The 47,492-nt window shown below is 69.5% G+C and carries 48 protein-coding genes, 3 tRNA genes and 1 pseudogene (1 of these 52 cut by a window edge); 23 read left to right on the top strand and 29 right to left on the bottom strand.

The genetic code is table 11. The features are described 5' to 3' along the window. Together LCL87_RS16475 and LCL87_RS16480 are read left to right on the top strand one after the other, a co-directional pair. On the top strand, nt 1-104 hold the 3' end of the coding sequence (locus tag LCL87_RS16475) for a mycobacterial-type methylenetetrahydrofolate reductase (RefSeq protein ID WP_225021474.1). 790 nt of this gene lie to the left of the window's left edge; 104 of the gene's 894 nt are visible here — the last part of the coding sequence; its start codon lies off the left edge, out of view; its stop codon occupies nt 102-104. Then, nucleotides 101-526: a PaaI family thioesterase gene (locus LCL87_RS16480; protein WP_225021476.1), complete on the top strand. Its 426-nt coding sequence runs from the start codon at nt 101-103 to the stop codon at nt 524-526. Before LCL87_RS16475 ends, LCL87_RS16480 begins: the two co-directional genes overlap by 4 nt. 15 nt (nt 527-541) lie before the next feature. Here the strand turns inward: LCL87_RS16480 and LCL87_RS16485 are convergent, their stop codons facing one another. Next, nucleotides 542-1,420 (bottom strand): SDR family oxidoreductase, encoded by an 879-nt coding sequence (locus LCL87_RS16485; protein WP_225021478.1) that lies wholly within the window; start codon nt 1,418-1,420, stop codon nt 542-544. A gap of 202 nt (nt 1,421-1,622) precedes the next feature. On the opposite strand from LCL87_RS16485, the gene LCL87_RS16490 reads away from it, so the two are divergent. Next, the gene (locus LCL87_RS16490; protein ID WP_225021480.1) at nt 1,623-2,396 is read left to right on the top strand and encodes an IclR family transcriptional regulator; all 774 of its coding nucleotides are present in this window, start codon (nt 1,623-1,625) and stop codon (nt 2,394-2,396) included. 43 nt (nt 2,397-2,439) lie between these two features. Here the strand turns inward: LCL87_RS16490 and LCL87_RS16495 are convergent, their stop codons facing one another. Continuing rightward, nucleotides 2,440-3,372 carry a D-isomer specific 2-hydroxyacid dehydrogenase family protein gene (locus LCL87_RS16495; protein WP_225021482.1) on the bottom strand — a complete coding sequence of 311 codons (933 nt, stop codon included), beginning with the start codon at nt 3,370-3,372 and terminating at the stop codon, nt 2,440-2,442. A gap of 232 nt (nt 3,373-3,604) precedes the next feature. On the opposite strand from LCL87_RS16495, the gene LCL87_RS16500 reads away from it, so the two are divergent. From LCL87_RS16500 to LCL87_RS16520, 6 genes are all read left to right on the top strand, one after another. Further along, nucleotides 3,605-4,975, top strand: a complete 1,371-nt coding sequence (locus LCL87_RS16500) for a hemolysin family protein (protein ID WP_225021484.1) — start codon at nt 3,605-3,607, stop codon at nt 4,973-4,975. Next, the gene (locus tag LCL87_RS16505; RefSeq protein ID WP_225021486.1) at nt 4,968-5,984 is read left to right on the top strand and encodes a hemolysin family protein; all 1,017 of its coding nucleotides are present in this window, start codon (nt 4,968-4,970) and stop codon (nt 5,982-5,984) included. The genes LCL87_RS16500 and LCL87_RS16505 overlap by 8 nt, the downstream gene beginning before the upstream one ends. A 125-nt stretch (nt 5,985-6,109) precedes the next feature. Further along, a complete protein-coding gene (locus tag LCL87_RS16510) occupies nt 6,110-6,331 on the top strand; it encodes a hypothetical protein (RefSeq protein WP_225021488.1) in 222 nt (73 codons plus the stop codon). Between the two features lie 128 nt (nt 6,332-6,459). Beyond that, a complete protein-coding gene (locus tag LCL87_RS25930; RefSeq protein ID WP_510850785.1) occupies nt 6,460-6,585 on the top strand; it encodes a hypothetical protein in 126 nt (41 codons plus the stop codon). A 246-nt stretch (nt 6,586-6,831) separates the two neighbouring features. After that, nucleotides 6,832-8,301, top strand: a complete 1,470-nt coding sequence (locus tag LCL87_RS16515) for an alkaline phosphatase PhoX (RefSeq protein ID WP_225021489.1) — start codon at nt 6,832-6,834, stop codon at nt 8,299-8,301. 187 nt (nt 8,302-8,488) lie between these two features. Further along, complete coding sequence (locus LCL87_RS16520; RefSeq protein ID WP_225021492.1) at nt 8,489-8,710, top strand: hypothetical protein; 222 nt, start codon at nt 8,489-8,491, stop codon at nt 8,708-8,710. A gap of 91 nt (nt 8,711-8,801) precedes the next feature. On the opposite strand, the gene LCL87_RS16525 is transcribed toward LCL87_RS16520, so the two are convergent. The 7 genes from LCL87_RS16525 to LCL87_RS16555 all read right to left on the bottom strand — a co-directional run bounded on the left by LCL87_RS16525 (nt 8,802) and on the right by LCL87_RS16555 (nt 13,338). After that, nucleotides 8,802-9,314 (bottom strand): pyridoxamine 5'-phosphate oxidase family protein, encoded by a 513-nt coding sequence (locus LCL87_RS16525; RefSeq protein ID WP_225021493.1) that lies wholly within the window; start codon nt 9,312-9,314, stop codon nt 8,802-8,804. Further along, on the bottom strand, nt 9,314-10,132 hold the full coding sequence (locus LCL87_RS16530; RefSeq protein ID WP_225021592.1) for an ABC transporter ATP-binding protein: 819 nt from the start codon (nt 10,130-10,132) through the stop codon (nt 9,314-9,316). Before LCL87_RS16530 ends, LCL87_RS16525 begins: the two co-directional genes overlap by 1 nt. Before the next feature lie 2 nt (nt 10,133-10,134). Continuing rightward, nucleotides 10,135-11,139: an iron ABC transporter permease gene (locus tag LCL87_RS16535; RefSeq protein WP_225021495.1), complete on the bottom strand. Its 1,005-nt coding sequence runs from the start codon at nt 11,137-11,139 to the stop codon at nt 10,135-10,137. Beyond that, entirely contained in the window at nt 11,136-12,098 is a 963-nt protein-coding gene (locus LCL87_RS16540) for an ABC transporter substrate-binding protein (RefSeq protein WP_225021497.1), read from the bottom strand. Before LCL87_RS16540 ends, LCL87_RS16535 begins: the two co-directional genes overlap by 4 nt. Nucleotides 12,099-12,314: 216 nt before the next feature. Further along, a tRNA-Arg gene (locus tag LCL87_RS16545) sits at nt 12,315-12,387 on the bottom strand. A 43-nt stretch (nt 12,388-12,430) separates the two neighbouring features. Beyond that, nucleotides 12,431-12,522, bottom strand: a tRNA-Ser gene (locus LCL87_RS16550). 87 nt (nt 12,523-12,609) lie between these two features. Further along, a complete protein-coding gene (locus LCL87_RS16555; protein ID WP_225021499.1) occupies nt 12,610-13,338 on the bottom strand; it encodes a dienelactone hydrolase family protein in 729 nt (242 codons plus the stop codon). Nucleotides 13,339-13,399: 61 nt separating this feature from the next. Here LCL87_RS16555 and hisC point away from each other — a divergent pair, with 61 nt between their 5' ends. After that, nucleotides 13,400-14,485: a histidinol-phosphate transaminase gene (hisC, locus tag LCL87_RS16560; protein WP_225021501.1), complete on the top strand. Its 1,086-nt coding sequence runs from the start codon at nt 13,400-13,402 to the stop codon at nt 14,483-14,485. 79 nt (nt 14,486-14,564) lie between these two features. Further along, nucleotides 14,565-16,268 carry a bifunctional metallophosphatase/5'-nucleotidase gene (locus LCL87_RS16565; RefSeq protein ID WP_225021504.1) on the top strand — a complete coding sequence of 568 codons (1,704 nt, stop codon included), beginning with the start codon at nt 14,565-14,567 and terminating at the stop codon, nt 16,266-16,268. Nucleotides 16,269-16,308: 40 nt separating this feature from the next. Here LCL87_RS16565 and LCL87_RS16570 read toward each other — a convergent pair whose 3' ends face one another. The 8 genes from LCL87_RS16570 to LCL87_RS16605 all read right to left on the bottom strand — a co-directional run bounded on the left by LCL87_RS16570 (nt 16,309) and on the right by LCL87_RS16605 (nt 24,954). Continuing rightward, nucleotides 16,309-18,462 carry an MMPL family transporter gene (locus tag LCL87_RS16570; protein ID WP_225021506.1) on the bottom strand — a complete coding sequence of 718 codons (2,154 nt, stop codon included), beginning with the start codon at nt 18,460-18,462 and terminating at the stop codon, nt 16,309-16,311. A 14-nt stretch (nt 18,463-18,476) separates the two neighbouring features. Continuing rightward, nucleotides 18,477-18,920, bottom strand: a complete 444-nt coding sequence (locus LCL87_RS16575) for a DUF2871 domain-containing protein (protein WP_225021508.1) — start codon at nt 18,918-18,920, stop codon at nt 18,477-18,479. A gap of 85 nt (nt 18,921-19,005) precedes the next feature. Then, nucleotides 19,006-19,638: a response regulator transcription factor gene (locus tag LCL87_RS16580; protein WP_225021510.1), complete on the bottom strand. Its 633-nt coding sequence runs from the start codon at nt 19,636-19,638 to the stop codon at nt 19,006-19,008. Beyond that, a complete protein-coding gene (locus tag LCL87_RS16585) occupies nt 19,616-20,800 on the bottom strand; it encodes a sensor histidine kinase (protein ID WP_225021512.1) in 1,185 nt (394 codons plus the stop codon). The genes LCL87_RS16580 and LCL87_RS16585 overlap by 23 nt, the downstream gene beginning before the upstream one ends. Nucleotides 20,801-21,085: 285 nt before the next feature. Beyond that, nucleotides 21,086-22,225 carry a 3-ketosteroid-9-alpha-monooxygenase, oxygenase component gene (locus LCL87_RS16590; RefSeq protein ID WP_225021594.1) on the bottom strand — a complete coding sequence of 380 codons (1,140 nt, stop codon included), beginning with the start codon at nt 22,223-22,225 and terminating at the stop codon, nt 21,086-21,088. Nucleotides 22,226-22,268: 43 nt separating this feature from the next. Next, nucleotides 22,269-23,105: a mycofactocin-coupled SDR family oxidoreductase gene (locus LCL87_RS16595; protein ID WP_225021514.1), complete on the bottom strand. Its 837-nt coding sequence runs from the start codon at nt 23,103-23,105 to the stop codon at nt 22,269-22,271. Between the two features lie 90 nt (nt 23,106-23,195). Continuing rightward, nucleotides 23,196-23,963, bottom strand: a complete 768-nt coding sequence (locus tag LCL87_RS16600; protein WP_225021515.1) for an IclR family transcriptional regulator domain-containing protein — start codon at nt 23,961-23,963, stop codon at nt 23,196-23,198. A 97-nt stretch (nt 23,964-24,060) separates the two neighbouring features. Next, complete coding sequence (locus LCL87_RS16605) at nt 24,061-24,954, bottom strand: alpha/beta fold hydrolase (protein WP_225021518.1); 894 nt, start codon at nt 24,952-24,954, stop codon at nt 24,061-24,063. 93 nt (nt 24,955-25,047) lie between these two features. Here LCL87_RS16605 and LCL87_RS16610 point away from each other — a divergent pair, with 93 nt between their 5' ends. Beyond that, the gene (locus tag LCL87_RS16610) at nt 25,048-27,006 is read left to right on the top strand and encodes a BTAD domain-containing putative transcriptional regulator (protein ID WP_225021520.1); all 1,959 of its coding nucleotides are present in this window, start codon (nt 25,048-25,050) and stop codon (nt 27,004-27,006) included. Between the two features lie 9 nt (nt 27,007-27,015). On the opposite strand, the gene LCL87_RS16615 is transcribed toward LCL87_RS16610, so the two are convergent. Beyond that, nucleotides 27,016-28,017: an alpha/beta hydrolase gene (locus tag LCL87_RS16615; protein ID WP_225021522.1), complete on the bottom strand. Its 1,002-nt coding sequence runs from the start codon at nt 28,015-28,017 to the stop codon at nt 27,016-27,018. A gap of 289 nt (nt 28,018-28,306) precedes the next feature. Between LCL87_RS16615 and LCL87_RS16620 the strand changes: the two genes are divergently transcribed. Next, entirely contained in the window at nt 28,307-28,648 is a 342-nt protein-coding gene (locus LCL87_RS16620; protein ID WP_225021524.1) for a TraR/DksA C4-type zinc finger protein, read from the top strand. A 55-nt stretch (nt 28,649-28,703) separates the two neighbouring features. On the opposite strand, the gene LCL87_RS16625 is transcribed toward LCL87_RS16620, so the two are convergent. The 3 genes from LCL87_RS16625 to LCL87_RS16635 form a co-directional block, all read right to left on the bottom strand. After that, nucleotides 28,704-29,060, bottom strand: a complete 357-nt coding sequence (locus tag LCL87_RS16625) for a DUF3482 domain-containing protein (RefSeq protein WP_225021526.1) — start codon at nt 29,058-29,060, stop codon at nt 28,704-28,706. A 204-nt stretch (nt 29,061-29,264) separates the two neighbouring features. After that, a tRNA-Ser gene (locus LCL87_RS16630) sits at nt 29,265-29,351 on the bottom strand. A gap of 42 nt (nt 29,352-29,393) precedes the next feature. After that, complete coding sequence (locus LCL87_RS16635; protein ID WP_225021595.1) at nt 29,394-29,828, bottom strand: MarR family transcriptional regulator; 435 nt, start codon at nt 29,826-29,828, stop codon at nt 29,394-29,396. 389 nt (nt 29,829-30,217) lie between these two features. Here LCL87_RS16635 and LCL87_RS16640 point away from each other — a divergent pair, with 389 nt between their 5' ends. Next, the gene (locus tag LCL87_RS16640) at nt 30,218-31,213 is read left to right on the top strand and encodes an NAD(P)H-quinone oxidoreductase (RefSeq protein ID WP_225021528.1); all 996 of its coding nucleotides are present in this window, start codon (nt 30,218-30,220) and stop codon (nt 31,211-31,213) included. 9 nt (nt 31,214-31,222) lie between these two features. On the opposite strand, the gene LCL87_RS16645 is transcribed toward LCL87_RS16640, so the two are convergent. Continuing rightward, nucleotides 31,223-32,425, bottom strand: a complete 1,203-nt coding sequence (locus tag LCL87_RS16645; RefSeq protein WP_225021535.1) for a cysteine desulfurase-like protein — start codon at nt 32,423-32,425, stop codon at nt 31,223-31,225. 136 nt (nt 32,426-32,561) lie between these two features. Between LCL87_RS16645 and LCL87_RS16650 the strand changes: the two genes are divergently transcribed. The 4 genes from LCL87_RS16650 (at nt 32,562) to wzm (ending at nt 35,836) form a co-directional block, all read left to right on the top strand. Then, complete coding sequence (locus LCL87_RS16650; RefSeq protein ID WP_225021537.1) at nt 32,562-33,134, top strand: bacterial proteasome activator family protein; 573 nt, start codon at nt 32,562-32,564, stop codon at nt 33,132-33,134. Nucleotides 33,135-33,205: 71 nt separating this feature from the next. Beyond that, nucleotides 33,206-34,036: a galactan export ABC transporter ATP-binding subunit Wzt/RfbE gene (gene wzt / locus LCL87_RS16655; protein ID WP_225021539.1), complete on the top strand. Its 831-nt coding sequence runs from the start codon at nt 33,206-33,208 to the stop codon at nt 34,034-34,036. Between the two features lie 2 nt (nt 34,037-34,038). Further along, nucleotides 34,039-34,917 (top strand): galactofuranosyltransferase GlfT1, encoded by an 879-nt coding sequence (gene glfT1, locus LCL87_RS16660; RefSeq protein ID WP_225021597.1) that lies wholly within the window; start codon nt 34,039-34,041, stop codon nt 34,915-34,917. A gap of 109 nt (nt 34,918-35,026) precedes the next feature. Continuing rightward, a complete protein-coding gene (wzm, locus tag LCL87_RS16665; protein ID WP_225021599.1) occupies nt 35,027-35,836 on the top strand; it encodes a galactan export ABC transporter permease subunit Wzm/RfbD in 810 nt (269 codons plus the stop codon). Here the strand turns inward: wzm and LCL87_RS16670 are convergent. The 5 genes from LCL87_RS16670 to LCL87_RS16690 form a co-directional block, all read right to left on the bottom strand. After that, nucleotides 35,824-37,338 carry a glycosyltransferase family 39 protein gene (locus LCL87_RS16670; RefSeq protein WP_225021541.1) on the bottom strand — a complete coding sequence of 505 codons (1,515 nt, stop codon included), beginning with the start codon at nt 37,336-37,338 and terminating at the stop codon, nt 35,824-35,826. The two genes, wzm and LCL87_RS16670, sit on opposite strands and share 13 nt — an antisense overlap. Then, the gene (locus LCL87_RS16675; RefSeq protein WP_225021543.1) at nt 37,335-39,233 is read right to left on the bottom strand and encodes a glycosyltransferase; all 1,899 of its coding nucleotides are present in this window, start codon (nt 39,231-39,233) and stop codon (nt 37,335-37,337) included. Before LCL87_RS16675 ends, LCL87_RS16670 begins: the two co-directional genes overlap by 4 nt. A 105-nt stretch (nt 39,234-39,338) precedes the next feature. Beyond that, nucleotides 39,339-39,935, bottom strand: a complete 597-nt coding sequence (locus LCL87_RS16680; protein WP_225021545.1) for a pentapeptide repeat-containing protein — start codon at nt 39,933-39,935, stop codon at nt 39,339-39,341. Between the two features lie 115 nt (nt 39,936-40,050). Next, a complete protein-coding gene (gene rfbB, locus LCL87_RS16685; protein ID WP_225021546.1) occupies nt 40,051-41,046 on the bottom strand; it encodes a dTDP-glucose 4,6-dehydratase in 996 nt (331 codons plus the stop codon). Between the two features lie 31 nt (nt 41,047-41,077). Beyond that, entirely contained in the window at nt 41,078-42,463 is a 1,386-nt protein-coding gene (locus LCL87_RS16690) for an MFS transporter (RefSeq protein WP_225021548.1), read from the bottom strand. A 225-nt stretch (nt 42,464-42,688) separates the two neighbouring features. Between LCL87_RS16690 and LCL87_RS16695 the strand changes: the two genes are divergently transcribed. Genes LCL87_RS16695 through LCL87_RS16710 form a run of 4 tightly spaced genes read left to right on the top strand, consistent with a single transcriptional unit; the run spans nt 42,689 to nt 45,860 of the window. Beyond that, entirely contained in the window at nt 42,689-43,213 is a 525-nt protein-coding gene (locus LCL87_RS16695) for a hypothetical protein (protein ID WP_225021550.1), read from the top strand. 52 nt (nt 43,214-43,265) lie between these two features. Further along, nucleotides 43,266-44,141, top strand: coding sequence for a glucose-1-phosphate thymidylyltransferase RfbA (gene rfbA, locus LCL87_RS16700; protein ID WP_225021551.1), 876 nt, complete (start codon nt 43,266-43,268; stop codon nt 44,139-44,141). Nucleotides 44,142-44,143: 2 nt separating this feature from the next. Further along, complete coding sequence (locus LCL87_RS16705) at nt 44,144-44,740, top strand: dTDP-4-dehydrorhamnose 3,5-epimerase (protein ID WP_225021553.1); 597 nt, start codon at nt 44,144-44,146, stop codon at nt 44,738-44,740. 4 nt (nt 44,741-44,744) lie between these two features. Then, nucleotides 44,745-45,860 carry a trypsin-like peptidase domain-containing protein gene (locus LCL87_RS16710; RefSeq protein WP_225021555.1) on the top strand — a complete coding sequence of 372 codons (1,116 nt, stop codon included), beginning with the start codon at nt 44,745-44,747 and terminating at the stop codon, nt 45,858-45,860. On the opposite strand, the gene LCL87_RS16715 is transcribed toward LCL87_RS16710, so the two are convergent. Both LCL87_RS16715 and LCL87_RS16720 read right to left on the bottom strand, forming a co-directional pair. Next, nucleotides 45,861-46,712: an LLM class F420-dependent oxidoreductase gene (locus LCL87_RS16715; RefSeq protein WP_225021557.1), complete on the bottom strand. Its 852-nt coding sequence runs from the start codon at nt 46,710-46,712 to the stop codon at nt 45,861-45,863. A gap of 88 nt (nt 46,713-46,800) precedes the next feature. Beyond that, a complete protein-coding gene (locus tag LCL87_RS16720) occupies nt 46,801-47,268 on the bottom strand; it encodes a GtrA family protein (protein WP_510850786.1) in 468 nt (155 codons plus the stop codon). 96 nt (nt 47,269-47,364) lie between these two features. On the opposite strand from LCL87_RS16720, the pseudogene LCL87_RS16725 reads away from it, so the two are divergent. Continuing rightward, nucleotides 47,365-47,492, top strand: a pseudogene (locus LCL87_RS16725) (superoxide dismutase); the annotation flags it as partial.

A 47,492-nucleotide genomic window follows, 5' to 3' on the forward strand; every position in this document is an offset into this window, starting at 1 on the left:
TCAGTCTGCACCTGGAATCGCCGTACGGGCTGTCCGATTCCGCGTGCGAGACGTTCGCGGCGCTGCTCGACCACTGGTCGCCCCGGCAGGAGGTGCGATCGTGACCACCGACCGACTCGATCTCGACGACGCCCGCGCGCACCTGGCGTCGCAACCGTTCAGCGTGCTCCTCGGCGCCCGGCTGGTCTCGTTCGACGAGGACGGCGCCGTGCTCGAGGTCGATGCCCGACCGGACCTGCTGCAGCAGAACGGTTTCCTGCACGGCGGGGTGCTCGCCTACGCCGCCGACAACACCCTCACCTATGCGGCCGGCACCGTCCTCGGGCCGGGCGTCCTCACCGGCGGCATGACCATCGAGTACGTGCGACCGGCGCAGGGACGCACGCTGCGCGCCACCGCGCGGGTCGTCCACGCCGGACGCCGACGCGCGGTGTGCACGTGCCGACTCGAGATGATCGCCGACGACGGCAGCGCGCGCCTGTGCGCCGTCGCCCAGGGCACGGTGCTGCCGGTCGCCACCCCCTGACGCGAAAGCCGTTTCCTACCGGACCGATTCGGGGATACGTCCGGCGAGGATGGTGTCCACCACCTCGTCGCCGAGCTCTTGGCGCAGCCGCTGCTGCACGTCCGGGGCCCGGCGCAGGTGGGCGCCGCCGTCGACCGTCACGAACGTGCCGGTCGCCCAGGACGATTCCGGCCCGGCCAGGAAGCGGATCGCCCCGGCGATGTCGGTGGGGGCCCCGAGCCGGCCGAGCGGCGTCTGCTCCAGGAACGCGGTCGGCCGGTCCCCGGCGAAGCTCGCGGCCACCTTGGGATTGTCGGGCGAGTTCACCAGCCCGGGCCGGATGCAGTTGATCCGGATCCCGAGATGACCGAATTCGTCTGCGGCCGTGCGCACCAGCGCCTCGAGACCGGCCTTCCCCGCGCAGTAGCCGCTCATGTACGGGAAGCTCTGCGCGGCGATCACCGAGGACGTGAACACCATCGACCCGCCACCGGCCGCGGCCATCGCCGGAACACACGCCTTGATCGCAACGAAGGCGCTGGTGACGTTGATCCGCAGTTCGTTCGTGAAGCTCTCGGCGTCGTTGAGCAGCAACGGCGTCGTGCTGCCCCGGCCGACGGTGCTGACGCAGATGTCGAGGCCGGCGTCCCCGCTCGCGTGCGCGACGGCGGCGGTCACGTCGTCCTCGACCAGCGAGTCGCCGGCGATGTGCCGGACCGTCGCACCGGCCGGCGCCTCGGCGGCGAGTTCGGCCGCGAACGCCGCGATCCGCGCCTCGTCGCGGCTAATGATCGTCACCGACGCACCGTCGGTGAGCAGTGCCCGCGCACCGGCACCGCCGATGCCGCCGGCGCCGCCGATGATCAGTGCGGTCTTCCCGTGCAGGGGCAGGTTCTGGCTGGATGTCTCCGTCATGCGGCCGAAGCTAGATCGGCCGCGTCGAGCACGAACCACCGATGACCGGTGAGCGAGATATTTCGATCAGAAACTTCGTGGCCGCCGCCCTTCCGGTCCACCTGGTGGGCAGGACGCCTACCCTTCAACTGCTTTCTGGGCCAAGATCTCTTCGTCAGATCGACCAAACGACTGACCAAGAAGGCCGGGCGTGGAGGTGACGGTGACTGTCGGCAATGCGGGGATGCGGCTGTCCCCACGGTCCGGGCGCTGCGAACCACCGGTCTCCATGATCGAGCGCACGACGCTGATCCTCGAATCGTTCGACTCCCGCGGTGCACGCCTCTCACTCGACGAGGTGGTCCGGCGCACACGACTGCCACGGTCGACGGTGCACCGCATTCTCGACAGTCTCGTCCGACTCGATTGGCTGGATCACCTGGCGTCCGGCTACTGCCTCGGCCGACGGGCGCTCGGGCTCGCCCACGGGGACGGTGGCCACGGCGAGATCCGCGCCGCTGCCGCGCCGCTGTTGCACGAACTGCACCTGCACACCGGACTGGTGGTCCACCTGTCCGTCCTGGACCAGGGTCACAGCGTCTACCTCGACAAGGTCGGCGGGCGCACCGCATCGGCAGTGCCGACCCGCGTCGGAGGCCGCGGCCCCGCCCACGCGACGGCCGGGGGCAGGTCGATGCTCGCGTGGCTCGATCCCGAACGGGTCGACCTGCTCTACGCCGACAGCACCGCCACCGATCTCCCCACGCTGCACCACGAACTGGGACAGATCCGCGGCCGCCGGGGCCTGGCGTTCGGACGCGGCGAGTCCGTCGACGGTATCGCCTGTGCCGGTGTCGCACTCCGCCACCACGACCGCCCCGTCGCGGCGATCTCGCTGTGTGGCGACGCGCGCATCACGAAGCTCGAACAGTTCACGCCGATCCTCTTCGACGCCGCGCAGACCGCCTCCCGGTCGCTCGCGATCGCGCTCCGGTGACAGCCGGCCGATCGGAAGTTCGCAGGCGGCAACAGGATCGACGTCAGTAGCCCGCCACCGGGTCGATCCGCGCCACCAGTTCCTCGCCCGCGACGAAACGTCGCACGTTCTCGCGGACGTGATCGGCGAATGCGCCCGCCCGGACCGACGGCGGGTTCGAGTCGTGCGGGGTGACGATCGCGTTGGGCAGCGTCCACAGCGGATGGCCGTCGGGCAGCGGCTCCGGATCGGTCACATCGAGCCCCACGCCGCCGATCCTGTTCTCGTGCAACGCCTCCACGACGGCATCAGTGTCGACCAGCGGGCCGCGGGCCACATTGATCACCCACGACCGGGGCCCGAGCTTCGCGAGCTGCGGCGCGCCGACCAGGTGCCGGGTGTCGGCGGTGGCCGGGGCCGCGACGACGACGTGGTCGACGCGGCCGAACACCTCGTCGACCCGGTCGGCGGTCACCACCTCGTCGGCCCCGGGCACCGGCCGGCCGGAACGGTTCACCGCGATCACCACGGCCCCCACCGCGGTGAGCATCGGGATCATCGCGCGCCCGATGCCGCCGGCCCCGATGATCGCGACGCGGGCGCCGCGCAGCGTGCCGACCTTGCCGAAGAACTCCCGCTGCCGCCACGTGGTCGCGGCCAGGTGCTCGGGCAGCGCCCGCACCCCCGCCAGCAGCAGCGTGAACGCGTGCTCGGCGACGGTCGCGGAGAACGCGCCGGCCGCCGACGTCCACACCAGGTCGGGGTGCCGCTGGATCACCCCGGCGTCGAACCAGTGCTCCACGCCGGCCGAGTGCAGCTGCACCCAGCGGATCGAGTCGGGCAGCTCCGCCGGGAAGCGCGTCGTGTCGTCGCCGGCCCACACGAGCGCCTCGGCGTCGGTCAGGTCGACGACGCGTCCGCCGCCGCGGACGACGGCGTCCACGAGCAGGTCGTCGGGCGCGGGTCCCAGCGCGATGGGCGTCGACGTCGTCGTCACGGGCTCTCCTCAACTCGGCACGACCCGGGCGTCCGGATCTCGGTCCGAGGCTAGGCGCCCCCGCATCGGATCGCAGACTTCGGGAACCATCCACATGGGCGATTCGTCCTATTTTTGTAGGACGTGCTCACCGACAGAGAAAGAAGGCTATGAAACGCAGGCCCCGCAAACCTCGAAGACCCGTCGTCCGACGTGTGATCATCACTGACACCACCGCTGTGGAGGTGTCCACGTGCTGACTCTGCTCGGAATCGTCGCCGGTGTCGCCGTCGTCCTGGCGATCACCGCGCTGACCGGCTACTTCGTGGCCCAGGAATTCGCCTACATGGCCGTGGACCGATCCCGGCTCAAGGCCCGCGCCGAGTCCGGCGACGCGGCCGCGGCCCGCGCCCTGGGCGTCACCCGCCGCACCTCGTTCATGCTCTCCGGCGCCCAGCTCGGCATCACCGTCACCGGCCTGCTCGTCGGCTACGTCGCCGAACCCCTGATCGGCCGCGGGTTGGGTGAGCTGCTGGGCGGCGTCGGCATCCCCACCGGCGTCGGCATCGCCGTCGGCGCGATCCTCGCGGTGCTGTTCTCCACCGTCGTGCAGATGGTCTTCGGCGAGCTGTTCCCGAAGAACCTCGCCATCGCCCGCCCCGAACCGGTCGCACGCCGCCTCGCGCTGTCGACCACGCTCTACCTCAAGCTGTTCGGCTGGCTGATCTGGCTGTTCGACCAGTCGTCGAACCTGCTGCTGCGCGCACTCAAGATCGAACCGGTGCACGACGTCGAGCACTCGGCGACCCCGCGCGACCTCGAGCACATCGTGGCCGAGTCCCGCGACGCCGGCGAACTGCCGCGCGAGCTGTCCACGCTGCTCGACCGCATCCTCGACTTCCCCACCCGTGCCGCCGAGCACGCGATGATCCCGCGGGCGCGGGTCGACGTCGTCCGCGCGGACGAACCGATCGCCGACGTCCTCTCCCGCATGGGCTCGGGGCACACCCGCTACCCCGTCGTCGGCACCAGCAGCGACGACTTGCGGGGCGTCGTGCACCTGCACGACCTGCTCGGCGCCGACCCGGCCGGCACCGCGGCCGATCACGCCCGCCCGGCCGTGATCGTGCCGACGACGCTGCCCCTGCCCGACGTCCTGGCCCAGCTGACCGCCGCGAAGGACGAGATGGCGCTGGTGATCGACGAGTACGGCGGCTTCGCCGGCGTCGTCACCGTCGAGGACATGGCGGAGGAACTGGTCGGCGAGATCGCCGACGAACACGACCCCGACCACGAGGAGACCGAGGTGCAGGCCGTCGACGGCGGCTGGCTGATCCCCGGCGGCGTGCACGTCGACGAGGTCGCCCGCGTGCTCGACGAGCACCTGCCCGAGGACGACGACTACGAGACGCTCGCGGGCCTGGTCATCGCCGAGTTCGGTGGGTTGCCGCGAGTGGGCGACACCGTGACCGTGCGACTGCCCGCCGACCCGGCGGATCTCGTCGCCGACGAGCCACCACCGCCGACGTACCTGCACGCCGAGGTCCGCGCGATCGACAAGCACGTGCCGTCCACGCTGTTCGTGACCGTCCGCAGCGACCGGAAGGACGCCGTCGATGAGTAACCCCTGGATCGTCCTCGCCGTCACCGTCGTGCTGATCGCCGCGAGCGCGTTCTTCGTCGCGGTCGAGTTCGCGCTCATCGCCGCCCGCCGGCACCGCCTCGAGGACGCCGCGCCGACGAGCCGCTCGGCCCGAGCGGCGCTGCGCAGCGCGTCGGAGCTGTCGGTGCTGCTGGCCGGCTCACAGCTGGGCATCACCGTCTGCACCCTCGCGCTCGGCGCGGTGACGAAACCGGCTGTGCACCACTGGCTCACCCCCGCGTTCGCGGACTGGGGCGCGCCGCTGTGGCTGGCCGACGTCGCGGGCTTCGTGCTCGCACTGCTCATCGTGACGTTCCTGCACCTCGTGGTCGGTGAGATGGCGCCGAAGTCGTGGGCCATCGCCCACCCCGAGAAGTCGGCCACGATGCTCGCGATCCCGATGCGCGGATTCATGTGGCTCACAAGGCCGCTGATCGTGGTCCTGAACCGGGCCGCGAACTGGTGCCTGGTCAAGGTCGGCGTGCAGCCGGTGGACCAGGTGGCGTCGGGTCAGGACCCCGAGGCGCTGCGCCACCTCGTGGAGCACTCGGCGACCGTCGGCACCCTCGACGAGCGCTATCACGGGCACCTGGCGAGCGCGCTCGAACTCGAGTCGCTCACCGTCGGCGACATCGTCCGACCCAACGACCGACCGAGCAGCGTCGCACCCGACGCCCCGGTCGACCGGATCCGTGCGGCCGCGGACCGCAGTGGGCACCTGCGTCTGCTGGTCCGCGCCGGTGACACCGTCGCCGGTGTGCTGCACGTGCGCGACAGCCTCGGAGCGGCGCCCGGCACCCGCGCCCGCGACCTGATGCGCGACGTGCTCACGCTCGAGTCGGCGACCCCGGTCTACGAGGCGCTCGCGACCATGCGGAACACCCGCAGCCACATCGCGGTCGTCCGCGACGGCGACGGGAACCTGATCGGGCTCATCACCCTCGCCGACGTCCTGGCGCGGCTGATGCCCACCGCCGGCACCGCGGCCTGATCGCGGCGAGAGCGGACCCGGGCGTGGCGTCCCGGGTCCGCCCTCCGCCCCGGCTCACCCGGTCGGATTCGGACGCGATCCGGCGTAGGGTCACTCGATAGAGGCGTTCGAAGCGGGGCGAGAACATGACTGTTTCCGTGAACGACCGGCGTCACGGCTGGTCCGAAACACACGCAGCCTCCTCCCGGGTGGCGGTGGCGATGACGTTCGTCCTGCTGTCGCTGATCCCCGGCGCGATCGCCGTCGGCCTCGGCCGATCCCCCTTCGCGATCTTCTGGCTGGTCGTCTTCACCGCGCTGGCCCTCGGCACCGTCGCGGCGGTCCTGCCCTCGAGTTGGAGCAAGTGACCTGACGGCCCGGCACGGCTGATATCAGGGGTGAATTCCAGGGGAGGCTCACACTTTTTCCCTACCGTGAGGTAACTTGCGAGCGCGCGGTTCGCGCGATCAACCAAACACATGGATGGGAAGCAGTCATGAGTTCTTCCGAGTTCGCCACGTCCGTCACCGAGATCAAGCCGGTCGTGAGCGGCATCGCCAGCGCACTGACGGCGGTCGCCACGATCCTCGGCGTGCTGGGAACGCTGGCTTCCTTCAGCTGATCCGGGCCCGCGGCGCCGGCGCATGCCGCCGCCCTCATACCGAAATCCCCCACCGGCGATGCCGGTGGGGGATTTTCGTTGCGCGGCCCGGAACCACCTGTGAAACAACCGGATCGGCACGGACGCAGGAAGCGGTGCGATGAAGTTCCGGCCCGGTTCATCGACCGGCCATCCGGTCGCATTCTGCCGTTGTGGTTGCCGACCTACGGTGCTCCCGACCTTGATCATCAAAAGGGAGGCCGCACCGTGCCCATGTCACCGCTCAACCGCCGCACGTTCCTCGAGCGCACCGCCCTGGCCGGCATCGGGGTGACCCTCGCCGGCAGCGTCGGCACCCTGTTCCGACCCGCCGTCGCGGGCGCCGCGCCCGCCGGCGCGATCGGCTACGGCCCGCTCGTCGCCGACCCCGCCGGAATCCTCGCGCTCCCCAAGGGGTTCTCGTACACGATCGTCTCCCGATCCGGTGAGACGCTGCTCGACGGCGGCGTCCCGTTCCCCAGCGACCCCGATGCCAACGGCGTGTTCGCGACGGGCAACCACACCACCATCGTCACCAACCACGAGGTCGGCGGCAGCGAACCGTACGGCGTCCCGGCCGTCGACGGCCTCACCTACGACCCGGGGGCCCGCGGCGGCACCACCACGACCACGCTCGACCGCAGCGGTGCGCGCCAGGCCCAGTACGTCAGCGTCGCGGGCACGGTGAACAACTGCGCGGGCGGCATCACCCCGTGGGGCACCTGGCTCACGTGCGAGGAGACCGAGGCGCGCGCCGGCTCGAACGGTTTCACCAAGACCCACGGCTACGTCTTCGAGGTCGACCCCGCGAGCCAGGCCGCGAACGTCGGCAAGAGCCCGATCCCGCTGAAGTTCCTCGGGCGGTACGCGCACGAGGCGGTGGCGGTCGATCCGTCGTCGAGCGCCGTCTACCTCACCGAGGACGCGGGCAGCCCCAACGGCCTGTTCTTCCGGTGGACGCCGCCGCAGGGTTTCGTCGGCGGCCCGGGCGCGTTCCATGCGCTCGCGCAGTCGCCGGGCGGGGACACCGCCGGCAGCCTGCAGGCGATGAAGTGCTTCCAGGACGGCACCCACGTGCCCGATCTCGCCCAGGCCGCGACACCGGGGGTCAAGTACACCGTGCAGTGGGTCGACGTCCCCGACCGCGACGCCAAGACCACCTCGGTGCGCAAGCAGTTCACCAATGACCAGGTCACCCGCAGCCGCAAGCTCGAGGGGCAGTGGTGGGCCGACGGCGGCGCGTACTTCGTCGCCAGCTTCGCCCGCACCAGCGACGGCAGCGTCGCCGAACACGACGGGCAGGTGTGGTTCTACGACCCGGCCACCCAGACCGTCGAGCTGAAGACGCTGTTCGGGGTGAACCCGGATCCGTCCGTCGACACCGGCAACTACGACGGCCCCGACAACATCACCGTCTCGCCGCACGGCGGCCTGATCCTCGCCGAGGACGGCGACGGCGTCAGCCACCTGATCGGTGTGACCGAGAGCGGCGAGCCGTTCTCGGTGGCCCGGAACAATTTGAACGACAGCGAATTCTGCGGCCCGGCGTTCAGCCACGACGGCCAGACGCTGTACGCCAACATCCAGAGCCCCGGCATCACCGTCGCGATCCGCGGCCCCTGGCGGCAGTCGACGGGCTCGTCCGTCGGTTCGGCCGGCTTCTCCTTCGGCTCACTGGATCTGCCGTTCGGCTCGTAGGCCGGCCGTCCGACACAAGTGGACGCCCTCACCCCACACTGCGGGGTGGGGGCGTCTCGCGTCTCCCTCGGGGTTTGTCCAGGACAAAAGCCCCTGGAGCGTGAGGGCGTAGTCCCCTACCCGGATAGGGACCTCCGACGGCATCGTTAGGGCACATTGGTTTTCGATCGTTGTCCCGGGGTGAGGTGTGAAGAAGTTCCTGCCGTATTTCTCGACTCGACGAGGGGCGGCGCGGGTGTACCACAACTTCCTGGACTGCCCGTCCGGGATGCGGATCACCCGGTCCGACCGGGAGCCGGGTGTCGGGCCGGTCGGCCTCGCCTACCCGCAGTGCGAGCAGTGCAAGGCATGGGACGAGAGGATCGAGCAGTCACGCATCGCGCTGCGCGAGTGGCTGAAGTCGGAGTAGCACCGCGCGAACCGGTCCGGTGAATGTCCGCGAAACGCCTGTCGCCCAGCTCGATCACGAGCTGGGCGACGGTTGAAAACCTCTGTCTCGGCTAGTTTTCTGCAGTGACCGGCTTCTTGTCGATGACGACATGGTCGAAGCGGGAACCGTCGAAGCTGACGTCGAACGCCTTGCCGAATCCGACGACGTAGCGGCCGTCCTGAGGCGTCAGGCGGAAGAGATGGAAGTCGAGGGTACGCAGCAACTTGACCATCTTGGGGTTGGACTTCTCCCCGAACTTCTCGAAGACGGCGTCGTGGCCCTCTTCTTCCACGCGCTCGACCGTGCACGCGAAGCTGGCCCGTTCCATGCCGAAGATGTTGGCGGCAGCGGCCTCGTCGGCGTGGAAGAAGACGTGCGCGGTGTCCGCCCGGCTCAGATGCCGGAAGTGGTCCGCGATCTCACTCAGGTAGACGTACAGCGAGCCGTCGTGCCCGGCGAACGGCGCGATCGACTGGAACGGCCGACCGTTCTCGTCCGTGGTCGCGATGACCACGGTCTTGCGGTCGACGAGAAAATCGCGGTAACCGGCCAGGGACTGTTCGAGTTCGGTTTCGGAAAGCATCAATTCTCCTCTGAGATAGGAACGGCCACGGGAATGTTCCATTGCCGTCGGACCAGGTGAATGCGGGGCTGCGAGGTGACGGGATGCTCCTCGACCTCGGCCTCCATGCCGTACACGTCACGGATCAGGTCGGGCGTCAGGACCTCGCTGGGCGTGCCCTCGGACGCGATCCTGCCGGAGGCGAGGGCGACGATCCGGTCGCTGAAGGTGGCTGCCTGATTGAGGTCGTGCAGCACCATGAGCACCGAGATGCCCAGCGTGCGATTGAGCGAAGTGACCACCTCGAGCACCTCGTGCTGATGCGCGATGTCGAGGTACGTGGTCGGCTCGTCGAGCAGCAGGACCCGGGGGCGTTGCGCGAGCACCATGGCGAGCCAAGCCCGTTGCGCCTCACCACCGGACAGCTCGGCGACGGGGCGGTCCGCCAGGGCCTTCAGCTCGGTGTGCGCAATGGCCCAGTCGACGGCCTCGCCGTCCTCGTCGGTGCCGCGCTCGTACCACCGGCGGTGCGGGTGCCGTCCGTAGCCGACCAGTTCGCGCACCGTCATATCCGTTGGTGCCGTGTTCTTCTGGTTGAGCATCCCGATCGCGCGCGCACGTCGCCGCGACGACCACGACGCCATGTCCGAGCCCTCGAGCAGCACGGTCCCGGTGCGGGGAGCGAGCCGACCGCTCAGGGCCTTGAGGACGGTGGACTTCCCGGACCCGTTCGGTCCGATGAGGGTCACCACCTCCTCGGACCCGACGGCGATCGAGACGTCGTCGACGATCTGCTTGTCGCCGTACCAGATTCCCAGCTCGTGGGCCTCGAGCAGCATCACTACGCCCCCTGCCGGCGCATGAGGTACAGGAAGTACGGTGCCCCGACCGCGGCCATGACGATGCCGGCGGGAATCTCGGTCGGGCTGAACACCGTTCGCCCCAAGGTGTCGGAGACCAGCACCAGCAGGGCGCCGACGGCGATGCTCATGGGGATGAGCACGGCATGGTTCGATCCCACGATCATGCGGGCGATATGCGGGACCACCAGGCCCACGAAGCCGATGATCCCGACCGCCGCCACCGCGATCGCGGCGAGGAAGACGGCCACCAGCGACAGCACGATCCGGGTGGTGTTGACACCTTCGCCGAGGTTGCGCGCGACGTCGTCACCCAACCGCATGACGTTTGCCGAACGGATGCACAGCATGGAGACCACGAGACCGATCACCGTGTAGGGCAGGATCATCCAGACCGAGTTCATCCCCTTGGCGGCGAGGCTGCCGTTCATCCACTGGATCGCCGCCGGCAGCCGGTCGCTGTAGCGCAGCGACAGGAACGCGATGACCGCACCGGCGAGGGCGTTGACCGCGACTCCCGCCAGGATGATGTTCAGCGGCTTGATCCCCTCGCGCCGCCAGGCCAGCGCGTAGACGATCACGGCGGCAATGACACCGCCCCCGAACGCGGCGATGGGAATCATCGACTGGTAGCTCGGTGCGGCCAACAGGATTACCAGGACGAGCGCGGCGGCGCCGCTCGTGACCCCGGTCAGGCCGGGGTCGGCGAGCGGGTTGCCCATCACGGTCTGGAGCAGCGCACCCGACACCGCGATGCTCGCGCCCACCAGGAGCGCGAGCAGAACGCGAGGCAACCGCACGTCCCAGAGAATCGTGCTGAAGGAGTCGTTCTCGGTGCCGCCGGCCAGGAGCGAGACGATCTCCCCCGGGGAGATGTGCACGCTACCGAGGCCGAGGCTGACCAGGGTCACGACCGCGAGCAGAGCCCACGCGATGGGGAGGGCCCACTTCGCCCGGGTGCGAGTGGCTGCCGACGGAGAACTCACGGGTAGAGCAGACCTGCGAGCGCGGGGACCGCCTGGGCGAGCTGGCCGACCGAGGTGTAGCCGAAAGTCGAGTAGTCCAGCACGTGAATGCGGCCGTTTGCGTACGCGGGCAGGCTCTTCCAGGCAGCGTTCTTGGCGACCTCGGCGTCGAAGGCGGCCTGGCTGTCGGCGACGTTGCCCGAGCGCAGCACGAGCACCACGTCCGGCGCCGCCGCGATGATGTTCTCCAGATTGACGGCGCTGTAGGTTTCCTTCGCCTTCAGCGCCGACACCGCGACGTTGTCGGCACCGGAGAGGTCGATGAGGCTTCCCAGAAAGGAGTTGTCGTTCATCACCATGAACGAATCCGTGGCGCCGATCAGCACCAGCACCTTCGGGGCGTCCGTCGACGCGCCGGCCGAGGCGAGCGTCTGCTCCTGCTCGTTCATCGAGTCGATGATCTTGTCGGCCTGATCCGTTCGATCGAAGGCGGCGCCCAGCACCTCCACCGCGAACTTCAGGTCGCCGAAGCTGTCGGTCTCGAGAAACGCCGACGGTGTCGTGGTGGACGCCAGACTCGCCTCCACCGTGCTGCGCGAGGACTCGGCCGCGATGACCAGGTCGGGAGCAAGGTCGACGATCTTCTCCACGTCGGGCGCCATCGTCGAACCGATGCGGGGCACACCGTCCAGAGCGGCCGGGAGCTGCTGCGTCGTGGTGGACGGGACACCGGCGACCGGAATGTCGAGCAGCGTGAGAATCTCCGCGAGAGGAACGGACGCTGCCACCACGGTCTGCGGCGGGGTCGCGGGGAACTGAGCGACAGCCGCATCGAGCTTCGCCGCGTCCTCGGCCGCAGTGGTCGTGGACGTGGCGGCGGTCTCCGCGGAGACGGCAGCGTCGGTGCTGCAGGCGGTCACCCCGCCGATCAGTGCCAGTCCGACGCACAGCGAGGCTATCGGCGCAAAACGGTGTCGCACAGCGGTGCACTCCTTGGGGAAGCGATGTGACATCTTCGAGTGAAATTAGGGCAGACTACCCAAATTGAGCCCAGCCTAGCCTGAGCAATATTCGTCACAGCTCCAGGCACCGTCAAATCGGGGTCGGAGTGTTCGCGCTGACCGAAGGCGGATACCGACACCCGGATACGAGAAAGCCCCCCACCTGCATCACTGCAGGTGGGGGGCTTTCTGTTGTGCGCCCGAAGGGATTCGAACCCCTAACCTCTTGATCCGTAGTCAAGTGCTCTATCCGTTGAGCTACGGGCGCATGTTCTATCTTCAGTTGTACTGGACCCACGAAAGGACCAGTGTGGCGGAGGCGAGAGGATTTGAACCTCCGGTCCCCTTTGAGGGGGACAACTCATTAGCAGTGAGTCCCATTCGGCCGCTCTGGCACGCCTCCTTGGGGGCCGGCTCGTTTCCGATCCGCCGGGCGAAACATTACACAGAGTTCGCCAGCAAACGCAAAACGCCTGGTCAGTGGCATCTCCTATCTCAGATTGCCGTCGAACCAGTCGAAGATCCGACGTTGGGCGTCGAGAATCGCGACCACCAGCGGATCGTCGTCGTCCGCCGACGGCTCCGGGACGGGCGGTTCGTCGGCACGGTGCGCGAGTCCGACGTAGCTGACGATGTTGGTGGGCGCATCCGCCTTCGCCACGGCGTCCCGCAGCCGCTCGACGTGCTCCGGTGGGGTGCGCGGGTCGTCCTCGCCGTACAGACCCAGCCAGGGCGCCCTGAGCGACGGCGCCGCGTCGACGAGCGCGGGGGTGTCACCGGTGAGCGGTTGGACGATGCCGCGCGCCGACACGCTCACCGCGGCCCCGACCGGACGGTTCGTCGCGACCAGCATCGCGGCGGTGCCGGCGTCGTCGAAGCCGAGGACGCCGACGCAGTCCGCGTAGACGCCGCGGCCGACGAGCCAGTCGAAGGTGGCGTCGAAGTCGGCGAAGAGGGTCTCGCCGAACACCTCGGAGTCGCTGTGCGCGGGCTCGTGGTGGAACAGGTGCGGGGCCGCCACCACCCAGCCCTCCGCGGCGAGCGCGCGCATGAGGTCCAGCAGGGCGGGGCTGAACTCGCGGGATTCGTGCAGGACGACGATGCCGCCGCGGGCCGGTCGATCCGGCTCGACGGCGGTGAGCGGCACGCGAACCCGCGACTCCACGGGGGCGTCGGCGTCGGAGCGCAAGGGGGCGTCGTCCCGGAAGATCCCCGGCATGAATCAACCTTGGCACGACCACGACGGCTGTGCACGTGATCGCGGGGCGCATAATCGCATCGTGACCCCCGTGACCCGCGCAGACCTCGAATCCATCCCGACCTACGTGCCGGGCCGCAGCTATCCCGGGGCCATCAAGCTGGCCAGCAACGAGACGACGCAGGGCCCGCTGCCCGGCGTCGCGCAGGCCATCGCGGATGCCGCCGCGGTCGCGAACCGGTACCCCGACAACAGCGCGGCCGCGCTGATCCGCGCGCTGTCCGAATCGCTCGGGGTGCCGACCGAGAGCATCGCGACCGGCTGCGGCTCGGTGGCGCTGTGCCAGGAACTGGTCCAGGCGACGTGCAACGAGGGCGACGAGGTCATCTACGCCTGGCGCTCGTTCGAGGCGTACCCGGTGGTGACCAAGGTCGCCGGCGCGGTCTCGGTCCCGGTGCCGCTCACCCCCGAGCACGGCCACGACCTGGACGCGATGCTGGCCGCCATCACCGACCGCACCCGCCTGATCTTCGTCTGCAACCCCAACAACCCCACCGGCACCGCGTTGGGCCGCGAGGAGCTCGAGCGCTTCCTCGACGCCGTCCCGGCCCGCGTCGTCGTCGCGCTCGACGAGGCGTACTTCGAGTACAACCGGTCCGGTGTCGACGGCATCGACCTGGCTCGCACCCGCCGCAACGTCGTGGTGCTGCGCACGTTCTCCAAGGCGTACGGCCTGGCCGCGCTGCGGGTCGGCTACGCGATCGCCGACCCGGCCATCATCACCGCGCTGGCCAAGGTCCACATCACGTTCAGCGTCAACGCGGTGGCCCAGTCCGCCGCGATCGCGTGCCTGGGCGCCCGCGACGAACTGCTGCACCGCACCCACGACGTCGTCGCCGAGCGGGACCGGGTCCGCGACGCGCTCCGGGCGGCCGGCTACGACGTCCCGGAGACGCAGGCCAACTTCGTGTGGCTGCCGCTGGCCGAGCGCTCCGCCGCGTACGGCGAGGCGAGTGCCGAGGCCGGCGTGCTGATCCGCCCCTACGGCGTCGACGGCGTGCGCATCACGATCGGCGATCCTCACGAGAACGACGCGTTCCTCGCGTTCGCGACGTCGGCGGCGGCTCGGGAACTGGCCGGGATCCCGGCGGAGTCCGCCACGGCTTAATCCAACCGTTATCGGCCGACGGGCCCGCCGTCACCGATTCGTTGGCAGACTCGTCCCGGTGTGCCGACCAGGGAGCGATTTGTCCGGACGCCGCCGACGTGGCTCCGCGATCGTCCTCGCGGCCGCGTTGGGCACGTCGCTGACCGTCGGCGCCCACACCGCGCAGGCGCGTCCGTCGGACGTCGACAAGGTGCCCGTCCGCCTGCTCGCGATCAACGACCTGCACGGCAGCCTGCAGCCGCCGCAGGGGGCACGGGCGCAGATCCTGCGTCCCGACGGCCCGCCGGTCGACGCCGGCGGGGCCGCGTACCTCGCGTCGTACGTCCGGCAGTTGCGCGGGCAGGCGCCGAACTCGCTGCTCTACTCGGTGGGCGACAACTGGGGCTCCTCCCCCATCGAGTCGGCACTGTTTCACGATGAACCGACCGTGGACCTGCTCAACACGATGGGCGTCGACGCCGCCTCGGTCGGCACCCACGAGCTCGACGAGGGCTTCGGCGAGTTCCGGCGGATGCAGACCGGCGGCTGCCACACCGTCGACGGCTGCCAGTTCGAATCCGAGTACGCGGGCGCGCAGTTCCCGATGCTCGCGGCGAACATGACGTTCGCCGACGGCACCCCCGCGACGCTGCCGTTCGCGGTGAACTACGTCGACGGCGTCCCGGTCGGCGTGATCGGGGTGATGCCCTCCGACGCCCCGTCGAAGGTCGCGGTCGACGGCGTCGCGGGACTCGAATTCGGCGACGAACTGGCCACCATCGACCGGACCGCCGCGACGTTGGACTTCCTCGGCGTCCACGCGATCGTGGTGCTGCTGCACCGCGGCGACGAGCAGGCCACCGGCGGCCCCAACTCGTGCGACCTCGCCGACAGCCCGGTCCGCACCATCGCGACCCGCGCGACGCCGCTGGTGGACGCGATCTTCACCGCCGACAGTCACACCCAGTACAACTGCAGCATCGACGACCCGGCGGGCGATCCGCGCCCGGTGATGCAGGCGGCCTCGCACGGCCGGATCGTGTCGGTGGTCGACATGACGCTCGACCGGGCCACCGGCGAGGTGGACCGCCCGAGCACCCAGGCTTTCAATCAGATTGTCACGCACGACATCCCGCCGGATCCGAAGGTGTCCGACCTCGTGGACCGCGCCGGCCTGCAGTCGGCCGAGGTGGCCCAGCGGCCGGTCGGGGAGGTCACCGCCGACATCACTCGGGAGACCGGCCCGGGTGGGGAGAGCCCGCTCGGCGACCTGATCGCCGACGCCCAGCTCGCGGCCGCGCGCGGCCGCGGCGCGCAGATCGCCCTCACCAATCCCGGCGGTGTGCGGACCGATCTGCTCCGCGGCGCCGACGGGACGGTCACGTTCGGCGACGCCTACCAGGTGCAGCCGTTCGTCAACTCGCTGGAGGTGCGCACGCTCACCGGCGCGCAGCTGAAAGAGGTTCTGGAACAACAGTTCCAGATGCGTCCGGACGGCTCGATGCTGGAACTGATCCTGGCACCGTCGGCGTCGCTGACCTACCGCATCGACCGCGCCGCACCCCTCGGCACCCGCATCGCCGGCCTCCGGGTCGACGGCGCCCCCGTCACGCCGGACGGGCGGTACCGGGTGGCGGTCAACAAGTTCCTGGCCGATGGCGGCGACGGCTTCACCGCGTTGCGTGGTGGTACCGAACCCGCTTCCGCCGGAAACGACCTCGAAGCCCTCACGTCCTACCTCGAAGCCCACTCCCCCGTCGCGCCGCCCGCGCCCGGACGCATCGCGATCGCCGCCCCGAACTGACACGGGCGCCACCCCGCGATCGGGGTGACGCCAGTGTGGCTCACACGAGTTCCGGCGTGCGGGACTCGGTCGGCTGCGGGTGCGGTGGGCGTGCCGGCCAGAGCGCCTTGTCCCCCAACAGGTGGATGATCGCCGGCACCAGCAGCGGCCGCACCACGAAGGTGTCGAGCAGGATGCCGATCGCCATCGCCAGACCGAACTGGAACAGTTCCCGGATCGGCTGGGTCATCAGCACCGCGAAGGTGGCCGCCAGGATCAGCCCGGCCGAGGAGATCACGCCACCGGTCCGGGTCAGTGCGATCCGCATCGCTTCCGCCGGAGGATGATCGGCGAGTTCCTGCCGGTATCGACTCATGATGAAGATGTTGTAGTCGACGCCCAGTGCGACGAGGAAGACGAAGATGTAGGCCGCGACGCGGTTACCGATCCCCTCGTCGCCCAACATCGTCACGGTGAGGAACGTGGTGATGCCGAGGGTCGCCGTGAACGACAGGATCAGCGTCGCCACCAGGTACAGCGGCGCGAGCAGCGACCGCAGCAACAACACCAGCACCCCGGTGACAATGATCAGCACCAGCGCCACCACCACCTTCATGTCGCGGTCCAGGGCCGCACGGGTATCGGCCGCACGGGCGCTCTCGCCACCGATCAGCACCTCGGCGCCGGCCAGTCCGGCGTCGGTCGCGATCGCCGTCGTGGTCGCGGTCAGCGGCTCGATCCGGTCCAATGCCTTTGGGCTGTAGGGATTGTCGGTGAACGCCACCTCGAAGGCCGCGGCCCGGCCGTCCGTGCTGATCCGCTCGCGGTCGCCGACGCGGGCGATGCCGTCCACGTCGGACAACTGATCCCGGATCGAACTCCACTGCGCCGGCGAGACGGTGCCACCGGACTGCGTGACGTACACCGTGGCGGGCGCGATCTCGCCCGGCCCGAACGTGTCACCGATCAACTGCTGCCCGGTCTCCGACTCGGTGTCGATGCGGAAGCCGCTGATGAAGTCGAAGCTCTCCCTGTAGCCGAGCAACCCCATGCTCATCACCACCAGCGCGGCCAGCGTGGCCGCGAGGATCGCCTTCGGCGACCGCTGGACGGCCACCGCCAACCGGCCCCACACCTTGCCGTCCTTGCGTTCGGTCGCCTTCTGGATACTGGAGGGCCAGAACAGCTTTCCACCGAGCAGCACCATGAGCGCCGGCGTGAACGTGAAGGCGACGAGGGCCATCGAGGCGACACCGAGCGCCAGGTACGGGCCGAAGCCGCGCAGCGCCGGGGTCACCGCGACCGTCAGCGCCAGCATCGCGAGCACGATCGTCGACACGCTCGAGACGATGGACTCCCCGACCCCGCGCAGCGCCTGCACCATCGCGGCGCTGCGGTCGGGCTCGGTTGCGAGCGCCTCCCGGTAGCGCGCGGTGACGATGAGCGCGTAGTCGGTGCCGACACCGAACAGCAGCACCGTCATGATCGACGCGGTCTGGGAGCTGATGTCGAACCAGCCCAGGTCGGCCATCATCGCGCCCAGCGTCTGCGCCAGTCGCATCGCGATGCCGACGCCGGCCAGCGCGACGACCACCAGCACCGGGGACCGGTAGATGAGCATCAACAGCACGACGACCAGCAGGATCGTGCCCAGCAGCAGTACCTTGTCGCCGCCGCTGAACACCTTGACCGTGTCGGTCGCGATACCGGCCGGCCCCGTGACCGCGACGGCGGCGGGCCCCGCCTCGTCCGCGGCGATCGTGCGCAGATCGTCGACGGTCTGCTGGAACGCCTTGTCGGACGGGCTGCCGGCCAACGGGACCACGATCATCTCGCTGGTGCCGTCGGCGGTGCGCATGTCGGCGCCGCCGCGGTCCGCGGTGATCACCGCGCTGATCGCGGGATCGTCGGCGCGGCTGTCGGCGATCCGGGTGGCGATCCGGTCGACCGCGGCGCGGGTGTCCGCGGCGCCGGCCGAGTCGACCACCACGATCGCCGGGGTTCCCTCGTCCGAGGGGAACAGATCGGCGGCGAGGTCGGCGGCCCGCATCGAGGCGGACGTCGCGGGCGGATCGTTGGCGGCGTCGTTGTTCTCGACGTCGTCGAGGCTGGGCGCGATCCCGGCGAGCAGACCCACCAGGAGGACCCACAGCAGCACGACGACACCGGCGCGGCGCCGGGTGCCGAAGAAGCGGTGCAGGAAGGCTGAGTACACGTCGATGTCCCCGCTCAGCCGACCGGCTGCTCGTCGGCCGCGGCCACCGGCTTGGCCGGCGCGGCGACCACCGAGCGCAGCGCCAGGAAGAACAGGACGAACGCCACGGTGATCAGGATGTGGCCGATGCCGGCGATGCCGGAGATCGCGGGCGAGTCGCCCTTGCCGAGGACCTGCATGGTCCCGTGCACCGTCAGCATCGACACGGTCAGGATCAGCCCGGCGTGGAACGTGGTGGTGAACCAGCGGTACAGCGGGCTCGCCGACAGCGTGAACAGCTTCTCCAGCGCGACGACCACCAGCAGGAAGATCACCCCGAGCACCAGCAGGTGCGTGTGGACGGTGGCCAGCATGGTGCGGCCGTCGAAGTCGTGCGCCTTCGTGAGCTCGCGGTAGTACAGACCGGAGAGAAGACCGAGGATCGCGTAGCCGAATGCGGCGTTGACAAGGGTTTTCACGGTATCCAATTGCAGCAGCCCGCGGCCGCCACCACATCTACCGAACGACCCGACTCGGCTCTAACTTTCGATGTAGTCGCGCCGGTCAGCCGGCGGGGCCGATGACGCCCCGGGCCCGCGCCCGGGCCACCGCGGCGGTGCGCGATCGCACGTCCAGCTTGGCGTACACCCGCGCCAGGTGGGACTTGACCGTGCCCTCGCTGAGGAACATCTGCCGGGCGATGTCCCGGTTGGAGTGTCCGGCCGCGACGGCCTCGAGCACCTGCACCTCGCGGGCGGTGAGATCGGGGCCGGGATCGCGCATCTGCGACATCAGCTTCGACGCCACCGCCGGCGACAGCGCGCTCTCGCCGGCCGCCGCGGCCGTCACCGCCGCCAGCAATTCCGTCGGCGCGGTGTCCTTGAGGATGTAGCCGCTCGCCCCCGCCTCGATGGCACGCAGGATGTCGGCGTCGGTGTCGTAGTTGGTCACCACCAGCACCCGCGGCGGGTCGGGCAGGGCCCGGATCTCGCGCGTCGCCTCCGCCCCGGACCGGCCCGGCCCGAAGCGCAGATCCATCAACACCAGGTCCACGCCCCCGCCGCGGCACAGTGCCACCGCCTGCTCCGCGGTGGCCGCCTCACCGACGATGGACACCTCGTCCGGGTGGCGTTCGAGCAGCGCCCGCAGGCCCGCCCGCACGATGGCGTGGTCGTCAGCCAAGATCAACCGGATCATCGGTCACCCCCGTCTCGATCAGGGGAAAGGTAGCCGACATCGCCGTGTGCCCCGGCTCGGACTCGATCGACCAGCGCCCCGACAGCTGCTCGACGCGCCCGCGGATCGAATTCAGACCGAAGCTGTGGACGGCGGGATCGCCGACGATGCCGACGTCGAATCCGCGTCCGTCGTCGACGATGTCGAGGTGCACGGCGTCCACGCCGTAGGTCAGCGTCACGACGCACAGGCGAGCGTCCGCGTGCCGCACCACGTTCGACACCGCCCCCTGGGCGATGCGGACGAGCGCGGATTCGATCGGCATCGGCAGCCGGGCCGGCTCCCCCTCCACCAGCAGCCGGACGTCGGTGGCGCCGGCGGCGCGCTCGCACACCCGCGACAGGGCCTCGATCAGGGAGCCGCCGACCAGATCCGCGGGTGCCAGGGCCGCGACCAGGCCCCGGGCGTCGGCGAGGCTGGCCGACGCGGTCTGCCGGGCCAGGGCCACCTTCTCCGCGGCCCGCGCCGGCAGCGGTTCGGCCTCGGCCGCGTGGAGGAGCATCTGGATGCTGCTCAGCCCCTGGGCGACGGTGTCGTGGATCTCCTGTGCCAGCCGCTGCCGCTCGGCGAGTTCGCCGGCCGAGCGCTCCCTGTCCGCGAGGGCGGCCCGGGTGCGTCGGAGGTCCTCGATCAGCGCCTGCCGGCGCTCGGTCTCGTCGAACAGCACCCGGAATCCGAGCCCGATGACGATGGCCACCACCGCCCCGAAGACGCTGCCGGCCACCGCCGCGCCCCACGGCCCGGATTCCCACACGCCGATCGAGATGTTCACCGCGGTCACGACCAGCACCGCGGCCAGCGCCCAGCGCAGCGACAGTTCCGTCACGAACAGCAGGAACAACCCGAACGACACGTACGCCGCGTCGGCACCGACCAGCGTCAACGCCAGCCAGAGCCCGGTCAGCGCGACCATCCACGCGATACGGAGCGCACCGCGCTGCGGATATGCGGTCCCGACGATGTAGAGCACGGCGAAGACGCAGGCCAACAGCCCGATCCAGCCGACACTCGGCTCCGACAACAACGCTGCCCGCAACAGCACGACCAGCACCAGCACCACGATCAGGACATGCAGTCCCGCCCGAAGCCGGGTGACGCGCACCTGCGGTGAATCCACGACCACGCGGTCCACGTTAGCGGTGTCCGGTTTGCCAGAACCCTGCCAGGTTCACCCAACCGCATCCCAAGGTTCGCGACGCATCCTTTGATTGCGCAACCGCGTAACCCCTTACAACCGAAAGGTTTTCTTCACATGGACCTGAGCTTCCTGTCCGAGTTCTTCGGCGCCTTCTCCGATCTGTTCGGCGCGCTCGACTTCTTCAGCGGATCGGCCGGCGCCATCTGAGTCGGGCAACGGGCTGTGGGGCCGCAGGCGATGCGTGGCCCCACAGCCGTCGACTCGTCGTCTTCAGCCGCGGCGCGCGAGGTTGTCGGCCACTTCCTGCCGCCACGACTCGACCGGCCGGGTCGTGTCGAGCTCGTACTCGAAGCGGTTCACCATGTCCGGCTCGACGTCGGCGACGTCGACGTAGAACTGCTCGTACCACCGGCGCTGCTGGTACACCGGTCCGTCCTGCTCGCACAGGAGGGGGTTGTCGATCCGGATCTTGTTCCGCCAGATCTCGACGTCCTGCTCGAAGCCCTTCGTGATGAACGCACCCATGTTCTCGGCCATCCGTTCGGCCGCAACCGCGTCCAGGTGCTCGGAGTTCTTGACGATCACGCCGTAGGTGAGCACGAAGCTGTTCGCATCGATCGGGTAGTGGCAGTTGAGCAGCACTGAGTCGATGTCGAATCGGTCGTAGTGATAGGTCAACTCGTCGATCATGAAGGACGGGCCGTAGTACGCGGCCTTCGAACTGTTGCCGATCAGCTTGGGCTCGCCGTCCTTGCTCGGCGGGCGGATGTCCTCGCGGCTCACCCCGTTCATGTGCTGCACCGCGACGTGCCCTTCGAAGACGTTCTTGAAGTAGGTCGGGAACGACCCGTGCACGTAGAAGAAGTGCGCCATGTCGACATTGTTGTCGATCAACTCGCGGCAGTTCGTCTGCACGACAGTCTGTTTGAAGCCCTTCCACTCCGTCCACTCGCCCGACGTCGCCCCCGGGATGCGGGGCGGCGCAACCTCGGGCGGCGGCGGATTACCCTCGGGATCGCTGTAGACGAACAGCAGTCCGTCCTGGTCGAGGGCATGCCAGGCTCGGGTCTTCGCCACCGGGGGAACCCTTCGGGCATAGGGAATGTCGGTACAGCGCCCCTTGCCGTTCCAGCGCCAGTCGTGGAACGGGCACGCGACGGTATCGCCCTTGATCTCACCCTGGCTCAGATCTCCACCCATGTGCCGGCAGTAGGCGTCCAAGACCTGCACATCGCCCTGGCTGTCGGCGAACACGACCAGCTTGGTGCCGAAGGCGTGGACCGAGTGCGGCTTCCCGTCCTTGAACGCCTCCGACAGGCCGAGACAGTGCCAACCACGCGCGAAACGGGTTGGAGCGATGCCGGTTTCGATCTCACGGATCCGGTCATCGCCGTCGAGGTGCACCGTCATCGCGGCGTCCTCCTTCCTCACTTTGCATGATCATGAAAGGTGCTCAGGCGGTGACGCGTCCGGCGTTGCCGCCGTCCACGGGCACGACCGTGCCCGAGATGTGCGCGCTGGCCGCGTCCGCGAGGAACAGCACCACGCGGGTGATCTCGCCCGGCTCGAGCCACGGCGTCGGAATCGCGTGCAGGCCGCGCATGATGCCTTCGATGTCGTCGGGACCCGGCGTCTCCAGGTCGGGCCGCAGGTGCCGGTAGAGGGCGTCGTTGTGCAGCATCGTCGTGGCGATGTTGCCGGGGGCGATCGCGTTGACGGTGATCCCCGACTTCGCCAGATCCAGTGCGGCGCTCTTGGTCAGGCCGATCACGCCCCACTTCGACGCGCAGTAGGCGGCCATGTTGGTGTTGCCCTGTCGGCCCAGCATCGACGAGATGGTGACGATGCGGCCGTACCGCTGCTCGGTCATGGTCGGCGCGACCGCGGCGATCGTGTTGAACACGCCGGTCAGGTTCGTGCCGATCACCTCGTCCCACACCTCCGACGAGGTGTCCTGCACGGCACCCTGCACGGACACCCCGGCATTGGCGACGGCGATGTCGATCCGGCCGAACTCCTCGAGACCCCGCGCGACCGCCGCGTCCATCGCGGACCGGTCGCCGGTGTCGGCCGTGATCGCGAGGCAACGGCGTCCGGTCTTCTCCACCAGGCAGACCGTCTCCGCGAGATCGTCCTCGGTGGGCATCGGGTACCCGACGACGTCGACGGCCGCGCAGCGGTCCGTGACGATCACGTCGGCGCCACCTTCCGCGAAGGCGACGGCGTGGGAGCGCCCCTGTCCGCGGGCGCCGCCGGTGATCAGTGCTACCTGTCCTTCGAAACGATTCATCGCCAACCTTCCCTCGTGTGCGTTCGGGGCCAGTGAGCCACGGGACCGCCGACCGCAGCGCGCGCGTCCCGCCACACGAGATGAAAGGAGTCAGACGGCCCGCGCCAGCGCGGCCGCGGCTTCCCGGATGACCGGAACCAGGCGCTCGGGGTGGATCGAGTTCGCATCGCCGGCAACACTCAGGGACACCACTGCACCGTCCTTCGACCGGACCGCGCAGCCCACGCTCCCGACAGTCAGCATCTCGGCGCCGGCGCCCGTCGCCACGGTCTCGAAGGCGACGCCGTTCCTGGCCCGGATCCGGGCCAGCTCCGCGTGCAGCGCCGGCATCGTCCATCGAGCTCCGACACCCTGACCGGACAGGACCGGCCCCATCATGTCGTCCACCTCCTCCGGTGGAAGCAGAGCGAGCATGGACCGTCCGCCGGCCCCGCGATCGGCGGGGAGCCGGGTACCGACGCGCGAGCGGAGTCGCCGCGCGAACGGCCCGCCGATCTTGTCGAGGAAGTACTCCTGCCCGCCGTCGAGAACACCCAGATGAATCACCATGCCGGTGCGCAGGAACAGTTCCTGGAGCACCCCGCTCGCACCCACTCGAATCCGGGCGTGGGCGGCCTGCGGCCCGACGGCACCGAGCGCACGTGGCCCGAGACGGAAGTTGCGCCCCCACCGCGTCAGCCAGTCGAGATCGATCATCTCGACGATGATCCGGTGCGTGCTCGACCGGGGCAGCCCGGAGCGGCGGGCGATCTGATCGAGACTGAGGTCTGCGTTCGGATCGTCGAACACGTCCAGGATCCGCGTCATCCGGGCCAGCAGGGAGTCGCGGCCGGACCGGGTCGGAGACACCGCAGACATGTCTTCCGTGACCTCCACTCCACTGCCTCCGAGCGCCCCGCGTGGCGCGTCCGCCACAGTGTAGTGAGCGTCGCCACACTGCGGCGGGCGGCCGCGACTAGCGCACCAGGAGATCGCGGAGCACTGCGACGATCTCCTGCGGCGACTCCTCGGCCATGAAGTGCCCCGCGTCCATCGTCCGGTGAACCAGGTCGGGTGCCCACGCCCGCCAGAGCCCGGCGGCGTCGTAGCCGAGAGCGTCGCCCCAGTTCTGCTGGACGACGGTGACCGGCATCGCGAGTTGTCGCCCCGACTCGCGATCGGCGCGGTCGTGTTCCACGTCTATGCCGGCCGATGCCCGGTAGTCGGCGACGATCGACGGCACGGCCTCCCGTGACGCCCGAAGGTATTCGGCGCGAACGTCGTCGGGAATCGCGGCGGGATTCGGCGTCCACACATCGAGGAAGTACCCGAAGAACGCGTCGGCGCTCGCCTCGATCATCCGCTCCGGCAGGCCGGGCGGCTGTGCCATCAGGTAGAGGTGGAACGCCACGGCCGCGTTCGCGCCGTGCAGCACGTCCCACATGTCGAGCGTCGGTAGGACGTCGAGGCTCGCGAGATGCGTGACGGTGTCGGGATGATCCAGCGCGGCGCGGACCGCGACGAGCGCACCCCGGTCGTGGCCGGCCAGGGCGAAGCGGTCGTGGCCCAGCGCGGCGGCGACGGCGACGACGTCGGCCGCCATGGTGCGCTTGGAGTAGACGTCACGGTCCGTCTCCACCGGCTTGTCGCTCGCACCGTAGCCGCGCAGGTCGGGGCAGATGACCGTGTGGTCGGAGGCGAGCGCGCCGGCGACGTGACGCCACATGAGGTGGGTCTGCGGGAACCCGTGCAGGAGTACGATCGGAGCGCCCGTCCCGCCGGTGGCGACGTTGAGGTCGACGCCGTCGGCCACGGTCACCCGCTGGTAGTCGAAGCCGGGAATCGTGGGCCCGGAATGCACTGCGGACATGTGTCGGTCCTTTCGCTGTCGGTGATGCGCCGTCCACCCTGGCGGAACCGGATGAGCATTCGATGAGCACGCGACGGGAAGGGGTGAGCACCGGTGTCGACGACGTTCGGTGTGCTCGGCCCGACCGCCGCGTGGGACGACGACGGACGTCCCGTCGCGTTGAAGGGCCCACGCCATCGCGCCGTCCTCGCTCGCCTGCTCGCGGCGCGGGGCCGGGTCGTCCCGCTGAACGTGCTGATCGACGACCTCTGGGACTCGCCCCCGGACGGTGCGGCCGCTGCCGTCCGCACGTTCGTCGCCGCGCTGCGCAGAGCTCTCGAACCGGACCGACCGCCACGTGCCGCCGCCACCCTGCTCGTCACCGAGGGTCCGGGATACGCGATTCGCCCCGCCACGGATGCGGTCGACGCCTGGACCTTCGAGCGGATGGTCGCCGCGTCCGCACACGAGCCGCCCGCCCGCACCCGCGAAATCCTCGACGCCGCGCTCGCGGCGTGGCGCGGGCCCGCCTACGCCGACTTCGACGAGATGGATTGGGCGCGAAGCGAACGCAAACGCCTGGAGCAGCTCAGGCTGGTCGCGATCGAACGCCGGGCGGAGGCCCTCCTGGCTCTCGATCGGGCAGCCGACGCCGTCCCGGAACTCGACGCGCACGTCACCGAGCATCCGTGGCGTGAGGAAGGGTGGCGGCTTCTCGGTGTCGCGCTCTACCGCTGCGGCAGGCAGGGCGAGTCGCTCGCCGTGCTGCGCCGCGCGCGGGCACTCCTCGCGGACAACCTGGGGATCGACCCGTCCCCCGCGCTGCGTCAACTGGAAATCGATGTTCTACAACAGAATCCGATCCTGTATCCCGTTCGCGACAGCACCGGCACGGGGCAGGTCTTCACGGCCGCGGCCGCGGCCCACCAACGGGTTTCCGGGGCCGGTTCCCGAGCACAGCTCGAGTCCGCGGTAAGCCTGCTGCGCAGTCTGGCGGTCACCGGCGGCGCCGGACTGACCGCGGCCCGCGAGCAACGGCTCGCAACCGTCACCGCTGCAGAGAAACTCGGCGATCCCGTGCTCACCGCCCGGGTGATCGGAAGCTACGACGTGCCGGGCGTCTGGGCGCGCTCCGACGATCCCGAACAAGCGGCAGGCGTCGTAGCGGCCGCCCGTCGAGCACTGACCGCCCTACCCGACGGCAACGACAGTGTGCGCTCCCGACTGCTCGCGGTCATCGCGATGGAGTCGCGCGGCACCCGCGACGTGGCCGCGGCCCGCGCGGCCACGGAATCCGAGCGCCTGGCCCGCGATCTCGACGATCCCACGCTGCTGGCACACGCCCTCAGCGGAGTGTTCATGCAGTCGTTCCACCGCTGCGGCCTGGCGCCCGAGCGTGATTCGATCGGCCAGGAGGTGCTCGGGCTCGCGCGGCGGCACGCGTTGGTGAACTTCGAGATCCTCGGTCACCTGATCCGCATGCAGGCGCTCGGCGGTCTCGGGCACTTCGACGACGCGGACCGCGAGGCCGACGCGGTGGAAGCTCTCGGCGCGCTGCACGAGCGTCCGCTCGTGGCGCCATTCGTCGCGTCGTACCGCGCGATGCGCCGGGCAACTGACGGAATATCTTGGGCGGAAGCAGAATCGGGATATCGAGCCGCCACACGAAGCCTCGAGGGCTCCGGAATGCCGGGCGTCGACCGGGGAATGCTGCCGCTGGCCGTGCTGTGCCTGCGCGTGTGGCAGCGGCGACCGATCGCGTTCGACCCCGGCACCGACTGGGGTCCGTACGAACCGTGGGCACGCCCGCTACTCCTCCTGGCCGACCACCGTCCGGAGCAGGCTGCGGCCGCGGCGCGATCCCTCCCGGATCCGCCCGCGGACCACCTCGCCGAGGCGCTGTGGGCACTCGCCGCGACGGCGGCAGTCGCTGTGAGCGACACCGCGCTCATGAGGCGCAGCCGCGACGCTCTGGCTCCGGCGGCAGGCCAGATCGCGGGCGCGCCGAGCGGAGTGCTGACCGCGGGGCCCGTCGACCACTACCTGGCGCTGCTGTCCGACGCGCTCGGTTGACGCGGGCCGTCAGAGTCCCAGTGCCCGGGCCAGAGTCGGCCACGCGGCGTGCAGGTCGTCCTGCCAGTACGGCCACGAGTGAGTTCCGTACGGGCGGAACAGGAACGTGGCCGGTATTCCGAGATGCCCGAGACGCGACTCGAACAGCTGGGTGCACGCGTTGGACGCCGCCTCCAGCGGACCACCGACGATCACCTTCTCGACCGCGTCGGGCGCGCCCAGCTCGTACCGGCCCGCCAAACCGTTCCCGGTCGAGACGAAAATCTCCTTGCCGCGCAGGCTTTCGGCGTTCACCGTCGGGTCGTGCGCGGACCACGCCGGGTCACCGACCGGACCCCACATGTTGTCGGCGTCCCCACCCTTCGACGCGACGGTGCCCCGCACTCCTGCCTGCGATTCGATGCGGCCGGTGTCCATACAGCCGCTCAGCGCGGCGACGCCGCGGTAGAGATCCGGATGGCGGGTGACGAGCGTCATCGCGCCCTGCGCGCCCATCGACAACCCTGCGATCGCGTTGGTCCCGTCGCCGTGGAACCGCCCGTCGACGATCGGTGGCAGTTCCTTCGTCAGGAACGTCTCCCACCGGTTCGTGCCGAGCACGGGATCGGTTCTCTCCCAATCGGTGTAGTAGCTGGCCGTACCACCGACCGGCAGTACCACGTTGACGTTCTTGTCCGCGAAGAAGTCGACGACGTCGGTCTTCTGCGTCCACGTGCTCTCGGTGTACTCGGATTCGGATCCGGCACTGACGCCGTCCAGCAGATACAACGACGGCCGCTCGGTGTTCCCCGCCGGATGCAGGATCTGCACCTGCACCACATTGTCCATCGCCGGTGAGAACACGAACAGCGCGGTGCGCCGGTCGTCGATCTTCACCACATGGTCGACGCGCGCAGCCGCCTCGGTGACCGTCGGCGACGGCTCGACGGGCGCTGCCTGCGCCACGAGCACCGGTCCGGACATCGACAGTGCGAGCACCACCCCCACTGTCACCAGCGCTGATCGACGCATCGTTCCTCCGCCCTCCCCCCTGGGTATCGGTGGACACCCACGGTACGGACGGATCCGAGCCGTCGCCGGACATCGGCCGACAGGTGGCCCACATCACTATGATCCCCCGGAATACCCCGACGGAGGACGGCGTTGACCTGTTCGGATCGGTGCGCTCCGTGTCCCCCGGGCTCAATTTATTTGCCTTCGCGGAGTTCCGTTCGGCTGGAGCCGCGTTGCGCCTTTCGCCGTGAGGCGACCGAGCGCACCGGTCCGCTCTACTTCTCTCCCTCGTCTGCGGAGGTTGACCATGTCCGCTCCGGATCACGGCGCCCGGATCGCCGCCGAACGTGCCGACGTGGAACGCCGCATCGCCTCCCTGACCGCGCGGTTTGCCGCGATCGTCGAGGGCTCCGAGTTCACCACCGATGACGACGAGCACGACCCCGAGGGCTCGACCATCGCCTTCGAACGCGCCCAGGTCGCCGCGCTACTCTCCGACGCCCGCCACGACCTCGACGAACTCGACGCGGCGGCGCAACGGCTCGAGAACGGCACGTACGGCGTCTGCGCCCGCTGCGGCAAGCCGATCAGCGAGGCCCGGCTCGACGCCCTGCCCGCAGCCCGCACGTGCATCGCGTGCGCCGGCTAGCGCTGCGCGGATGCCGCGCCCCTGAGCTGTTCATCCAGCTCCGGGGCGTTTCGGCCTAGGGAGTGTTCAGGTACGTTTCGATGGCCTGCTGGGCCTTCGGGTTGCCGTTGCCGATGCCGATGAGGCCTCCGATGACGGCACCGGTCGGGCCGCCGATGATGCAGCCGGCGAGGCTGCCCGGGAACATCGATATGCAGCCGATGCCGAGGCCTATGGCGGAGCCCGTCGCGGCCCCCTCGGCGCCGCCCTGCTCCCAGCCGAGGCCCAACTCGTTCAACATGTTGTCGAATGCCTGCTGTTTGGTCAGTGGCTGCTCGGTGGTCGGCGGCGGGTCCGCGTGCGCGGTCCCGGCTCCGACGAATACCGCTCCGGCGACCACCGCCGATGCTGCCACCTTCTTGATCAGGTTCATCGCGATCTCCACCTTGCGGTCGAAGGACGAGTCCGGCCGACTGTAGTCCCGCCATCTCCCGCCGTCCGGCTAATGGTCCGCACTGTTACCCGGCTGCTGCCATGAGGTGCTACCGGGCTCCGTTGCACTTCGGCACCAGCTCACAGACGACGAAAAAGGCCCTGACCTGGCGATTGAAACCAGATCAGAGCCTTCTTCCATCGGCGGAAGCGGAGGGATTTGAACCCCCGGTGGGTTTAACGCCACGCTCGCTTTCAAGGCGAGTGCATTCGGCCGCTCTGCCACGCTTCCGTGGGGGATCCTAACCGCACGGACTCCGGCGCGTGAAACCGCTCAGCCGACGGCGCGGTCGCCGATCGCGTTGTCGACCTTGTCGAAGACCTCGGCGAGCGCCCGCATCTCCTGCTTGTCGAGCAGGTTGATCAGGTAGTGGCGGACCCCGGCGAGATGCGTGGGGGCGGCCTCGGAGAGGCGGCGCCGGCCCTCGTCGGTGATGACCGCGAGCACGCCGCGACCGTCCTCGACGCACTGGCTGCGCTCGACCATGCCCTCGGTTTCCATGCGCCGGATCTGGTGGGTGAGCCGACTGCGCGACGACAGCACACCGTCGGCGAGGTCACTCATGCGCAGCGATCCGTCCGGAGACTCCGACAGCATCACGAGGATCCGGTACTCGGCGAGGGACATGTCGTGCGCGGACTGTAATTCGCGGTTCAGCACGCCCATCAGTCGCTGACTGCCGTCGATGAAACCGCGCCACGCGCGCATTTCGTCGGCACCGAGCCACGCCACCCCGGCACCCGTGGTTACTCGAGCATCTGCTGTCACGAATGCATAGTAGTGCTACCGGTCGTTCGACAGTGTGCAGCACGCTCGCGCGAGTTTCGTGAGCCTCGTCAAACCGGTCGACCCCATTTGCCGGATCCACGGCCACCAACGACATTCGAGGGAACTCGCCTCCATCCCGTTCGCGGACAACACCTTTCGGACGAAAAGTGGAGACCGGTCCGGTCCGGATTCTTCGAGTGCCAGTACCGCGAGTTCCCTTGGCCGCCAAGCACTGTCCACGAGCGGCCGCACACCCCCGTCTACGAAGCGTGCCGGTACGGGGAACGCTCGCGCGGTGCCGACCGCACGACCGGACTAGCGTCGGGGCTATGTACGCGATCACAGTTACCGAACCCGGCGGACCCGAAGTGATGACCTGGTCCGAGGTTCCCGATCCGACGCCCGGCCGCGGCGAGGTCCTCCTCGACGTGGCCGCCACCGCCGTCAACCGTGCCGATCTGCTGCAACGGCAGGGTTTCTACCCGCCGCCGCCCGGCGCGAGCGACATCATCGGCCTCGAGTGTTCGGGGGTGATCGCCGAGATCGGCCCCGACGTGCACGGCTGGAAGGTGGGCGACCGCGTCGCGGCACTGCTCGCCGGCGGTGGCTACGCCGAGAAGGTCGCGGTCCCCGCCACCCAACTGCTGCCGGTGCCGGAGGGCCTGGACCTGCGGGCCGCGGCGTCGCTGCCGGAGGTGGCATGCACCGTGTGGTCGAACCTGGTGATGGAGTGCGGTCTGCACGCCGGCCAGGTGCTGCTGGTCCACGGCGGCGGCGGGGGCATCGGCACCCACGCCATCCAGGTCGGCAAGGCCCTCGGCGCCCGCGTCGCGGTCACCGCCGGGTCCGCGGACAAGCTCGAACGCTGCGCCGAACTGGGCGCCGAGATCCTGATCAACTACCGCGACGCCGACTTCGTCGAGGTGCTGCGCGAGGCCACCCGCGGGCACGGCGCCGACATCATCCTCGACAACATGGGCGCGTCGTACCTGGATCGCAACATCGACGCGCTCGCGCCCGACGGCCAGTTGGTGATCATCGGCATGCAGGGCGGCCGCAAGGGCGAGCTGGACATCGGCAAGCTGCTCGGCAAGCGCGCCCGGGTGCTCGCGACCGGGCTGCGGGGACGGCCCGAGACCGGGCCGTCGAGCAAGGCCGCGGTGATCGCGGCGGTGCGCGACAAGCTGTGGCCGCTGGTCGGCGACGGCATCGTCGTACCCGTCGTGTCGGCGGAACTGCCGATCACGGAGGCGCCGACCGCACACGAGATGCTCGACTCCCCCGACACCGTCGGAAAGGTGGTCCTCACCGTCGGCGAGGACTGACGGGCCGGCTCAGCCCAGCGTCGACAGGTGCTTGACGAGCTGGTTGATCTCGTAGCGGGTGGTGTACGGCGCGAGGCCCACGGTGATCGCGCCGCCCTCGTCGTTGACCCCCAGCGCGTCGAGCAGTCGGCCGCCGCTCTGGGGGCCGCTGACGGTCGCGATCCGGTTGTCGGCGAGATGCGCCGCCACCTTGTCGGCGGGCACACCGGCGACGGTGAAGCTCAGCGTCGGCACCCGGAGCGGCGACCGGCCGATCACCGTCACCTGCGGCAGCGCGTCGAGCGAGCGCAGCAGGTAATCGAACAGTTGGTCGTGGTAGGCCTGCAGCGAGCTGATCGACGTCTCGAGGCGCTGCCGGCGGCTGCCGGTCGCGGTCTCCTCGAGCCCGGCGAGGAAGTCGATCGACGTGGTCAGCCCGGCCAGCAACGCGAACTGGTGACCACCGACCTCCATCCGCTCGGCGCCACGGGCGTACGGGTTGAGCGAGACGGCCGGGATGCGGTCGAGCAGCGTCGGATCGCGGAACACCAGCGCACCCACCTGCGGGCCACCCCACGACGGAGCACTGACCGCGATGACGTCGGCGCCCAGTTCGTTGATGTCGAGGTGCGCGTACGGTGCGGCGCCGACGGCGTCGACCACCAGCAGGCCACCCACCTCGTGGATCCGGTCGGCCGCGACGCGGACCGCGGGTGCCGATCCGACGATCGGCGACGCCGCGGTGAGCGCCATCAGCCGCGTCGTCGGCTGCACCAGTTCGGCGAACTGCCAGCTCGGCAGCTCACACGTCTCGATCTCCACCTCGGCCCAGCGGACCTGCGCGCCGTAGCGGCTCGCGATGCGCAGCCACGGGGCGACGTTGGCCTCCTCGTCGAGCCGGGACAGCACCAGCCCGGTGCCCAGCCCCAGTCGTGAACTGAGCGACTCCGCGAGCCACGCCAGCAGCACCGCCCGGTCGGCCCCGAGCACCACACCCGCGGGATCACCGCCGACCAGATCGGCGACGGCCTCACGCGCGGCCGCGACGATCGCCGCGCTGCGCCGCGACGACACGTGTCGCCCGCCGGCCGACGACGCCGAGGCGCGGAAGGCCGTCGACACGGTGCGGGACACCGCGTCGGGAATCTGCATACCGGCTTGCGGATCGAGGTGGACCCATCCGTCGCCCAGCGACGGGATCAGTCCCCGTACCCGGGCAACGTCGAAAGCCATGCCCGACACTCTAGGACCCGATGTCAACACCGTGTGATTCAGATCCGACTTTTCGGAATGCGCGCTACCACACGCCACTTTCGACATCCCCAACCCGCCCTCGCCAATTCGACACGGAACCGTACAAGATGGAGCCATGACGCAACCGGAGAACGAACGAGTGCTCGTCATCGGCCCCGACGGCCACCCCGTGCCCGTGGCCGGGCGCACCCAGGACGCGGGCGCCCAGGCGACACCCGCCGGGGACGCCGACGGGGACTCGCTCACCGACATGGTGGAGCAGCCGGCGAAGGTCATGCGAATCGGCACGATGATCAAACAACTGCTCGAGGAGGTGCGGGCGGCACCGCTCGATGACGCCAGCCGCACCCGGCTGCGGGAGATCCACAAGTCGTCGGTGCGCGAGCTCGAGCAGGGGCTGGCTCCCGAGCTGCGGGAGGAACTCGAACGTCTCACGCTGCCGTTCACCGACGATTCGGTGCCGACCGACGCGGAGCTGCGGATCGCGCAGGCCCAGCTCGTCGGCTGGCTCGAGGGACTGTTCCACGGCATCCAGACGGCCCTGTTCGCGCAGCAGATGGCGGCGCGGGCGCAGCTCGAGCAGATGCGGCAGGGTGCCCTGCCTCCGGGCATGAGCATGGGACCGCAGCACCGGGCGTACGGAGCCGACGACGGGTCCGCGTCGGGCGGGACCGGCCAATACTTGTAAGGCCGGTAGGCTCGGACCCCGTGTCAGCCGGGTGGGCGGATCCGGTCGGCTGGATCGCTTGAAAGGCGCACATGACTGACCACGTGAGCATCGAGACCAACAATGCGTACGTCGATTTCCCGATCTTCGACGCCAAGACCCGGTCTCTGAAGAAGGCCTTCCTCGGGAAGGCCGGCGGCGCGATCGGCCGCAACGACTCCGATGTCGTCGTGGTCGAGGCCCTGCGCGACATCACGCTGTCGCTGAAGACGGGCGACCGGGTGGGACTCGTGGGCCACAACGGTGCCGGCAAGTCGACCCTGCTCCGGCTGCTGTCCGGCATCTACGAACCGACCCGCGGAACCGCGCGTGTCCGCGGCCGGGTCGCGCCGGTCTTCGACCTCGGTGTGGGCATGGACCCGGAGATCTCCGGCTACGAGAACATCCTGATCCGCGGCATGTTCCTGGGGATGACCCGCAAGCAGATGCTCGCCAAGGTCGACGAGATCGCCGAGTTCACCGAACTGGGCGAGTACCTGTCGATGCCGCTGCGCACCTACTCCACCGGCATGCGGGTACGCATCGCGCTCGGCGTGGTCACCAGCATCGACCCCGAGATCCTGCTGCTCGACGAGGGCATCGGCGCGGTCGACGCGGAGTTCATGAAGAAGGCCCGCACCCGCCTGCAGGCACTCGTGGAGCGGTCCGGCATCCTCGTTTTCGCGAGCCACTCCAACGAATTCCTCGCGCAACTGTGCGATTCCGCCCTGTGGATCGACCACGGCCAGATCCGCATGCACGGCGGCATCGAAGACGTCGTGCGCGCCTACGAAGGTGACGAGGCCGGCGACCACGTCGCCCACGTGATCCGCGAGATCGACCGAGAGAGCGCGGACCGGAACGCAGCGAAGGGCATCGCGTGAGCATGATCGTCGGCGTCGTCGTCACCCATCGACGACGCGAACTGCTCGCCGAGTCCCTGAAGATCCTCGCCGCCCAGACCCGTCCACTCGACCACCTGATCGTGGTCGACAACGCCGACGAGGAAGCGGTGCGCGACCTCGTCGAGGGTGCCGCCGTCCCCACCACCTATCTGGGCTCGCGGCACAATTTGGGCGGCGCCGGCGGCTTCGCCCTCGGCATGCTGCACGCGCTGGCGCTCGGCGCCGACTGGATCTGGTGCGCGGACGACGACGGCCGCCCCGAGGGCCCCGACGTCCTGGCGTCGCTCGTCGCCTGCGCCGAACGTCACGGACTGGCCGAGGTGTCACCCGTCGTCTGCAACATCGACGACCCCGAGCGCCTGGCCTTCCCGCTCCGCCGCGGACTGGAGTGGCGCCGCAAGCGCTCCGAACTCGGCGAGGGCGATCTGCTGCCCGGCATCGCGTCGCTGTTCAACGGCGCCCTGTTCTCGGCGGCGGCGATCGACGCCGTCGGCGTGCCGGACCTGCGCCTGTTCGTGCGGGGCGACGAGGTGGAGGTGCATCGCCGACTCGTGCGCTCCGGGCTCCCGTTCGGCACCTGCCTGACCACCGCGTACCTGCACCCGTGCGGCACCGACGAGTTCAAGCCGATCCTCGGTGGCCGCATGCACACCCAGCACCCGGACAACGACACCAAACGCTTCTACACCTACCGCAACCGCGGCTACCTGCTGTCCCAGCCCGGAATGCGTCGACTCCTGCCGCAGGAGTGGCTGCGGTTCGGCTGGTACTTCCTGATCACCCGCCGCGACCCCGCAGGTCTGCGGGAGTGGGTGCGGTTGCGCAAGCTCGGTCGAGAGGAACGCTTTGAACGGCAGTGACGGCTCATCCAGGACCGACAACCCGGACGGGCCGGGCGGCGCGCCGGTCGGGGTAGTCTCCTCCCCTGTGCCCGATGTATCCACCGAATCCGCGAACTCCCCGACGAGCATGGACTCCCGGAGTTTTCGGCGGGCGATAGGCGACCTCCGTGAGGGCCTCGGTCACCGCCAGCTGTGGTTCCACCTGGGCTGGCAGGACATCAAGCAGCGTTACCGCCGCTCGGTCCTCGGCCCCTTCTGGATCACGATCGCGACCGGTGTCTCGGCGGTGGCGATGGGTCTGCTGTACGGCACGTTGTTCGACATGGACATCGCCTCGTTCCTGCCGTACGTCACTCTCGGCTTCATCATCTGGAACCTGATCAGCGGGTCCATCCTCGAGGGCGCGGAAGTGTTCGTGTCCAACGAGGGTCTGATCAAGCAGCTCCCGACACCGTTGAGCGTGCACGTCTACCGCCTGGTCTGGCGGCAGATGATCCTGTTCGCGCACAACATCGTCATCTACGTCGTCATCTTCGCGGTCTTCCCGCAGCCGATCCACTGGACCGCGCTGGCCGCCATACCCGGGCTGGCGCTGATCGCCATCAACGCGATCTGGGTGTCACTGCTGTTCGGCATCCTGTCCACGCGGTACCGGGACATCGCCCCGCTGCTGGGCAGCGTGGTGCAGCTGCTGTTCTTCATGACCCCGATCATCTGGACCGAGAAGACCCTCGAGGGCACGGGCAACGAGGGCCGCGCCCGGATCGCCGAGATCAACCCGCTCTACCACTTCCTCGACATCGTCCGCTCGCCGCTGCTGGGCACCGACCAGCAGCTGTACCACTGGGTGATCGTGCTCGCGGTGACGGTGGTCGGCTGGACCGCGGCACTGCTCGCGATGCGCAACTACCGCTCCCGCGTGGCCTACTGGGTCTGACCCGTCCGCACGAGGCGCACCAACTGCGCGTGGTTGGCGGGGACGCGTTCGTCGATCCCGAACCCGTCCCCCGCCAGCGCGCGGTACAGCTCGGTGTCCTCGAACCGGAACGGCGCGAACTCCCACCACACGTTCGCCGGGTGCAGGTAGCGGCTTCCCGTGGACCGCTCCCCGTCCGTCACCACCCACACCACCGCGCATTCCTGTGCGCGGTCGGCAACCACGTCGGCGGGCGCATCCACGTCCCACAGCTCGGCGCGGTCCGCGCCCGATTCCCCGAAGCCGATGTCCACCAGGCCGGCGAACGCGTCGGGCCGGGCCTGCGCGACCGACCGCAGCGAGGTCGGCTGCCACGACACGATCGGCTGGAAGGCGACGCAGTCGCCCGCGGCCGCCCGGGCCGCGATGTCGTCGGCGACCGTGCTGTAGTCCATCCCGCCCGGCTTGCCCCACGGTCGGCGTTGTTCCAGATACGCGGGCAGCGCCGCGACCGTCAACGCCAGCACCACCGCGGTCAGCGCGACGCGGGACGCGAACGCCCACACCGCCGCGACGGCGACCACCAACGCGACCGCCGGCGCCGTGAAGATCAGATACCGGCCCAGGTAGATGTTCTGACCGAGGGCCGAGTAGGCGAGGAACAGCGCCATCGGGACCAGCAGCCACGGCACGGCCACCACCAGCACGGCACCGGCGGAGTCGCCGCGCCGGCGCCTCCAGAGCGCTGCGAGCGCGCCGCAGACGACGACCAGCAGGCAGCCCGCCGCGAACCAGACGGCCTCCGGGAACCACTGTTCGACCGCGATCGTGTGCAGCACCGAGGCATCGAGCGGTGGCACCCAGCCGATCTGCCTGGACTGGGACACCGCCAGCACGGCGAACGGTGCGGCCACCGCGGCCGCCGCCGCGACCGCGACGGCGAACCGCCACCGGTGTCGCGCCGGGGTCAGAGCGACGGTCACCGCGTGCGCCGCCACCAGCGCCGCGCTGTAGAGGAAGAGGACCACCGACAGCGCCGCCAGCAGCGCGTACACCACCCACCACCGGCGGCGGGTGGACCGCAGCGCGACCACCAGCGCCAGCGTGGTGAGTGCTGCGGCGGCCGCCACCATCGCGTACGATCTGGCCTCGCTGCCGGCCCAGGTGATCCGCGGCATGATCACGAACACCGCCGCCGCGACCACGGCGACGCGCGTGCCAGCCAACCGTCGCGCCAACTCCAGCAGCGCCGCCGCGCCGACACCGACCGCCAGGGCACTGGGAATCCGCGCCGACAACTCCCCGGCGCCGAACACCGAGAACCAGCCGTGCATCACCAGGTAGTACAGCCCGTGTACCGCGTCGACCCGGCCCAGCAGTTCGACCAGGTCCGGCACCGAGCGATCCGCGGCGGCGACGGTGGCGGCCTCGTCCCACCAGAACGATTCGTTCCACGATCCCGCGAACGAGATCAGGAAGCCGAGCACTCCCGCGACGAGCGGCAGCGCCCGGCCGCCCCTCACTTTCCGGACTGGAACAGCCGGGTCCAGTTCTCGGCACTGGTGATCTGCGGCAACGCCTCGGTGTAGGCGGTCTTCATCTGCGGTGCTTCCTTGCGCAGCTGCCAGCACACCTTCGCCGCACGTCGGGCCAGTTCCACGGCAGCCTGCTTGTCGCGGCGACGGACCCGGACCGCGCCCTGGGACGCGTCGGTGACCGTGGCCTGCGAGAACAGCGACACGTGCCACCAGTTGGCGTAGGTCGCCGGAATCGCCACCGGGCGCCCGTCGACCCGGCCGAGGAACTGCTGGACCGCCCGCTTGGCGAGCACCAGCGGCTCACGCTTCTCGTCGGGTTCGAACTTCCACGAATCCAGCTGGGTGTGCCGGTCGGCCTCGGCACCCACCTCGACTGCGGGACGCGCGACCGTCTCGGGGTACTTGGCGCGCAGTTCGCGGATGTCCCGGAGCACCGCCTGGCCGCCGTCGTCGAGGAACGACGGCCCCTTCAGGAAGTCCTCGGCCGCCTGGATGAAGGTGGCGGCCAGCCCGTACTGCATCGAGACGATCAGCTCGCTGGTCTTGCGGAACAGGTACTTGGCGATCGTGGCGCCGTCGAACCGTCCGTAGATCGCCGAGACGATCAGGCCGTTGCGGATGCTGAAGTAGCGGGACCAGTCGTCGTAGTCCTTCAGGTGGAAGTCGGCGTGCCACACACCCGCGTTGGGGAGCGTGATCGTCGGGTGGCCGGCGAAACGCGCGCGAATGCCGTACTCGATGTCGTCCCACTGGAAGAACAGCGGCAGCGGGAGCCCGCACTCCGCGATGATCTCGCCCGGGATCAGGCAGGTCCACCAGCCGTTCCAGCCGGCGTCGAAGCGCTCCTCCTGCCGCTTCTTCACCAGGTCGACGCCCATCATCGCGCCGGTGGTGAGGTTGCCGGCCTTGATCTCGTCGAGGACTTCCCGCTCCGCGCTGACGTGCAGCATCTGCGGGTTGCTCAGCGAGAGCATCTGGGCGCCGACCAGCGCGGGCTGTGCGGTCATGTTCGCAAACGCGTTCATCCGCAGCACCGTCTCCGGCTCGCACAGGATGTCGTCGTCCATCAGGATCACGTTCGAGTGCGCGGTCTCCGGCTCCGAGACGATCTCGTGCATGCCGCGCGCGAACCCGCCGGCGCCACCGAGGTTCGCCTGGGTCCGGTACATCAGCTTCTCGCCGAGGGCCGCCTCGAGATCCGCGAAGCCCGGACGCGACCGCACCTGGTCGGTGCCCTGATCGACCACGCACACCGTGTCGATGCCCGCCATCACCTCGGCGTCCGCGGCCAGAGTTCCGACGGTCGCCAGGCAGTCGTCGGCCCGGTTGAAGGTGCAGATGGCGACGGCCGCCGGGCGCAGACGCTCGGGGGCGTCGACGATCCAGCGGACGTCGGTGATGGTCAGGCTCCCCGACTCGGCGGCGGCCTCGAACCACATCGCGCCGCCGTCGACGAACCGGTCGAGCCGGCCCTCCAGGGTGACGGTGCCCGTCCCCTCGACGGTCGTCTGCGTCACCAGCCGCTTGCGGCCCTTCGCGTCGGAGGCGCGCAGGGCGATCGACGCCGATCCGGTGCTCTCGTAGGCCAACGTCAGCCGGACACTGGTGACGGTGGTCCAGCGCTGCCAGAAGCTCGCCGGGAAGCGGCCGAAGTAGGTGTTGGTCTCGATGACCGCACCCTGCTCGAGGCGGGCCTGGCGCCGCTCGAAGCGCGCGGCCCCGGACACGATCTTGGCGTACATCTTGTCGGTGACGCGGGGGCTGGGTCCCGCGAACAGGCCCCGCTGCGCAACCAGGTGATCCGATGGACCGTCCGGGAGCAAATCGCGAATCTCCGCCATCTGTCCAACCGCCGGCGCCGCCGACGTCGACTCACTCATACCGCTCCTCAGAGATTTCCCTCGATGTGTCAGGTCGGCGCGCAGCCCTCCCGCTGTTCGCAGGGTATCAACACAGGGGTTATGTCCGATGTCGCGTGACGCCGCTCAGCTCAGCGTGCCGATACCCAGCGAGCCCGCGGCGATCGGTCCGATCCCGGTCTTGATCGAACCGTAGGTGAAGGATCCGGTGTTCGCCGACCCCAGGTTCCCGGACCCGGTGTTGGCGGACCCGACGTTGCCGGACCCGGTGTTCGCCGACCCGACGTTGCCGGACCCGGTGTTGGCCGACCCGACATTGTTGGAGCCGGTGTTGGCCCAGCCCAGGTTGAACGAGCCGGTGTTGTCGGGGCCGATGTTGTTCCAGTCGATGCTGCTCGCGGCAAGCAGTCCGAGGCTGCCGAGACCGGCGGCGACGGCCGAGCCGATCGCGCCGGCCTGGATCTCGGCGGGCCCGACGTAGCCGACACCGACCGCGTCCTGGCACGGCACCGGTAGCTCGAGGCCCGGTGCGACGGTGGCGGTGACATTTGCCAGCAGCCCCTCCACCCGGAAGGGCGCGCACGCCGGCGCGCCCGCGACCGGGTCCGCGGCGGCGGTACCGACGGAGCCCAGGGCCACCACCCCGAGCGCGGACGCGACAACGAGTGCCCGGCAGGCAAGACGTCGAGCGTGCTCACTGTGCTTCTGCTGTCCGGCCCCCATACGAGTGCCCCCTCCGGTTCGACCCCCGAGCGACAGATCCCGACACGAATGCTGGTCACGCTACCGCCAGGGCGTCGCCGCCGTGGCCGGATCGAGGGGTTCGCGCAGGCTGCGGCTACTGCCCGGTGCGCGCGTATCCGGCTTCGGTCGCGGCCTTCGCCGGGCGCCACCACTCGGGGTGCTCGCGATACCACTGCACGGTCGCCTCGAGACCGCTGCGGAAATCCCGGAAGCGCGGCTCCCATCCGAGTTCGGTGCGCAGCCGGGTGGAGTCGATCGCGTACCGCAGGTCGTGGCCGGGCCGGTCCGGCACGAAATCGAAGTCGTCGGCGTCCCTGCCGAAGATCTCGAGCAGCATCGCGATGACGGTGCGGTTGTCGACCTCGCCGTCCGCGCCGATCAGGTAAGTCTCCCCGATCGTGCCCCGCTCGAGGACGTCCCACACCGCGCGGTTGTGGTCGTCGACGTGGATCCAGTCGCGCACGTTGCGGCCCTGTCCGTACAGCTTGGGGCGGACGCCGTCGAGCAGGTTGGTGATCTGCCGCGGGATGAACTTCTCGACGTGCTGGAACGGGCCGTAGTTGTTGGAGCAGTTCGACAGCGTCGCGCGGATCCCGAACGACCGCGTCCACGCCCGCACCAGCAGGTCGCTCGACGCCTTGGTCGACGAATAGGGGCTGGACGGGTTGTAGGCGGTGGACTCGGTGAACCGCGCCGGGTCGCCCAGTTCGAGGTCGCCGTACACCTCGTCGGTGGAGATGTGGTGATAGCGGACGTCGTGGTCGCGGACCGCCTGCAGCAGCGTGTACGTGCCCACGACGTTGGTGCGCACGAACGGCCACGGATCGGCCAGCGAGTTGTCGTTGTGCGACTCGGCCGCGAAGTGCACGACGGCGTCGGAGTCGGCCACCAGGCGGTTCACGACCTCGGCGTCGGCGATGTCGCCGTGCACGAAGTCGATCCGGTCGGCCACCGCGTCCAGCGAGGCCCGGTTGCCCGCATAGGTCAGCGCGTCGAGGACCGTGACCCGGACGTCGGGCCGTTCCGTGACGGTCTGGTGGACGAAGTTGGCACCGATGAACCCGGCGCCACCGGTGACGAGCAGCCTCATACCGGGGAGACTACCGACGGAGGCGGGCGTCTCACGCCCGCGCCGGTTCCGGCGTCGTCTCCTCCTCGCCCGGGATCGAGGTGCCGCGAAGCGACACCCCGGCGGTCTCACGCAGGAAAGCCACCGAGACCAACCCGATGACGCAGGCGCCCATCATGTAGATCGCGGGGAACAGGCTCCAGCCCGTCGAGTGGATGACCGCGTCGTTGACGAGCGGGGCCGTGCCACCGAAGACGGCCGTCGAGACGTTGTAGCCGATCGCGAAGCCGGCGTAGCGGACCTGTGTCGGGAACATCGCCGGGAATGTCGCGGAGATCGTCGCCAACTGCGGTAGGTACAGCAGGCCGAGGACCGCGAACGCGAGCAGCGCCCATCCGAATCCCTGCGCCATCAACCAGTACATCGGCACGGCGGCGATCAGCAGCCCGATCAGCGAACCCCACCACATCGGCTTGCGGCCGAGCGTGTCCGACCAGCGACCGAAGAACGGGATGCACGCCATCATGACCAGCTCGCCGACCAGGATGATCACCGTCGTCGCCTGCGTGCTCAGTCCCAGCGTCGACTCCAGATAGGTCGGTTGGTAGGTGAGCAGCGTGTAGTTGACCACGTTCAGCGCCACCACCATGCCGGTCAGGACCAGGATCGGACGCCAGTAGTTCTTCAGCAGGTCGGCGAGCCCGCCCAGGATCGAATCCTGGCTGTCGCCCTGCGCGTCCACCTCGTCGAACACCGGCGACTCGTCGAGCTTGCTGCGCAGGAACCAGCCGACCAGGCCGAGTGGCAACGCGATCAGGAACGGGATCCGCCAGCCCCACGACGCCATGTTCTCGTCGGAGATCATCAGTTCGCACAGCATCACCACCGCGGTGCCGGCCGCGAACCCGCCGAGGGTGCCGAACTCGAGGAAGCTGCCGTACCGGCCGCGTTTGTCGTCGGGGGCGTACTCGGCCATGAACGTGGCGGCGCCGCCGTACTCGCCGCCGGTGGAGAAGCCCTGCACCACGCGCAGCAGGATCAGCAGGATCGGTGCGGCGATCCCGATCGACGCGTACGACGGGATCGCGGCGATCAGCGCCGTCGCGCCCGACATCAGCAGGATCGTCGTCGCCAGCACGGCCTTGCGGCCGAGCCGGTCGCCGAGCGGCCCCCAGATCATGCCGCCCAACGGGCGGAGCACGAACGAGACCGCGAAGCCGAGCATCGTGCCGATCGAGCCGAGATGCCCGGGGAAGAAGTTCTGGGTCAGGTAGGTGGCTGTCGTGGCGTACACGCCGTAGTCGAACCACTCGGTCGCGTTACCCATCGCCGAACCGGCGATGGCCTTGTGCAACGTACGACGGTCCACGTCCTGGCCGGCCCCGGGAGAGTCCGCTGCCGACCGTTCTCCGGGACCGTACGTCGTCGAATCCTGCATGCGTCTGGTCCCTTCAGACGGGGAGCTGCTGGGGGCAGGTCTTTGGTCATCGGTCGTTTTCGACGCTAACGGGACATGTCCGTCCCTGCTTGGCACGAGGGTCCGGCACAGCCGCGGGTGGCACGGTCGACGAGATCGCGACGAATGTCCCGAATTACGGACCATTCGGCCGGTATCCGGATAGCGTGGCCATTTCGTTCCGCTCCAGTCGACCACGGAGGATGCATGTCCCACCCCGGCCCTGAGGGCTACCCGTCGATGCCGGGCCAGAACCCGCAGCAACCCCTGCCGCAGGGCTCGTGGCCGGCCGGCCCGCCCCCGTACGGGCCCCCGCCCGTCACCGCACCGAAGCACCGTCCGATGCTGATCGGCGCTCTCGCCGCAAGCGCCGGCGTCATCATCGGCAGCATCGGACCGTGGGTGACGTTCCTCGGGATCAGCGTGGGTGGCACCGAAGGCGACGGCGTGATCACGCTGATCCTCGGCGCCCTCGCCGCGGCGGCGCTGGGCATGTTGCTGACCCGGACCGTGCCGCCGCGGTTCGGCCTCCAGTGGGCGGGTACGGCGGTCGGCGCGATCTGCCTGCTGGTCGCGATCTACGACATGGCCAATCTGTCCACCGAGGACGAGGAGTTCTTCGGGGAGATGATCGGCCCCGACATCGGATGGGGGCTGTGGTTGCTCCTGTTGTCGTCGATTGCACTGTGTGCGACTGCGACGATCGCGGCGATTCAGATGCGTAAGCGCTAGGTCTTTCGCACTCCACCGCGCTCGCGCAGTCACCCGTGAAACACTGCTCTACATGCGCGGAATCATTCTGGCTGGCGGGACGGGCAGCCGGCTGCACCCGATCACGCTGGGCGTGAGCAAGCAGCTGGTGCCCGTCTACGACAAGCCGATGATCTACTACCCGCTCTCGACGCTGATGCTGGCCGGGATCCGCGACATCCTGATCATCACCACCCCGCAGGACGCCGCGCAGTTCCAGAACCTGCTGGGCGACGGCTCCCGGTTCGGCATCTCGCTGAGCTACCAGGTCCAGCACGAGCCGAACGGTCTGGCGCAGGCGTTCGTGCTGGGTGCCGACCACATCCGGTCGGACTCGGTGGCACTGGTGTTGGGCGACAACATCTTCTATGGCCCCGGCCTGGGCACGACGCTCACTCGCTTCCACGACGTCAAGGGCGGCGCGGTGTTCGGATACTGGGTGTCGGATCCGGGCGCGTACGGCGTCATCGAGTTCGACGACACCGGCGCCGCGATCTCCCTCGAGGAGAAGCCCGCGCAGCCGCGGTCGAACTACGCGGTGCCGGGGCTGTACTTCTACGACAACGACGTCGTCTCGATCGCGCAGGAGCTGACGCCGTCGGCGCGCGGCGAGTACGAGATCACCGACGTCAACCGCACCTACCTCGAGGCCGGACGGCTGCAGGTGGAGGTGCTCCCCCGCGGCACCGCCTGGCTCGACACCGGCACCTTCGACTCGCTGCTCGACGCGTCCAACTACGTGCGCACCATCGAGCAGCGGCAGGGCCTCAAGATCGGCGTCCCGGAGGAGGTCGCGTGGCGACGCGGCTTCATCTCCGACGACGAACTGCGTGAGCGGGCCGAGCCACTGGTCAAGTCCGGTTACGGGACGTACCTGCTGGGGCTGCTCGACCGCGGCCGAGAATGGTGACCATGGATTATCGGGAGTTGAAGGTTCCGGGGGCGTGGGAGATCACGCCCCGACAGTTCGGCGACCACCGCGGGGTGTTCCTCGAATGGTTCAAGGAGCCCGGTTTCTCCGCGAACATCGGTCGCACCCTCGATCTGGCTCAGGCCAACTGTTCGGTGTCGGCCGCCGGCGTGCTGCGCGGCATCCACTTCGCCGACGTCCCGCCCGGCCAGGCCAAGTACGTCACGTGCGCCAAGGGCGCGATCCTCGACGTCGTCGTCGATCTGCGGGTGGGCTCCCCGACGTTCGGACAGTGGGATTCGGTGCTGCTCGACGACGTCGACCGCCGCGCCGTCTTCATCTCCGAGGGCCTGGGCCACGCCTTCCTGTCCCTCGAGGACGATTCGACGGCGATCTACCTGTGCTCGACGGGCTACAACCCGGAGCGTGAGCACGAGGTGAGCCCGCTGGATCCGGGTATCGGCATCGACTGGCCGGTCGTCGCACGCGACGGCAGCCCGCTGCAGTGGACGCTGTCCGACAAGGATCTGGCGGCGCCGACGCTGCTGCAGGCCCGCGATTCCGGCCTGCTGCCGGTGTACCGGGAGGGACACGACTGAGCCGATGAGAGCCGCCGGGGTGCGCCGCGCCAGCGCTGCGATCGCAGTGCTCGCCGCAGTGGGCCTCGCACTCCTGGCGATTCCTCTCGAACACGGCACAATCGACGCCCCGAAGCAGGTACAGGCAACGACGGTCGTCGCGCCGGCCCCGCCGCCGCCTGTTCCGTTGGCACCGCAGCAGATCTCCGACCGCGTCGTCCCGACGATCGTCACCATCACGTCCCGGACCGGCCTCGGCACGACGGCGGGCACCGGCATCGTGCTGCGCCCCGCGGAGTCGGCGGCCATCGTGCTCACCAACCACCACGTGATCGACGGCGGGACGGAGATCACGGCGAAGAGCATGCGCGACGGCGTCCCGTACCCGGTGGAGGTGCTCGGCTACGACAGCTCCCGCGACCTGGCGGTGCTGCGTCTGCCCGGAGCGGCCGCGCTACCGACCGCCGCGCTGGGGTCGTCGCGGACGGCGAGCGTCGGCGATCCGGTGACCGCGATCGGGAACGCGGAGGGCGGCGGTGTCCCGCAGTCGGCGCCGGGCGCGGTCACCCGGCTCGGGGTCACGGTCCTCACCCGCAACTCCGCCGACGGGTCCCGCAACGAACTCGCCGGGCTCATCGAGGTGAACGCCGACGTCCGGCCCGGCGACTCCGGCGGGCCGCTGGTCAACGCGTTCGGCGAGGTGATCGGGGTGAGCAGCGCGGGCAACGCCGTCCAACGGGACGAGCCGTCGGCGCCCGCGCCGCAGTCGTACGCGATCCCCATCGATTCGGCGATGGGGGTCGTCGACCAGATCCTCGCGGGGCGCACCTCCGATTCGGTGCACATCGGCCCCACCCCCCAGCTCGGCGTGAGCGTCCGCGACCACGCCGATCCGCGGGCGGGGACGGCGTCCGGCGCGCAGGTCGTCCAGGTGAGTTACCGCTCCCCCGCCGAGGGACTGGGGCTCGCGCGCGGCGACGTGATCGTGCAGTTCGGTGGCGTCCCGATCCGCACGGCGTCCGACCTCACCATCCGGATGATCGCGCTGCATCCCGGCGATGTCGTCGACGTCGCGTGGATCGACGCCGCCGGGGCGCAGCGGTCGGGCTCGATGGTGCTGACGGAGGGTCCGCCGCGCTGATCAGCCGCCGATGCCGAGCTTGGAGGCCAGGCGCTGCAGGTAGGTGATCACCTGCTCCTCGTCGGCGTCGGGCATGCCGAACAGCGCCTCACTGACGCCGAGGTCCTGCCAGCGGGCGAGCTTGTCGGCGTCGGGCTTGCCGGCCAGGACGATGATCTCCGGCTCCCCGGTGCGGCCGGCATCGGCCCAGATCTTGCGCAGCAGCGTGACGTTGTCCTCGATGTCCTGCTCGATCGGGGTGGTGATCCAGCCGTCGGCCGAGCGCGCGATCCACCCGAACGTCTTCTCCGACGCGCCCGCACCGACGAGGACCGGCGGGCGCGGCTGCTGGATCGGCTTGGGCCACGCCCAACTGGGACCGAACTTCACGAACTGGCCGTCGTACGACGCCTCCTCCTGTGTCCACAGCGCCTGCATCGCCTCGAGGTACTCGCGCAGCGCGGTACGACGCTTCTTCGGGTCGACGCCGTGGTCGGCGAGTTCCTCCGCGTTCCAGCCGAAGCCGACACCGAACGTGACGCGGCCGCCGGACAGGTGGTCGAGCGACGCGATGGTCTTCGCGAGGGTGATGGGGTCGTGTTCGAGCGGCAGTGCGACGGACGTGCCGAGCCGGATCCGCGACGTCACCGAGGCGGCGGTGCCGAGCGCGACCCACGGGTCGAGGGTGCGCATGTAGCGGTCGTCGGGCAGCGCGTCGGTGCCGGTGCCGGGATGGTTCGACGCCCGGTTGACCGGGATGTGGGTGTGTTCGGGCACGTAGAACGCGTCGAACCCGCACTGCTCGACGGCGCGGGCGGCCGTCGCGGGAGTGATGCCTCGGTCACTGGTGAACAGGCTGATGCCGTAGCGCACGATCTGACTCCTCCGGGGTGGTCGGTATCAGGAAATGTAACCTGTTCCACACCGGATCGGAAGACTCTACAGACAGCTGTCCAGACAGTTATCGGATCTTGAAGATGACGGCGCGCTGGACGACGAAGTTGATGACCGTCGCGGTGCCCTGCGCGATCACGAAGGCCAGCGGGATGCGCCACCACTCGTCCGGGAAGACGTCGGCCATCAGCTGGTTGAGACCCACCTGCACCGCGAACGTCACCGCGTACAGCGCGACGACGGCGACGAAGCGGGCCCGGCTCGGCTCCGCCTTGAACGTCCAGCGGCGGTTGATCAGGTAGGCCGTCGTGGTGCCGGCGATGAAGCCGATCGACTTCGCGACGGGCATCGGCAGGCCGACCGCGAGCAGCAACAGGTACAGCCCGAAGTCGACGACGGCGGACAAGCCACCCGTGAGCACGAAACGCACGATCTGCGTCTTGAGGTCCAGGGACTCGTCGGCGATGGAATCGGTGACGGGGATCTCGACCGGCAGCGGCGCATGCGGATCGTGGGAGTGGGGGCTTCCGGACACGCAACGAGACTAGGCGACCCGGTCGCACCGCACCGGCGTGACATCCCGCACACGCCGCTGGACCTCGAGCGCACTCGAGGTTGCAAGATCAACGTCATGACCGTTTACACGCTGCCCGATCTGCCGTACGACTACGCCGCCCTCGAGCCCCACATCTCCGGCAAGATCATGGAGCTCCACCACGACAAGCACCACGCCGCGTACGTCGCCGGCGCCAACACCGC

The sequence above is a fragment of the Prescottella equi genome (assembly GCF_020171745.1).
GTDB classification, from domain to species: Bacteria; Actinomycetota; Actinomycetes; order Mycobacteriales; family Mycobacteriaceae; genus Prescottella; species Prescottella equi_A.

What these genes read in the sequence shown, in the direction of transcription:
- glfT1 (WP_225021597.1), top strand. Translation starts at nt 34,039, where the DNA reads ATGATCGTCGGCGTCGTCGTCACCCATCGACGACGCGAACTGCTCGCC.
- LCL87_RS16580 (WP_225021510.1), bottom strand. Translation starts at nt 19,638, where the DNA reads ATGATCCGGTTGATCTTGGCTGACGACCACGCCATCGTGCGGGCGGGC.
- LCL87_RS16600 (WP_225021515.1), bottom strand. Translation starts at nt 23,963, where the DNA reads ATGTCTGCGGTGTCTCCGACCCGGTCCGGCCGCGACTCCCTGCTGGCC.
- wzt (WP_225021539.1), top strand. Translation starts at nt 33,206, where the DNA reads ATGACTGACCACGTGAGCATCGAGACCAACAATGCGTACGTCGATTTC.
- LCL87_RS16695 (WP_225021550.1), top strand. Translation starts at nt 42,689, where the DNA reads ATGTCCCACCCCGGCCCTGAGGGCTACCCGTCGATGCCGGGCCAGAAC.
- LCL87_RS16675 (WP_225021543.1), bottom strand. Translation starts at nt 39,233, where the DNA reads ATGAGTGAGTCGACGTCGGCGGCGCCGGCGGTTGGACAGATGGCGGAG.
- LCL87_RS16555 (WP_225021499.1), bottom strand. Translation starts at nt 13,338, where the DNA reads ATGCCGGGGATCTTCCGGGACGACGCCCCCTTGCGCTCCGACGCCGAC.
- LCL87_RS16525 (WP_225021493.1), bottom strand. Translation starts at nt 9,314, where the DNA reads ATGCTTTCCGAAACCGAACTCGAACAGTCCCTGGCCGGTTACCGCGAT.
- LCL87_RS16640 (WP_225021528.1), top strand. Translation starts at nt 30,218, where the DNA reads ATGTACGCGATCACAGTTACCGAACCCGGCGGACCCGAAGTGATGACC.
- LCL87_RS16485 (WP_225021478.1), bottom strand. Translation starts at nt 1,420, where the DNA reads ATGACGGAGACATCCAGCCAGAACCTGCCCCTGCACGGGAAGACCGCA.
- LCL87_RS16615 (WP_225021522.1), bottom strand. Translation starts at nt 28,017, where the DNA reads ATGCGTCGATCAGCGCTGGTGACAGTGGGGGTGGTGCTCGCACTGTCG.
- LCL87_RS16625 (WP_225021526.1), bottom strand. Translation starts at nt 29,060, where the DNA reads ATGAACCTGATCAAGAAGGTGGCAGCATCGGCGGTGGTCGCCGGAGCG.
- LCL87_RS16530 (WP_225021592.1), bottom strand. Translation starts at nt 10,132, where the DNA reads ATGCTGCTCGAGGCCCACGAGCTGGGAATCTGGTACGGCGACAAGCAG.
- LCL87_RS25930 (WP_510850785.1), top strand. Translation starts at nt 6,460, where the DNA reads ATGAGTTCTTCCGAGTTCGCCACGTCCGTCACCGAGATCAAGCCGGTC.
- LCL87_RS16705 (WP_225021553.1), top strand. Translation starts at nt 44,144, where the DNA reads ATGGATTATCGGGAGTTGAAGGTTCCGGGGGCGTGGGAGATCACGCCC.
- LCL87_RS16605 (WP_225021518.1), bottom strand. Translation starts at nt 24,954, where the DNA reads ATGTCCGCAGTGCATTCCGGGCCCACGATTCCCGGCTTCGACTACCAG.
- LCL87_RS16680 (WP_225021545.1), bottom strand. Translation starts at nt 39,935, where the DNA reads ATGGGGGCCGGACAGCAGAAGCACAGTGAGCACGCTCGACGTCTTGCC.
- LCL87_RS16595 (WP_225021514.1), bottom strand. Translation starts at nt 23,105, where the DNA reads ATGAATCGTTTCGAAGGACAGGTAGCACTGATCACCGGCGGCGCCCGC.
- LCL87_RS16620 (WP_225021524.1), top strand. Translation starts at nt 28,307, where the DNA reads ATGTCCGCTCCGGATCACGGCGCCCGGATCGCCGCCGAACGTGCCGAC.
- LCL87_RS16505 (WP_225021486.1), top strand. Translation starts at nt 4,968, where the DNA reads ATGAGTAACCCCTGGATCGTCCTCGCCGTCACCGTCGTGCTGATCGCC.
- LCL87_RS16635 (WP_225021595.1), bottom strand. Translation starts at nt 29,828, where the DNA reads ATGCGCGCGTGGCGCGGTTTCATCGACGGCAGTCAGCGACTGATGGGC.
- LCL87_RS16710 (WP_225021555.1), top strand. Translation starts at nt 44,745, where the DNA reads ATGAGAGCCGCCGGGGTGCGCCGCGCCAGCGCTGCGATCGCAGTGCTC.
- LCL87_RS16590 (WP_225021594.1), bottom strand. Translation starts at nt 22,225, where the DNA reads ATGACGGTGCACCTCGACGGCGATGACCGGATCCGTGAGATCGAAACC.
- wzm (WP_225021599.1), top strand. Translation starts at nt 35,027, where the DNA reads ATGGACTCCCGGAGTTTTCGGCGGGCGATAGGCGACCTCCGTGAGGGC.
- LCL87_RS16645 (WP_225021535.1), bottom strand. Translation starts at nt 32,425, where the DNA reads ATGGCTTTCGACGTTGCCCGGGTACGGGGACTGATCCCGTCGCTGGGC.
- LCL87_RS16510 (WP_225021488.1), top strand. Translation starts at nt 6,110, where the DNA reads ATGACTGTTTCCGTGAACGACCGGCGTCACGGCTGGTCCGAAACACAC.
- LCL87_RS16690 (WP_225021548.1), bottom strand. Translation starts at nt 42,463, where the DNA reads ATGCAGGATTCGACGACGTACGGTCCCGGAGAACGGTCGGCAGCGGAC.
- LCL87_RS16650 (WP_225021537.1), top strand. Translation starts at nt 32,562, where the DNA reads ATGACGCAACCGGAGAACGAACGAGTGCTCGTCATCGGCCCCGACGGC.
- rfbB (WP_225021546.1), bottom strand. Translation starts at nt 41,046, where the DNA reads ATGAGGCTGCTCGTCACCGGTGGCGCCGGGTTCATCGGTGCCAACTTC.
- rfbA (WP_225021551.1), top strand. Translation starts at nt 43,266, where the DNA reads ATGCGCGGAATCATTCTGGCTGGCGGGACGGGCAGCCGGCTGCACCCG.